The sequence below is a fragment of the Miniimonas arenae genome, from assembly GCF_006351005.1.
Taxonomy (GTDB): Bacteria; Actinomycetota; Actinomycetes; order Actinomycetales; family Beutenbergiaceae; genus Miniimonas; species Miniimonas arenae.
The window spans coordinates 1-47,783 of sequence record NZ_VENP01000025.1 but is presented as its reverse complement, the minus strand read 5'-3'; the positions used below and the strand labels follow the sequence as shown (position 1 = coordinate 47,783).

At 74.2% G+C, this 47,783-nt stretch carries 38 protein-coding genes, 1 tRNA gene and 2 pseudogenes; 24 read left to right on the top strand and 17 right to left on the bottom strand.

Annotated features, from left to right (window positions below; translation table 11 throughout):
* Nucleotides 1–826: 826 nt before the first annotated feature.
* The 4 genes and pseudogenes from FH969_RS08175 to FH969_RS08160 form a co-directional block, all read right to left on the bottom strand.
* Nucleotides 827–1,725 (bottom strand): annotated as a pseudogene (locus FH969_RS08175) (ABC transporter ATP-binding protein).
* Between the two features lie 164 nt (nt 1,726–1,889).
* Nucleotides 1,890–2,760 (bottom strand): annotated as a pseudogene (locus FH969_RS08170) (ABC transporter ATP-binding protein); the annotation flags it as partial.
* Nucleotides 2,757–3,749: an ABC transporter permease gene (locus FH969_RS08165; protein WP_139986874.1), complete on the bottom strand. Its 993-nt coding sequence runs from the start codon at nt 3,747–3,749 to the stop codon at nt 2,757–2,759. The pseudogene FH969_RS08170 and the gene FH969_RS08165, both read right to left, overlap by 4 nt.
* Before the next feature lie 3 nt (nt 3,750–3,752).
* Nucleotides 3,753–4,661, bottom strand: a complete 909-nt coding sequence (locus tag FH969_RS08160; protein WP_108720246.1) for an ABC transporter permease — start codon at nt 4,659–4,661, stop codon at nt 3,753–3,755.
* A gap of 36 nt (nt 4,662–4,697) precedes the next feature.
* On the opposite strand from FH969_RS08160, the gene FH969_RS08155 reads away from it, so the two are divergent.
* Genes FH969_RS08155 through FH969_RS15725 form a run of 3 tightly spaced genes read left to right on the top strand, consistent with a single transcriptional unit; the run spans nt 4,698 to nt 7,701 of the window.
* Entirely contained in the window at nt 4,698–6,413 is a 1,716-nt protein-coding gene (locus FH969_RS08155; RefSeq protein WP_108719529.1) for a hypothetical protein, read from the top strand.
* Nucleotides 6,410–7,402 (top strand): glycoside hydrolase family 1 protein, encoded by a 993-nt coding sequence (locus FH969_RS08150; RefSeq protein ID WP_246071782.1) that lies wholly within the window; start codon nt 6,410–6,412, stop codon nt 7,400–7,402. Before FH969_RS08155 ends, FH969_RS08150 begins: the two co-directional genes overlap by 4 nt.
* Before the next feature lie 2 nt (nt 7,403–7,404).
* Complete coding sequence (locus FH969_RS15725; protein WP_246071781.1) at nt 7,405–7,701, top strand: family 1 glycosylhydrolase; 297 nt, start codon at nt 7,405–7,407, stop codon at nt 7,699–7,701.
* A gap of 281 nt (nt 7,702–7,982) precedes the next feature.
* Here the strand turns inward: FH969_RS15725 and FH969_RS08145 are convergent, their stop codons facing one another.
* Nucleotides 7,983–8,291 carry a DUF1905 domain-containing protein gene (locus FH969_RS08145; protein ID WP_108719530.1) on the bottom strand — a complete coding sequence of 103 codons (309 nt, stop codon included), beginning with the start codon at nt 8,289–8,291 and terminating at the stop codon, nt 7,983–7,985.
* 97 nt (nt 8,292–8,388) lie between these two features.
* On the opposite strand from FH969_RS08145, the gene FH969_RS08140 reads away from it, so the two are divergent.
* Nucleotides 8,389–8,461: transfer RNA gene (locus tag FH969_RS08140), tRNA-Arg, on the top strand.
* 144 nt (nt 8,462–8,605) lie between these two features.
* A complete protein-coding gene (locus FH969_RS08135; RefSeq protein ID WP_139986872.1) occupies nt 8,606–9,880 on the top strand; it encodes a hypothetical protein in 1,275 nt (424 codons plus the stop codon).
* Between the two features lie 5 nt (nt 9,881–9,885).
* On the opposite strand, the gene FH969_RS08130 is transcribed toward FH969_RS08135, so the two are convergent.
* Complete coding sequence (locus FH969_RS08130; RefSeq protein WP_108719532.1) at nt 9,886–11,157, bottom strand: Glu/Leu/Phe/Val family dehydrogenase; 1,272 nt, start codon at nt 11,155–11,157, stop codon at nt 9,886–9,888.
* 154 nt (nt 11,158–11,311) lie between these two features.
* On the opposite strand from FH969_RS08130, the gene FH969_RS08125 reads away from it, so the two are divergent.
* The 9 genes from FH969_RS08125 (at nt 11,312) to FH969_RS08090 (ending at nt 23,979) form a co-directional block, all read left to right on the top strand.
* Nucleotides 11,312–13,021: a dynamin family protein gene (locus FH969_RS08125; protein WP_139986870.1), complete on the top strand. Its 1,710-nt coding sequence runs from the start codon at nt 11,312–11,314 to the stop codon at nt 13,019–13,021.
* Nucleotides 13,018–14,427, top strand: coding sequence for a GTPase (locus tag FH969_RS08120; protein ID WP_108719534.1), 1,410 nt, complete (start codon nt 13,018–13,020; stop codon nt 14,425–14,427). The genes FH969_RS08125 and FH969_RS08120 overlap by 4 nt, the downstream gene beginning before the upstream one ends.
* Before the next feature lie 144 nt (nt 14,428–14,571).
* Complete coding sequence (locus FH969_RS08115) at nt 14,572–15,195, top strand: single-stranded DNA-binding protein (protein ID WP_218975290.1); 624 nt, start codon at nt 14,572–14,574, stop codon at nt 15,193–15,195.
* A 124-nt stretch (nt 15,196–15,319) separates the two neighbouring features.
* Nucleotides 15,320–15,760 carry a low temperature requirement protein A gene (locus FH969_RS15720; RefSeq protein WP_246071780.1) on the top strand — a complete coding sequence of 147 codons (441 nt, stop codon included), beginning with the start codon at nt 15,320–15,322 and terminating at the stop codon, nt 15,758–15,760.
* On the top strand, nt 15,739–16,617 hold the full coding sequence (locus FH969_RS08110; RefSeq protein ID WP_246071779.1) for a low temperature requirement protein A: 879 nt from the start codon (nt 15,739–15,741) through the stop codon (nt 16,615–16,617). Before FH969_RS15720 ends, FH969_RS08110 begins: the two co-directional genes overlap by 22 nt.
* An 89-nt stretch (nt 16,618–16,706) precedes the next feature.
* On the top strand, nt 16,707–18,389 hold the full coding sequence (gene ettA / locus FH969_RS08105; protein WP_139986866.1) for an energy-dependent translational throttle protein EttA: 1,683 nt from the start codon (nt 16,707–16,709) through the stop codon (nt 18,387–18,389).
* 122 nt (nt 18,390–18,511) lie between these two features.
* Complete coding sequence (locus FH969_RS08100; protein ID WP_139986864.1) at nt 18,512–19,738, top strand: MFS transporter; 1,227 nt, start codon at nt 18,512–18,514, stop codon at nt 19,736–19,738.
* A gap of 309 nt (nt 19,739–20,047) precedes the next feature.
* Nucleotides 20,048–22,312, top strand: coding sequence for a dynamin family protein (locus tag FH969_RS08095; protein ID WP_139986862.1), 2,265 nt, complete (start codon nt 20,048–20,050; stop codon nt 22,310–22,312).
* Nucleotides 22,309–23,979, top strand: a complete 1,671-nt coding sequence (locus tag FH969_RS08090; protein ID WP_139986860.1) for a GTPase family protein — start codon at nt 22,309–22,311, stop codon at nt 23,977–23,979. Before FH969_RS08095 ends, FH969_RS08090 begins: the two co-directional genes overlap by 4 nt.
* Nucleotides 23,980–24,081: 102 nt before the next feature.
* Here the strand turns inward: FH969_RS08090 and FH969_RS08085 are convergent, their stop codons facing one another.
* Entirely contained in the window at nt 24,082–24,573 is a 492-nt protein-coding gene (locus FH969_RS08085; protein ID WP_108719539.1) for an acyl-CoA thioesterase, read from the bottom strand.
* A 114-nt stretch (nt 24,574–24,687) separates the two neighbouring features.
* Between FH969_RS08085 and FH969_RS08080 the strand changes: the two genes are divergently transcribed.
* On the top strand, nt 24,688–26,244 hold the full coding sequence (locus FH969_RS08080; protein ID WP_108719540.1) for an Hsp70 family protein: 1,557 nt from the start codon (nt 24,688–24,690) through the stop codon (nt 26,242–26,244).
* Nucleotides 26,245–26,349: 105 nt separating this feature from the next.
* Here FH969_RS08080 and FH969_RS08075 read toward each other — a convergent pair whose 3' ends face one another.
* Both FH969_RS08075 and FH969_RS08070 read right to left on the bottom strand, forming a co-directional pair.
* Complete coding sequence (locus FH969_RS08075) at nt 26,350–27,279, bottom strand: acyl-CoA thioesterase (RefSeq protein WP_246071778.1); 930 nt, start codon at nt 27,277–27,279, stop codon at nt 26,350–26,352.
* Nucleotides 27,276–27,746, bottom strand: coding sequence for a globin (locus tag FH969_RS08070; RefSeq protein ID WP_108719541.1), 471 nt, complete (start codon nt 27,744–27,746; stop codon nt 27,276–27,278). The genes FH969_RS08075 and FH969_RS08070 overlap by 4 nt, the downstream gene beginning before the upstream one ends.
* A 114-nt stretch (nt 27,747–27,860) precedes the next feature.
* Between FH969_RS08070 and FH969_RS08065 the strand changes: the two genes are divergently transcribed.
* On the top strand, nt 27,861–28,091 hold the full coding sequence (locus FH969_RS08065) for a PTS sugar transporter subunit IIB (protein ID WP_108719542.1): 231 nt from the start codon (nt 27,861–27,863) through the stop codon (nt 28,089–28,091).
* A 9-nt stretch (nt 28,092–28,100) separates the two neighbouring features.
* Here FH969_RS08065 and FH969_RS08060 read toward each other — a convergent pair whose 3' ends face one another.
* Nucleotides 28,101–28,979, bottom strand: a complete 879-nt coding sequence (locus FH969_RS08060; protein ID WP_108719543.1) for a mechanosensitive ion channel family protein — start codon at nt 28,977–28,979, stop codon at nt 28,101–28,103.
* A 59-nt stretch (nt 28,980–29,038) separates the two neighbouring features.
* Between FH969_RS08060 and malQ the strand changes: the two genes are divergently transcribed.
* Together malQ and FH969_RS08050 are read left to right on the top strand one after the other, a co-directional pair.
* The gene (malQ, locus tag FH969_RS08055; protein WP_139986858.1) at nt 29,039–31,246 is read left to right on the top strand and encodes a 4-alpha-glucanotransferase; all 2,208 of its coding nucleotides are present in this window, start codon (nt 29,039–29,041) and stop codon (nt 31,244–31,246) included.
* The gene (locus FH969_RS08050; RefSeq protein ID WP_108719545.1) at nt 31,243–31,704 is read left to right on the top strand and encodes a PTS sugar transporter subunit IIA; all 462 of its coding nucleotides are present in this window, start codon (nt 31,243–31,245) and stop codon (nt 31,702–31,704) included. Before malQ ends, FH969_RS08050 begins: the two co-directional genes overlap by 4 nt.
* A 213-nt stretch (nt 31,705–31,917) precedes the next feature.
* Here FH969_RS08050 and pepN read toward each other — a convergent pair whose 3' ends face one another.
* The 5 genes from pepN to FH969_RS08025 all read right to left on the bottom strand — a co-directional run bounded on the left by pepN (nt 31,918) and on the right by FH969_RS08025 (nt 39,264).
* Entirely contained in the window at nt 31,918–34,566 is a 2,649-nt protein-coding gene (pepN, locus tag FH969_RS08045) for an aminopeptidase N (protein WP_139986857.1), read from the bottom strand.
* Between the two features lie 285 nt (nt 34,567–34,851).
* Nucleotides 34,852–37,095 carry a DUF7507 domain-containing protein gene (locus FH969_RS08040; protein WP_139986855.1) on the bottom strand — a complete coding sequence of 748 codons (2,244 nt, stop codon included), beginning with the start codon at nt 37,093–37,095 and terminating at the stop codon, nt 34,852–34,854.
* 42 nt (nt 37,096–37,137) lie between these two features.
* Nucleotides 37,138–37,782 (bottom strand): alpha/beta hydrolase, encoded by a 645-nt coding sequence (locus tag FH969_RS08035; protein WP_139986853.1) that lies wholly within the window; start codon nt 37,780–37,782, stop codon nt 37,138–37,140.
* 28 nt (nt 37,783–37,810) lie between these two features.
* Complete coding sequence (locus FH969_RS08030; RefSeq protein ID WP_139986851.1) at nt 37,811–38,374, bottom strand: hypothetical protein; 564 nt, start codon at nt 38,372–38,374, stop codon at nt 37,811–37,813.
* 29 nt (nt 38,375–38,403) lie between these two features.
* Complete coding sequence (locus FH969_RS08025) at nt 38,404–39,264, bottom strand: VOC family protein (protein ID WP_108719550.1); 861 nt, start codon at nt 39,262–39,264, stop codon at nt 38,404–38,406.
* Nucleotides 39,265–39,342: 78 nt separating this feature from the next.
* Here FH969_RS08025 and FH969_RS08020 point away from each other — a divergent pair, with 78 nt between their 5' ends.
* The 3 genes from FH969_RS08020 (at nt 39,343) to FH969_RS08010 (ending at nt 41,342) form a co-directional block, all read left to right on the top strand.
* Nucleotides 39,343–39,927 (top strand): MarR family winged helix-turn-helix transcriptional regulator, encoded by a 585-nt coding sequence (locus tag FH969_RS08020; protein ID WP_108719551.1) that lies wholly within the window; start codon nt 39,343–39,345, stop codon nt 39,925–39,927.
* A gap of 118 nt (nt 39,928–40,045) precedes the next feature.
* The gene (locus FH969_RS08015; protein ID WP_139986849.1) at nt 40,046–40,726 is read left to right on the top strand and encodes a mycothiol-dependent nitroreductase Rv2466c family protein; all 681 of its coding nucleotides are present in this window, start codon (nt 40,046–40,048) and stop codon (nt 40,724–40,726) included.
* Between the two features lie 10 nt (nt 40,727–40,736).
* Nucleotides 40,737–41,342 (top strand): hypothetical protein, encoded by a 606-nt coding sequence (locus tag FH969_RS08010; RefSeq protein WP_108719553.1) that lies wholly within the window; start codon nt 40,737–40,739, stop codon nt 41,340–41,342.
* Nucleotides 41,343–41,349: 7 nt separating this feature from the next.
* Here the strand turns inward: FH969_RS08010 and FH969_RS08005 are convergent, their stop codons facing one another.
* Both FH969_RS08005 and FH969_RS08000 read right to left on the bottom strand, forming a co-directional pair.
* On the bottom strand, nt 41,350–42,714 hold the full coding sequence (locus FH969_RS08005) for a GNAT family N-acetyltransferase (RefSeq protein WP_108720249.1): 1,365 nt from the start codon (nt 42,712–42,714) through the stop codon (nt 41,350–41,352).
* 77 nt (nt 42,715–42,791) lie between these two features.
* A complete protein-coding gene (locus FH969_RS08000; RefSeq protein ID WP_246071777.1) occupies nt 42,792–44,837 on the bottom strand; it encodes a M13 family metallopeptidase in 2,046 nt (681 codons plus the stop codon).
* A gap of 238 nt (nt 44,838–45,075) precedes the next feature.
* Between FH969_RS08000 and FH969_RS07995 the strand changes: the two genes are divergently transcribed.
* The 3 genes from FH969_RS07995 to FH969_RS07985 all read left to right on the top strand — a co-directional run.
* Nucleotides 45,076–46,098 carry a GNAT family N-acetyltransferase gene (locus tag FH969_RS07995; RefSeq protein ID WP_159096578.1) on the top strand — a complete coding sequence of 341 codons (1,023 nt, stop codon included), beginning with the start codon at nt 45,076–45,078 and terminating at the stop codon, nt 46,096–46,098.
* A 100-nt stretch (nt 46,099–46,198) separates the two neighbouring features.
* Nucleotides 46,199–46,675 (top strand): ribose-5-phosphate isomerase, encoded by a 477-nt coding sequence (locus tag FH969_RS07990; protein WP_108719556.1) that lies wholly within the window; start codon nt 46,199–46,201, stop codon nt 46,673–46,675.
* A 360-nt stretch (nt 46,676–47,035) separates the two neighbouring features.
* On the top strand, nt 47,036–47,783 hold a 748-nt coding region (locus tag FH969_RS07985), incomplete at its 3' end, for a DUF222 domain-containing protein (RefSeq protein ID WP_139986845.1).

The following is a 47,783-nucleotide window of genomic DNA, read 5'->3' as shown; positions in this document are numbered from 1 at the left end:
CCGTGGCGACGAGAACGGCCCGTGGCGGCCTCCACGGGCCGCGGCTGACCAGCTCGCGTGCGTCGAGAACGGCCCGTGGCGACGAGAACGGCCCGTGGCGGCGAGAACGGCCCGCTGGGGGCCGTTCTCGTCGCAGCAGGCCGTTCTGGAGGCGTAGTGCGGGCGCCGGGTCTAGGTGCTGAGTCCGCGAGGCGCGGTGGACGCGAAGGTCTGAGCTCGCCGTCGCGCATTCCGTCAGAGCGAATCGGCCGCGGCTGACCAGTTCGCGTGCGTCGAGAACGGCCCGTGGCGACGAGAACGGCCCGTCGCGGCCTTCACCGGCTGCGGCGGACCAACGCACGTGCGTCGAGAACGGCCCGTGGCGACGAAGACGGTCCGCCGGGGGCCTTCACCGGCTGCGGCAGACGAGCTCGCGTTCGTCGAGAACGGCCTCTGGCGACGAAGACGGCCCGCAGCGGGCCGTTCTCGTCGCAGCGGGCCGTTCTGGAGGCGTCGTGCGGGCGCCGGGTCACAAGGGCTGAGTTCGCGCGAGGCGCGGTGGACGCGAAGGCTGGGCTCGCCGTCGTGCGCCCCGTCGGGGCTCATCGGCCGCGGCTGACCAGCTCGCGTGCGTCGAGAACGGCCTCTGGCGACGAAGACGGTCCGCCGGGGGCCTTCACCGGCTGCGGCGGACCAGCCCGCGTTCGGCGGGAACGGCCCGTGGCGACGAAGACGGTCCGCAGCGGGCCGTTCTCGGGGCGTGGCGAGCGCGAGCCGGGCGCGCGAGAGCTGGGCAAGCGCGAGGCGCGGTGGACGCGGAGGTATGGGCTCGCCGTCGTGCGCCCCGTCAGGCCGCGCCGGCCGCGGCGCCGCGGTGCTGCACCCACTCGCCTCGGAAATGGTCGTAGCAGACGGAGTTGTCGATGGTGCTGCGGTCGAAGCCCTGCTCGCTCGCCACGACCTTGCCCAGCCGCTCCGGGTCCGGCGCCGCCTGGGCGAGCAGCTTCGTGTAGTCGTGGTGGGCGTCGAGGATGACGGCGTCGGACGGCCCGCGCTCGACGACGCGCCCCTTGTAGAGCACGAGGATCTCGTCGGAGAAGTGCCGCGCGGTGGCCAGATCGTGCGTGATGTAGAGGACCGCGAGGTTGTCCTCGCGCTGCAGCCGGGCGAGCAGGTTGAGCACGCCGAGGCGGATCGAGACGTCGAGCATCGAGACAGGCTCGTCGGCGATGAGGATCTGCGCGCCGGGCGCGAGCGCTCGGGCGATCGCGACCCGTTGGCGCTGCCCGCCCGACAGCTCGTGGGGTCGGCGCTGCGCGTAGTGCGACGCCGGCGTGAGGTTCACCCGCTCGAGCATCTGCGCGACCCGCTCGCGCGTCTCGGTCGACCCCTTCGTGCGCTGGTGCAGCAGCAGCGGTCGCGCGATGTGGTGCTCGATCGTGTGGAACGGGTTGAGCGAGGCGAACGGGTCCTGGAACACCATCTGCACGTGCCGGCGGTAGACGGATCCGTGGACGGGCGTCCGGTCGTCCAGGAGCACGTTGATCTCGCCCGACGTCGGCTTCTCGAGACGGTGAGGAGCTTGGCGATCGTGGACTTGCCCGACCCGGACTCGCCGACCAGGGCGACCGTGCGCCGCGGCACGAGGTCGAAGCTCACGTCGTCGACGGCGCGCAGCGTGGTGCGCCGCAGCCCGTTGCGGATCGGGTAGTCCTTGGTCAGGTGCACGACCTCGGCGCTGCTCATCGGTCCTCCTCGGGAGACTCAGCGGACTCGGCCGACGCGTCGGGCGAGGGGCCCTCGGGCTCGGGTTCGCCGTCGGGCTCGTGCTCGTGGACGTAGGCCGCGACCTCCTCGACGAGGGCGCCGGCCTCCTGGGCGAGCACGTCGTCGAACTGCGCGTCGAGCACGCCCGTGCGGATGAAGTCGCCGCGCTCGCCGGACAGGCTCGGGAACGAGCTGAGCAGCGTGCGGGTGTAGGGGTGGCGCGCGTGGCGGAACAGCTGGTCGGCGGTCTCGAGCTCGATGATCTCGCCCTTGAGCATCACCGCGATGCGGTCGGAGATCTCGAGCAGGAGCGGCAGGTCGTGCGTGATGAAGATGACGGCGAAGTCGAGCTCGTCCTTCAGCCGCACGATCTCGCGCAGGATGTCGCGCTGCACGACGACGTCGAGCGCCGTGGTGGGCTCGTCCATGATCATGACCTGCGGCTCGAGGAGCATCGCCATCGCGATCATCACGCGCTGGCGCATTCCCCCGGAGAGCTCGTGCGGGAAGGACGAGAGCCGCGCGGGGTCGACGCCGACGCGCTCCAGCACGTCCACCGAGCGCGCCTCGATCTCCTTGCGCGGGGTGCGGGGGCGGTGCGCGAGGATCGTGTCGCGCAGCTGCTTGCGCACGCTGATCACGGGGTTGAGCGCGTTCATGGCGCCCTGGAACACCATCGAGAGCTTGGACCAGCGGAACGTACGCAGGGCCTCGTCGGAGAGAGTGAGGACGTCGACGTCGTCACCCGAGCGGTCGTGGAACGTGATCCGGCCCGAGGAGATGCGCGCGGGCGGCTGGTGCAGCCCGGTTCACGGCGTACGCCAGCGTCGTCTTGCCGCAGCCGGACTCGCCCGCGAGGCCGAGGATCTCGCCCGCGGCGAGCTCGAAGGAGGCGTGCTTGACGGCCTCGACGGGCGGCTCCACCTCGTAGACGACCGAGAGGTCGTCGACCGTGAGGACGGTGCGCCGCGTGCGCGCCGACGTGGTGGGGTCGAAGGACGTGGTGGTGGTCATGCGCGGGCCGCCTCCTCGAGTCGGCGGATCTTACGGGCGCGGCGGCGGTGCAGCCGGACGTTCTTGAGCTTGGGGTTGATGACCTCGTCGATCGAGAAGTTGATGAGCGACAGGCCCATCCCGAACAGCGCGATCATGAGGCCGGGCGGGACGAACCACCACCAGGCGCCGAGCGAGAGGGCGAAGCCGTTCTGCGCGTAGAAGAGCATCGTGCCGAGCGTCCAGGAGTTCGCGGCGCCGAGGCCGATAAACGACAGGCCGGCCTCGGACAGGATCGCCGCGATCACCGCGAACACGAACTGCGACGCGATCACCGGGAGCAGGTTCGGCAGGATCTCGACGGCGATCACGCGCCAGGCGGGTTCGCCCGAGACCCGGGAGGCCGAGACGTAGTCACGACCGCGCACCGAGAGCGTCTGCGCGCGCAGCACGCGGGCCGAGCCGGCCCAGCTCGTGATCGCGAGGACGACGGCGATGGTCCACCAGCCGCGCGCCTCGCGCGGCACGAACGCCGCGATGACGATGACCAGCAGCAGGCCGGGGATGACGAGGAAGACGTTCGACAGCAGCGAGAACGCCTCGTCGGCGACGCCGCCCGCGTAGGCGCCGTAGATGCCGAAGCCGACCGACAGCGCCGTGGCGAGCACGCCGACGAGGATGCCGATCTGCAGCGAGCCCCGGGTCGCGAAGGCCAGCTGGGCCAGCACGTCCTGGCCGGTCTGCGTGGTGCCGAGCAGGTGCTCCGACGAGGGCGCGGTGAGCCCCATGTCGCGGATCACGGTCGGGTCGCTGACCAGCCACGGGCCCACGACGGCGAACGCGATGATGAGCACGACCAGACCGATCCCGACGGCGAGCCACCCTGTCATCGTCGGCAGCAGCGGGCGCAGCGACGATCGGCGCGGCGCCCCGACCTCCTCGGCCTCCTGGGCGAGCAGCTCGGGCGCCTCGGAGATGTCGGGCTCGTTGAGGGGGGTGATGTTCGTCATGACTCAGCCCTTCGCCCGGGTGCGCGGGTCGATGAGGCCGTAGAGCAGGTCCACGGCGAGGTTGGCGCCCAGCACGGCAAGCGTGATGACGAGGAAGACCCCCTGCATGAGCGCGTAGTCGTTGTTGGTGACGGCCTGCAGCAGGCGCGAGCCGATCCCGGGGTAGGAGAACACCTGCTCCGTGACGACCGACCCGGAGACCACGAACCCGAGGGAGATCGCGAAGCCCGCGATCGAGGGGAGCACGGCGTTGCGCGCCGCGTAGTGCAGCTGGATCCGGCGCTCCCGCAGGCCCTTCGCGCGGGCGGTGAGGATGTAGTCCTCCGAGAGCGTGGAGACCATCATGTTGCGCATGCCCAGGAGCCAGCCGCCGAGCGAGGCGATGACGATCGTGAGCGCCGGCAGGATCCCGTAGTAGATCGCCGAGGAGATGAACTCCCAGCTCCATCCGGGATCCAACACGACGTCGTAGCCGCCCTGGCCCGGCAGCCAGCCCAGGACCCGCGAGAGCAGGTACACGAGGATGAGCGCGAGCCAGAAGTAGGGCACCGCGGCCAGCAGGGTGGTCGCCGGGACGAGCGAGTCGAGCCAGGTGCCGGGCCGCCAGCCGGCGATCATGCCGAGCGCCACGCCGATCGAGGCGGCCAGGATCGTGGAGATCCCGACCAGGGCGATCGTCCAGGGCAGCGACGTCGCGATGACGTCGCTGACCCGGGCGGGGTAGTACGTGACGGAGACACCGAGGTCGCCGTGCACGAGACGGACGAGGTACTGCCAGTACTGCTGGATCAGCGGGGTGTCGTCGTCGCCCCCGAGCAGAAGGGCGTAGGCCTTCCGGGTGTCGTCGGTCACCGTGCCGCCGCGCTGCTGGAGCTTGGCGAGCAGGATGTCGACGGGGTTGCCCGGGAGCATCCGGGGAATGAGGAAGGCGCGCAGCCGCGCTACGAGGTGACGGTCGCCGTCGAGCCCTGCGAGCCCGGCGAGCGCCCGACGGCGAGCCCCACCTGGTCCCACCCCGTCGGCTTCCGCACGGTGACGGTCCACACCGCCCCCGACGAGCACGGCACGCCGTTCGTGCTGCGGGTCAACGGCCGCGACGTGCAGGTGCGCGGAGCGAACTGGATCCCCGACGACGCGTTCGTCACCCGGGTCGACGCCGCACGCCTGAAGCGCCGCGTGGCCGACGCCGTCGAGGCGAACATGAACCTGCTGCGGATCTGGGGCGGCGGGATGTACGAGTCCGACGAGCTCTACGAGATCTGCTCGCGCGAGGGCATCCTCGTGTGGCAGGACTTCCTCCTCGCGTGCGCCGCGTACGCCGAGGAGCCGTGGCTCGCGGACGAGATCGAGGCCGAGGCGCGCGAGGCGGTCACCCGACTCTCGAAGCACGCGGCGCTCGCGCTGTGGTGCGGCAACAACGAGAACCTCGTGGGCTGGGCCGACTGGGGCTGGCGCGCGTCGCTGCAGGGCCGCACGTGGGGCGGCGGCTACTACCTCGAGACGTTCCCGGCGATCGTCGCCGAGCTCGACCCCACCCGCCCCTACATCCCCGGCAGCCCGTTCTCCGCGTCCACGCTGCTGGACCCGAACAAGGACACGGACGGCACCGTCCACGTCTGGGACGTGTGGAACGAGAAGGACGACACGAGCTACCGCGAGTGGCGTCCCCGGTTCGTCGCGGAGTTCGGGTTCCAGGGGCCGGCCGCGTGGACCACGCTGTTCGACGTCGTCCACGACGTCCCGGCCGACCCGTTCGGGCACGAGATGCTCGTCCACCAGAAGGCCAACCAGGGCAACCTCAAGCTCGAGCGCGGGTACACCCCGCACCTGCCCGCGCCGCGCACGATCGACGACTGGCACTTCGTCACGCAGCTCAACCAGGCACACGCGATCGCCTTCGGGATCTCCTACTTCCGCTCGCTCGCGCCGTACAACACCGGCACCGTGGTGTGGCAGCTCAACGACGACTGGCCCGTCGTCTCGTGGGCCGCGGTCGACTACGCCGAGCGCCGCAAGCCGCTCTGGTACGCGCTGCGCGACGTCTACGCGCCACGCCTGGCCACGCTGCAGCCGCCGCTGACGGGCGACCACCGGCTCGACCTCGTCGTGCTCAACGACACCGACGAGGCGTGCGACGGCGAGGTGCGCGTACGGCGCGAGATGTTCGACGGCGAGGTGCGCGCCGAGGCGCGGCTCGCCGTCGTGGTCCCCGCCCGCGGCGCGGCGCGCGTGGCCCTGCCGGACCACGTGGCGACCGGCGACGGCGCGCGTGAGGTGCTGGTGGCGGACCTCGACGCGCTGGGCAAGGGTTTCGCGCGGGTCGTGCACGACCTGGCCGACGTCGTCGGGCAGGACCTGGACCCCGAAGCGCTCGACGCGCGCGTCGAGCCCACCGCGACCGGTGCCGTGCTCACGGTGACGGCGCGGACGTACGTGCGCGACGTCGTCGTGCTCGCGGACCGCGCGGACGCCTCCGCCGCGGTGGATCGTGCGCTGGTGAGCCTGCTCGCGGGGGCGAGCGCCACGTTCGCGCTCACGGGCGACGGGCCGATCGAGGCCGACGCCGTGCTCGCGCCGCACGTGCTGCGCAGCGCCAACCAGCTCAAGGGCGCGCCCGTGGGGACGCCGCTGCCGGCGTTCGCGACGCAGGAGGTCGACGCGTGAGCGAGCTGCTCCGCCCGCCCTCGCCGTGGCCGGCGCCGCAGGCGCGGCGTCGGGAGTTCCCGGCCGACTTCACGTTCGGCGTCGCGACCTCGGCCTACCAGATCGAGGGCGCCGCGCACGTGGGCGGGCGGACCGACTCGATCTGGGACACGTTCGCGCGCCGGCCCGGCACGATCGCCGACGCGAGCACGGGTGAGGTGGCGGTGGATCACTACCACCGCTTCGGTGAGGACGTGGCGCTGATGCGTGAGCTGGGCGTGGGCGGGTACCGGTTCTCGACGTCGTGGGCGCGGGTGCGTCCCGACGGCGGCGCGCCCAACCCCGAGCGCCTGGACTTCTACTCGCGGCTCGTCGACGCGCAGCTCGAGGCGGGCATCACGCCGTGGGTCACGCTCTACCACTGGGACCTGCCGCAGGCCCTGGAGGACGCGGGCGGCTGGCGCTCGCGCGACATCGTGCCGCGGTTCGTGGAGTACGCGCTCACGATGCACGAGGCGCTCGGGGACCGCGTGCGGCACTGGCTCACGCTCAACGAGCCGTGGTGCACGGCGTTCCTCGGCTACGCGGGCGGGCAGCACGCGCCGGGCGTGCAGGACGACGTCGGCGCGCTCCGGGCGCTGCACCACCTGCTGCTCGCGCACGGCGAAGCGGTGCGGGCGCTGCGCGCGGCCGACCCTTCGGTCGCCGGGCCGGACGCCGCACCGCTGACCCTCGGCATCGCGCCGAACTTCTCGCTCTACGCGCCGCTCGACCCCGCCTCGGCCGCGGACGTCGACACTGCGCGGCGGCTGCGGGACGCGCAGTGGGGCTGCTTCGTCGAGCCGTTGCTGCGCGGCGCCTACCCCGAGACCTTCCTCGCCGACGTCGCCGACCTGTGGCCGGAAGACCTCGTGCGCGACGGCGACCTCGACGTCATCGCGACGCCGATCGACGTGCTCGGGGTCAACTGGAGCTGCAGGCGCTGGCCGGCCCGCGGGGTACGCACCTGATCGTGACCGAGAACGGCTGCGCGTACGACGACGACGTGCTGGTCGACGGCGTGGTGCAGGACCCCGAGCGGATCACCTACCTGCGCGAGCACCTGAGCGGGCTGCACGAGGCGATCGAGCGCGGCGCCGACGTGCGGGCGTACCTGCTGTGGACGTTCCTCGACAACTTCGAGTGGGCCTACGGGTACACCAAGGCGTTCGGCCTCGTCCACGTGGACCGGGAGACCCTCGCGCGCACGCCGAAGGCGAGCGCGCACTGGTACGCCGCGCTCGCGCGGACACGGGTGCTCGAGTCGTAGCTCGCGTCCGTCGCGTCAGCCGCGCGGCTCCAGCGCGGCCCTCGCCAGCTCTGGCCACCACCCCGGCCGCCACTGTGACGCTCCTCGCGGCCCGACCCCGCCAGCCGCGCCCAGCATCACACTCGGCGCCCGAGGCAGCCGGACCCGGGGGCTCGCCGTCGAGGAGATCGCCCGGATGCTCACCCGGGCGCGCACGGCGAACGCGAGTGCGCACTGCCACGCCGCGCTCGCGCGGACGCGGGTGCTTGAGGAGTAGCGCCGCGCGGCCCGGGTCGGCGGCGTCAGCTGTGCGGCTCCAGCCCGACGAGCACGAGCCCGACGGCGACCATGTCGCCCGCGCCGCAGCCCTCGGCCGAGCGCACGGACCTCTTCAGCGGGAGGATGTAGCTCGCCACCTGCTTGCTCGGGAAGATCGACGTGAGCCAGGTGCTTCCGCCGATCGTGACCTCGACCTTGACCGAGCCGAAGCCGCCCTGGACGCCCGTGGTCCGCCGGTCGATCTCGTCCGCCATCTCCTCCGGCACGGTGAGGAAGTGCCACGAGCCGGGTGGCGGGGTCTGCCAGATCGGGGCGTCGAAGCGGTAGGGCACGCGATCAGGGTAGGGCGGGGGTGCGACACCCTCGGGGAGTGTCGGTGGGCGACGGGCGGCGGGCCGACGCTCGAGCCGTCGGTACGCTGAAGGTTCAGCCCTCGTAGCTCAATGGATAGAGCAACGGCCTTCTAATCCGTCGGTTGCAGGTTCGAGTCCTGCCGGGGGCGCTCTCGCGCCCGCCTCAGGGTCGGCGGGGTCGGAATCGCCTGGACATCGCGCACCTCCACGGTCGTCGTCGTGCCCATGACGAGCATCCTCGCCGCCGGGTGATACGCCGTAGCGGCACGCCGATGCCCCCTAGCATCGCCACCATGGCCACTGCCACTGCGGACCCGCCCACGCGTCACCGCGTGTGGGGCCGAGTGCGTTCCGTGCTTGCGGGCCTCCTGGTCACGCTGGGCGCGATCCTCGCGCTCGTGTCGGTGCTCGCGGTCCGGGTGAACGGGCTCGTGCGCGACACCGACCGGTACGTCCAGACGGTCGCGCCGCTCATCGACGACCCCGCCGTCCAGGCCGCCGTGGCCGACGCGGCTACCGACGCCACGCTCGACGCCCTCGACCTGCAGACCCGCGCGGCCAACGGCGCCGACCAGCTCGCGCAGTCGCTCGGCCTCGGCCCACGGATCTCCGACCTCACCGACACCGCGGCGACGGCCCTCGCGGGCGCCGCGGAGGCCCGCGTCGCCGACCTCATCGACAGGGCGGTCGCCTCGCCACAGTTCGCCACGGCGTGGGAGGAAGCCAACCGGGTGGCGCACGACCAGGTCGTCGGGCGGATCACCGGCGAGAGGACCGGCGCCGTCGAGGTGACGGACGGCGTCGTGTCGGTCGACCTCCAGCCGCTGGTCGCGGCGCTCCGAGACCGGCTCGTGGACCGGGGCGTGCCGGGCGCGAGCGCGATCCCCGACGTCGACCGCGAGCTCGTGCTCGTCTCCTCGGACGCTCTCGGCACGGTGCAGTCGGTCCTCTCGCTGCTGAACGCGGCCGCGCCGTGGCTGCCGTGGATCACGCTCGCCCTGCTGCTCGGTGCGATCGCGCTCGCGCGTCGGCACCACCGGATGGTGATCGTCGCGGGCCTGAGTGTCGCCGGCGCCCTCGTCATCGGCCTGGTGGCGCTCGCCGTCGTGCAGGACGCCGCGGGCGGCGCGCAGCACTACCCCGACGCGGCCGCCGCCGTGGTCGCCCAGCTCGTCGCCGTCCCGCGTGGGGCGCTGCGTGGCACGGCCCTCGTGGCGCTCGTCATCGCGCTCGTCGCGGCGCTCACGCAGCGCGGAGCGCGTGCCGGCTTCCGGAACGCTGCCGCGCGGCTGCGCGGCACACTGCCCGTCGCGCGGGGTGGGCTCGGCCGGTTCGTGGCGGACAACGTCCGGATGCTGCGCGCCGTGGTCCTCGTGCTCGGGCTGCTCGTGCTCGTGTTCGTGGACCGGCCGACGCCGCTCATCGCGCTCGCCGTCGTGGTCGGGCTGGTTCTGCTCCTCGCCCTGCTGGAGATGCTCCGCGCGCCCGACGGCGAGGCGCGGACCACGGTCGAGGCGACCACGGTGCTTCCGGCCGCACCGGCGAGGGAGCCCCCTCCCGAGGGTTAGCGCCGTCAGGGGTAGAGGCCGCGCAGCCGGTGCGCCTCCCAGACGCGCTCGACACCCATGCAGGTCGCGGCCTCGCGGAGGGAGAGGTGGGCCCGGTCGGCGTACTCCAGCACGGCGCGCCAGGACGACGTCATGCGGCGTCGCAGCTTGTCGTCCACCTCGGCCTCGGTCCACCAGTACGCCTGGTTCGCCTGCACCCACTCGAAGTAGGACACGACGACGCCGCCTGCGTTCGCGAGGATGTCCGGCACCACCAGCACGTCCCGCTCACGCAGCACGGCGTCGGCCGCCTTCGTGGTCGGGCCGTTCGCGCCCTCGACCACGATCCCCGCGCGCACCCGGTCCGCGTTCGCCTCCGTCAGCACGCCCTCGAGGGCGGCCGGGACGAGCACGTCGACGTCGAGCTCGAGCAGCTCCTCGCCGTCGATCGCCTCGCCCCCGCTGAAGCCGGCGACGTGACCCGTGGTGTCGACGTGCCGCATGAGCGCGCGGATGTCGAGGCCGTCCTCGCGGAACACGGCGCCCGTGACGTCGGAGACCGCACGCACCCGGACGCCGGCCTCGGCCAGGAACCGGGCGGTGTCGCGGCCGACCTTGCCGAAGCCCTGCACCGCGGCAGTGCTGCGGGACGCGGCGCGGCCGCGGTGCTCGAGCGCGAGAAGCGCGACGTGGGACACGCCGCGCGACGTCGCGCTGGCGCGGCCGAGCGACCCGCCGAGCGCGAGCGGCTTGCCCGTCACGACGCCGGGCACCGTGTGCCCCACGTTGACCGAGTAGGTGTCCATGATCCACGCCATCGTGCGCTCGTCGGTGCCGACGTCGGGCGCGGGAATGTCCTGCGTCGGGCCGATCAGCGGCATGATCTCGCTGGTGTAGCGCCGGGTGACGCGCTCGAGCTCGGCGTCGGAGTACCGGGTGGGGTCGATGGTGATGCCGCCCTTCGCGCCGCCGTAGGGCACGTCGACCAGGGCGCACTTCCACGTCATCCACATCGCCAGCGCGCGCACCTCGTCCAGGTCGACGAACGCGGAGTAGCGCAGGCCGCCCTTCGCGGGTCCGCGGGAGAAGTTGTGCTGGACGCGGTGGCCGATGAACACCTCGGTCCCGCCGTCGTCGCGGCGCAGCGGCACGCTCACGGTGAGCTCGCGGCGCGGCGTGGCCAGCAGCGTGTGAATGCCCTCGCCGTAGCCGAGGTGCTCGATCGCGAACGCGAGCTGCGCGCGCGCGTCGTCGAGCGGTCCCGTGGTCGCGGACTCCGCGACGACCTCCACAGCCATGCCGACCTCCCTGACAGCGGGGACCGACGATGGGTGGCGCGGTCCTCCTCGACCTGCGGCGGTTGCCGCGCGCCCACCCTACCCAGGCGTGCGACCGGTGCTCCCTCCGGCGCGGATGGTTGGCGCACGCCTGCCGCTGGGGCAGGCTGGCGCAGTGATCACGACGAGCGACGGGACACCCGGCGTGCCCGCTGCCCCGGAAGACGAGCCGGCGACCTCTACGCACGACGACGCCCCCGCCGCAGCACCCCGGGAGGAGGCGCGCCGCGCGACCTCGCCGGCGCTCGACGTCGTGCTCGACCTGCAGGCCCAGCTCGAGGACGTCGCGTTCCCCCTCGACCTGCCCGGCGCCGAGCGCGCCCGCGAGCTGCGGCACCGGGTGTCCGTCCAGCTCGCCACCCACCTCGTCCCGCGGCTGCGGGAGGCGAGCCTGCCCGCCGTCGTGGTCGTCGGCGGCCCGACCGGTGCGGGCAAGTCCACGCTCGTCAACGCGATCGCGGGGGAGAGCGTCAGTCCCGCCGGCGTGGTACGCCCGACGACGCGGCGACCCGTCCTCGTCGTGCACCCCGACGACGCCGAGCCCATGGCCGAGCACCCCGTCGCCGCCCGCGCCGCGCTCGTGCACGGCGACGTGCCGCGTGGGCTCGCGCTCCTGGACGCGCCCGACCTGGACTCGGTCGACGAGGCCAACCGGGCGCTCGCCGTCGAGCTCGTCGAGGTGGCCGACGTCTGGCTCTTCGTGACGACCGCCAACCGGTACGGCGACGCCCTGCCGTGGGCGGTGCTGGACCAGGTCCGCCGGCGTGGCATCACGCTCGGGGTGGTGCTGGACCGCGTGCCGCGCGAGTCGCTCGACATCGTCCGGCGCGACCTCCTGGGCCGGCTCCAGGACGCCGGCTTCGGGTCGCTGCCGCTGTTCGTGGTACCCGACGCCGGCCCGCTCGCCGGACCGCTGGACCCCGCCCACGTGAGCGAGGTGGATCGCTGGCTGCGCCTGCTGGCCTCTCGCGCGGCGTCCCGCGAGGTCGTCGCGCGCACGCTGCGCGGCGTCTGGAACCCGCTGCGCGCGGAGGTCCGGGAGCTCGTCGACGCCGCGACCGCCCAGGTCGAGGAGGCCGACGCCCTGCTCGGCGCGGCATCCGCGGTGCTGCCGCCCGCCGTCGCCGCGCTGTCGGAGGCGATCGCCACCGGCGTGCTCACCGAGGGCGCGCCGACCACGCGGTGGGTGGCCGGCGCCGGCTTCCGCGGACCGCTGGAGCCGCTCGCGCACGAGGTGACCGGGTTCTTCGCCCGACGGCGGCTCGAGCGCGGGCGGGAGGCCCGCGGCGCCGCGCTGGCCGCGCTCGTGGAGGAGCTGCGTTCGGCGTTCGTCGACGTCGTCGGAGACGCCGCGCGGCGCAGCGACGCGGACGTCGTGCACGCGTGGACCGGCCACTCCGCCGCGGGCGCGGCGCTCGCCGAGGCGCGGCGCCCCGACGACGTGGTGGGTGAGCGCCGCGAGCGGCTCTCGAGTGCGTGGACCGGGTGGGTGTCCGGGCTCGGCACGCTCGGACTCGCCTCGGCCACGGGCGGGCAGGACGCCCGTCCGCCCCTGCTCGATCCCGACGGCGAGCGCGCCCTGGTCGCGCTCGCAGCGGCCGGGCTGCCCGCCGCCGAGCAGGCTGCGCGGCGCCTGGGCGCAGGTGGTGCGGACGACGCCGTCGCGGCCGCGCGCACCTCGCTGCAGGAGGCCGCGGCCGGGGTGCTGGCGGACGAGGTGCGGGCCTACGGCGACACGGTCTCCGCGCAGCTGTCGATCGAGGCCGCGACGGCGCTGCGGGTGCGGGTCGGGGAGCTGCGGGCGCTGGCGGGGGAGGAGCAGTGAGCGAGTCGGAGATCACGGGCGGCGCGCCCGACGAGGGGGGTGGCGCCGAGCCGCCCTCGACCCAGGTGACCGACGCGTCCCGGGCTCGCGCGACCCACGCGGCGCACGCGGGCGGCGACGCCCGCGAGGTCGCGCGGCGGGCCGAGCTGCTCGACGTGCTCGGGGCGTTCGGGACCCGGCTGCCCGCCGACGTCGCGGCGCGAGCCCGCGCGGAGCTGGACGCCGTGGGCGGGAGGCTCGCGCTCGGCGTCGCGCACCGGGTGGTCGCCCTGGTCGGCGGCACGGGTTCGGGCAAGTCCTCGCTGTTCAACGCCGTCACCGGGCTCGAGGTGGCCGACGTCGGCGTGGTGCGCCCGACGACGGCGCTGCCGACAGCCTGCATGTGGGGCTCTGACGCCACCGCCCTCCTGGATCACCTCGACGTCCCGCGCGATCGTCGCTACCGCGGCGAGACCGCGCTTGCCGGCCCGGAGCCCGGCCAGCTCGACGGCGTCGTGCTGCTCGACGTGCCCGACCACGACTCCGTCGCCGCGGGCCACCGCGATCAGGTCGACCGGCTCGTGCCGCTCGTCGACCTCCTCGTGTGGGTGCTCGACCCCCAGAAGTACGCCGACGAGCGCCTGCACGCCGGGTACCTGCGTGGCCTGGCGGGCCGGCAGGACGCGATGCTCGTCGTCGTCAACCAGATCGACACGCTGACCCCGGAGGGCCTGACCGAGCTGCGGCTCGACGTCGCGCGCCTGCTCGTGGCCGAGGGGCTGGGTGGCGTCGAGGTGCTCACCACCTCGGCCCGGACCGGCGACGGCGTGGCGGAGCTGCGTGAGGCCGTGCAGCGGGTGTCCCAGCGGGCGTCGGTCAACCGCACGGCCGCCTGGGACCAGCTGGACTCGGTCTCACGGGCCCTGACGGCTGGACTGGGTCCGCGCCCGGGCGCCGACGTCGACGTGCCGGCTGCGGCCGCGCGGCTCGCCGAGGCCGCAGGTGTGGGCGTGGTGGCCGACTCCCTGGCGGCCGCGGTGCGCGGCGGCGTGGCCGTGACGGCGGTGCGCGACGTGCCCCAGGCGCGGCTGGAGGCGATCCGGCACGAGTGGGTCGCGACGCTCACCGACGGGCTGGCACCCGCCTGGCGCGACGCCGTCGCGGGGGCCGTGCCCCCGGCCCGGGCGATCGGCGAGGCCGTGACCGCGGCGCTGCGCGAGGTGCCGGTGCCTGCCGTCGCGCGGCCCGGACTGTTCGCGCGGCTGCGGTCGGGGGCGGTGGCCGCGGCGGCGGACCAGGCGCGCGACGGCTACCTCGCCGCGACGACGCCGGCCCTCGAGTCGTGCGTGCAGAAGCTGCTCGCGCCGGCGCAGGACGTCCGCGCCTCGCTCGCCGAGGCGCACCGCGTGCTCGACGGGGCGCGGTAGCGCGTCGGCACACGCGGCAGTTGCCCCCAGCGCGTCACGGCGTCGCCGATCCGCGCGTTCTCCCCACCCCCCGCGCGCTCGCCCACCTCTGCGGGCCAGCCTGGGCGCGTGGCCGGACCCTCCGGCCGGGAGCGGAGGCAGCAGATGAGCTACGAGACGCACCTGACGGTGCGCGGTTTCGTCGGGACGGTGCCGTCCCTCAACCAGAGCGCGAGCGGCACCGTGTGGACGCGGTTCCGCGTGGGCAGTACGCCGCGGCGCCGCAGCACCGAGGGCACCTGGGTCGACGGCAGCACCGTGTGGTTCTCGGTGTCCGCGTTCGGTGACCTCGCGCACCGCGTGTGCAAGACGATCCGCAAGGGCACACCCGTCCTCGTCCACGCGAAGGTGGTGGAGAGCTCCTGGACCGACCAGCACGGCACGGCCCGCACGCAGCTCGCCCTCAACGCGTCGGCCGTGGCGGTGGACCTCGCCGGTCGCGGCATCCTCACGTGGAGCCCCGCGCCCGACGCGGGCGAGCACCGCTCGTCGGACGGGTGGGGCGGGATGGCCGACGGCGCACGCGCGTCCAGCGGCGCGGACGCGGCGTACGCGTCGGACGGACCTGGCGCCGACGGGCCGGACGGGCCGGCGGCGGGCGACGCGTCGTACGCCGGACCGGAGGCTGGCGGCGGGAACGGGGTCGACGGCGAGCGGATGCCCGTGGACGTCAGCGGGTTCGAGATCGTCGAGGAGGACGAGGAGGTGGTCGTCGAGCCGCCGTTCTGAGGTGGACCGCCGTGACGTGACGGACGGTGTGCCATCCTGGCGCCCGGACGGGGCGGGTGCCGCGTGCCGGGTCGGGCCGGTCGGTCCCGGGCCGGCCTGTCCGCGGCGATCAGGAGGGTCACGGGTGACGACAGCGCACGAGGACGCCGGCGACGCGCTCGGACCGGGGGCGCGCCGCGGCGTGGCCCACCGGATCCGCCGCCTCGGCGGTCGCGACCCGCACGAGGCGCACCGCGTGGCCACGCCGCTCGAGCTGCTCTTCGACCTCACGTTCGCGGCCGCGTTCGGCGTCGCAGGGAACCAGATGGCGCACCTGCTCGAGCTCGGTCACCAGGCCCAGGCTGTCGGCGCGTTCGCCTTCGCGATGATGGCGATCGTCTGGGCATGGATCAACTTCACGTGGTTCGCGTCCGCCTTCGACACCGACGACTGGCTCTTCCGCGTCACGACCATGGTGCAGATGGCGGGTGTCCTCGTGCTCGCGCTCGGGCTGCCGGCCCTGTTCCGGTCGGTGGACGAGGGCGGGGTGATCGCAACGGCGTCGTGGTCGCGGGCTACGTCGTGATGCGGGTCGCGCTGCTGGCGCAGTGGCTGCGTGTGGCGCGCTCCTCACCCGCGCACCGCACGACCGCGCTGACCTACGTGGCGTTCGTCGCCGTCGCGCAGGTCGGGTGGGTGCTGGCAGCGATCGCCCACCTGGCGCTCGGCCCGATGCTCCTCGCCGCGGCCGTCCTCTACCTCGTGGAGCTCGGCGGACCCGTGGTCGCCGAGCTGCGCGGCGCCGGCACCCCGTGGCACCCGCACCACATCGCGGAGCGGTACTCCCTGCTCACGATCATCGCGCTGGGCGAGGGAGTGATCGGGACGGTCGCGGCGGTCGAGCCGATCATCGGTCAGCAGGGCTGGGCGAGCGACGCGATCATGGTCGTCGCTGGTGGCACCGTGCTCACCTTCGGCCTGTGGTGGGTGTACTTCTCGGTGCCGTTCGGGGAGATCCTGCACGCCGCGGGACGCTCGGGCTGGGTGTCGTTCGTGTTCGGCTACGGCCACATCCCCTTGTTCGCGGCGATCGCCGCCGTCGGCGCGGGACTGCACGTGGCGGCGTACGTCGTCGAGGGTGAGGCCCACGTCGGGTTCCCCGTGGCGGTGCAGGCCGTCGCGATCCCGGTCGGGGTGTTCCTCGTCGCACTGTTCGCGATCTACGCGCTGCTCGTCCGGCGCGTCGACGCGCTGCACGTCGCGCTCCTGGCGGGCGTCGTCGCGGTGCTGGTGCTCGCCGTCGCGCTCTCCCGTGGCGGACTCTCCTTCGGCGCGAGCGTGGCGATCCTCGCGGTCACGCCCGCAGTCGTGGTGGTGGGCTACGAGATGGCCGGCCACCGGCACGCGGCGGAGCACGTCGCGTCCCTGCGCGCCCGCGGATGAGGGCGAGGCCGCCAGCCCCCGCTCGGGCGCGGCGCGCGTCCGCGTAGGCTGGGGGCCGGAAACCCCCCAATCAACTCCCTAGGAGAGCTGTGGCCGAGTACATCTACTCGATGGTCCGCGCCCGCAAGGCGCACGGGGACAAGGTCATCCTCGACGACGTGACGATGGCGTTCCTGCCCGGAGCCAAGATCGGCATGGTGGGTCCGAACGGGGCCGGCAAGTCGACGATCCTGAAGATCATGGCGGGACTCGAGACCCCCTCCAACGGTGAGGCGCGGCTCTCGCCGGGCTACACCGTGGGGATCCTGCTCCAGGAGCCGCCGCTGGACGACTCCAAGACGGTGCTCGGGAACGTGCAGGACGCCGTCGCCGAGCTGCTCGCCAAGAAGCAGCGGTTCGACGAGATCGGCGAGGAGTTCGCGAACCCCGACGCCGACTACGACGCGCTCATGGCCGAGATGGGCACGCTGCAGGAGCAGATCGACGCTCAAGACGGCTGGGACGTCGACGCCCGCCTCGAGCAGGCGATGGACGCGCTGCGTTGCCCGCCGCCGGACGCGGACGTCGCGGTGCTCTCCGGTGGTGAGCGTCGCCGGGTGGCGCTGTGCAAGCTGCTGCTCGAGGCGCCGGACCTGCTGCTGCTCGACGAGCCCACCAACCACCTCGACGCCGAGAGCGTGCAGTGGCTGGAGCAGCACCTCGCGCGCTACCCCGGCGCCGTCATCGCCGTCACGCACGACCGGTACTTCCTCGACAACGTCGCGCAGTGGATCGCCGAGGTCGACCGCGGCCGGCTCTACCCGTACGAGGGCAACTACTCCACGTACCTGGAGAAGAAGGCCGAGCGCCTGCAGATCCAGGGCAAGAAGGACGCCAAGCTCGCCAAGCGGCTCGCGTCCGAGCTCGAGTGGGTGCGGCAGAACGCCAAGGGTCGCCAGGCCAAGTCGAAGTCGCGTCTGGCCCGCTACGAGGAGATGGCGGCGGAGGCCGAGCGCACCCGCAAGCTGGACTTCGAGGAGATCCAGATCCCGCCGGGCCCGCGGCTGGGCTCGGTGGTTATCGAGGCGAAGAACCTGCGCAAGGGATTCGGCGAGCGGGTCCTCATCGACGGACTCTCCTTCGACCTGCCGCGCAACGGCATCGTCGGTGTGATCGGGCCGAACGGCGTCGGCAAGACGACGCTCTTCAAGACGATCGTCGGGCTCGAGCCGCTCGACGGCGGCGACCTCAAGATCGGCGAGACGGTCAAGATCTCCTACGTCGACCAGTCCCGCACCGGCCTGGACCCGAAGAAGACGCTGTGGGAGGTCGTCTCCGACGGCCTGGACTACATCCAGGTCGGCAACGTCGAGATCCCCTCGCGCGCGTACGTGTCGCAGTTCGGGTTCAAGGGGCCCGACCAGCAGAAGCCTGCGGGGGTGCTCTCCGGTGGGGAGCGCAACCGGCTGAACCTGGCGCTCACCCTCAAGCAGGGCGGCAACCTCCTGCTCCTGGACGAGCCGACCAACGACCTCGACGTCGAGACGCTCGGCTCGCTGGAGAACGCGCTGCTGGAGTTCCCGGGCTGCGCCGTGGTCGTCTCGCACGACCGATGGTTCCTCGACCGCGTCGCGACGCACATCCTGGCCTACGAGGGCACCGAGGAGAACCCGTCGAGCTGGTACTGGTTCGAGGGCAACTTCGCGGCGTACGAGGAGAACAAGGTCGAGCGGCTCGGCCCGGAGGCGGCCCGTCCGCACCGGGTCACCTACCGCAAGCTCACGCGCGACTGACGCGGCGGCGGCACGCGCCCGGGCCCGGGCGCGTCCCGCTGCGCACCTACCGGCTGATCGGCGATGCTGGACACGTCAGTCGTCACGGTGCCGTGCGCACCGCCGATCTCGGAGGTGTCGCCGTGTCGCTGGAGCGGACCCGCTGGATCCCCGTCGGCCTGCTCGTGGTCGTCGGGATCGCGGCTGCGATGCAGTTCGCCAAGGTCGCGGCGATCTTCGTCCCCGTGGCCGCCGTGTACGACGCGAGCGACACGGCCACTGCGCTGCTGCTGTCGGCGCCCGCCTTCGTCGGGCTCGTGCTCGGCCTCACGGCCGGCGTCTACGTCGCCCGGCTCGGGTTCCGGCGCGTGCTGCTGTGGTGCCTCGGGATCGGGACCGTGCTCGGGCTCGTGCAGGCGGTCCTGCCGCCGCTGCCGATCTTCATCGGCACTCGCGTCCTCGAGGGCGTGGCGCACCTGGGTCTCGTCGTGGCGTGCCCGGTGCTCATCATCCTGCTCAGCGCGCCGCGGCACGTCGCGCTCGCGATGAGCATCTGGGGCACGTTCTTCGGGCTCGCGTTCGCGATCGCCGGCTGGCTCGCACCTGCGCTGGAGGAGGCGAGCGGTGTGGGCGCCGTGTTCCTCGGGCACGCCGCGCTGCTCGCGGTGCTGCTGCTGGTCGTGGCGTTCGCCCTGCCGCGCGTGCCGGGCGATGGACCGCAGCGCGACGGCGAGGCCGTCGGCTTCCTCCAGGCTCACCTCGAGGCCTACCGCTCCCCGCGGACCTTCCTCCCCGGCCTGGTGTTCGTCTTCCACACCACGATGTACGTCTCGCTCATCACGTTCCTGCCGCTGTTCGCGGAGCCGTCGGCGCGCGGCGCGCTCCTGGTGTGGATGCCGCTGGTCAGCATCCTCGGCACCGTCGTCGCCGGCTTCGTGGGCCAGTACGCGACGACACCGCCCGTCGTCCTGCTGGCGGGATACCTCGGGGTCGCGGCGCTCGTCGTGGTGACGTGGTCGGTCCTCGTGGGGGAGGGCACGGTCGTCGTGGCCGCGCTCGCCCTCATGGTCTTCTCCGGCCTCATCCAGGGCGCGACGTTCGGCCTGATCCCGACCCTGTCGCGGGACCCGCGGGTCACCGCGCACGCCAACGGCGTGCTCACCCAGCTGGGGAACCTCGGCTCCACGATCGGACCGCCGCTGTTCGCCTCGGTCATCGTGGGCACGCAGCGCAGCGACTTCGCGCCCGTCGCGCTCCTGGTGCTGGCGCTGTGCGCGGGCGGGCTCGTGGTCAGCGCGTTCGCGCTGCGCCTCACCGGGCTGCGCCACCCGCCGCAGCCCGCGGCGCCGGTTCCGGGACCCGCGCTCTAGCCTCCCGCGGCTCTCGGCCGAGCGTGGACGCTTGTCCCGGCGGTCCGGTGCGGAGCGGGCGGGCCGGTGCGGCCGGAGGGCCTGTACGAACTGACTGGTCGTGCGTGCGGATCGACTGGTCAGACCGTATGACGCCCGTGCCGTGTCGCTGTGACCTGCGAGGACTCTCCGTCGATCACGCCGAGAAGGCATCTGACCAGTAAATCCGTCGGGTGGACCAGTCAATCCGTCGGGAACGACGCGCCCCGCGTTCGGCCCGGCCGCTCGTGGCTCTCGGGCTCTCCCCGCGCCGTCGGGCAGGATGGGGCGATGAGCGACGAGCGGGCGACGCAGCCACCGCCGGAGCCGACGGCGGACTGGACGGCTCTGCCGTCGCCGTTGCCGTCGCCGGCCCCCGCGTCAGCCCCCTCGCAGTCGACGGCCACGCAGACCCCGGAGCCCGCCGCGCCGCCCGCGCCGGCCGCGGACCTCGCGGCGGACGAGGCCAACGCCCGCGCGCGCCTGGTCGGAGCCGTCGACGTCGTGCGGGGCCGGCTCACCGCGACGACCCTCCCGCTCGACGGCGTCGGCGTCCCCGAGCAGCGCGCGCGCCGCCGCGAGCTCCTCGACCAGATCGACGACTACCTCCTGCCCCGCCTGCGCACCGACGGCGCACCGCTGCTCGTCGTGGTCGGCGGCTCCACCGGCGCGGGCAAGTCGACCCTCGTGAACTCCCTGCTCGGGGCCCCGCTCACCACGCCCGGGGTGCTGCGCCCCACCACCCGCTCGCCTGTCCTGGTGCACCACCCGAGCGACGGCCCGTGGTTCGCGCCCGAGCGGATCCTGCCGACCTTGGCGCGGGTCGCGACGACGACGGGCCCGCCGACGACGCCCGGCGGCACCGCAGGCACCGCAGGCACCGCAGCCACAGCGCCGGCACCCACCGACCGCTCGACGCCGGGCGGCGCCCGCGCGCTGCGCCTGGCCCCCTACGCCGGCATGCCGCCCGGCCTCGCGCTGCTCGACGCCCCCGACATCGACTCGATCGAGCAGGCCAACCGCGAGCTCGCCACCCAGCTGCTCGCCGCCGCCGACCTGTGGCTGTTCACCACGACCGCCGCGCGCTACGCCGACGCCGTTCCGTGGGAGCTGCTGCGCGGTGCGGCCGCCCGACGCGCCCAGGTCGCGCTCGTCCTCGACCGGGTGGACCCCGGCTCCGACCTCGTGGTCGCCGACCTTGCCCGCCTGGCCCGCGAGCAGGGGCTCGGGGACGCGCCGCTGTTCGTCGTGCCCGAGGCGGAGCTGGACGCGAGCGGCATGCTGCCGGAGCGCGCCGTCGCGGACGTCGCGGGCTGGCTCACCGACCTCGGCGGCTCCTCGCACGCACGGGACGTCGTCGCCCTCGCGACCCGCGACGGCGTCGTCATGGACCTGGTCGGCGCCGTCGAGCAGATCGCGGACGCGGCCGACGCGCAGGCCGAGTCGGCGGCCCGGCTTACCGCCGTCGTCACCACGGCCTACGCCGACGCTCGCACCCAGGTGCGGCAGGCGACGTCGGACGGCGCGATGCTGCGCGGCGAGGTGCTCACGCGCTGGCAGGACTTCGTCGGCGCGAGCGACGTGATGCGCTCGGTCGAGCGCGGCGTCGGCAAGGTGCGCGACAGCGTCGCGGCGTTCTTCCGCGGCGGCCGGCCGAGCGCGCAGCCGGTGGAGACGGCGATCGCGCACGGCCTCGAGGCCGTGACGATGGACGCGCTGGAGGGGGCGCGCGAGCGCGTCCGGTCCGCGTGGCGCGCCGACCCGGCCGGAGCCACGATTCTCGTGGACGCGAGCGCGACGGCGGGCGTCACCGGTGCGAGCACCGCGGACCTGCGCGCGGCGATCGCCCAGCAGATCCGCGGCTGGCAGGAGGACGTCCTCGCCGTCGTGCGCGACCAGGGGGAGGACCGTCGCGGCCTCGCCCGCGCGCTGAGCTTCGGCGTCAACGGGCTCGGCGTCTCGCTCATGCTCGTGGTGTTCGCCGGCACCGGTGGCGTGACCGGTGTCGAGCTCGGGATCGCCGGTGGCACGGCCGTGCTCGCGCAGAAGGTGCTCGAGGCCGCGTTCGGCGACGACGCCGTGCGCCGGCTCACCGAGCAGGCGCAGGCCCGGCTGGAGGAGCGACTCGGGTCCCTCCTCACCGCCGACGCCGCGATCGCCCTCACCGCCGTGACCGCGCTCGGCGTCTCCGACGCCGACGGCCCCGCGCTGCGCCGCGCAGCGCAGGAGGTCGCGTCCGCGGCCGCCGCCGAGCGCGCGGTGCGGGTGGACCACGCGCGGCCCGAGGCGCTCACCGCCCCCGGTCCCGCGCTCCGCGGCGCGCACCTGCGCGGCGTCGCCGACGCAGCGCTGTCGCCCTACGGCGGTGCACACCCGAGCCACGCGCCCGACGGCGAGCCCGGCCTGGGCGGACCGGCGGCAGGTGGTGCGGCGGCGGGGGAGGCGCCCCGGCGGCCCGGGTTCTGGCGCCGGCTGTTCGGCGGCTCCGGTGACCCCGGCGGCTCGGGCGACACCCGCAACGAGAGCGGCTGGGGCGATCCGGGGCAGCGCCGGTGAGGGCCGCGTCCCTGGACCTGGCCAGCCGCACCCGGGCGCTCGCGTCCGCGATCGAGGCGGCGGAGGGCCGCCTGCCCGAGCCGCTCCTCGAGCGTGCTCGCGGCGTGCTGGCGCGGGCGAGCGAGCGCGCGGAGCTCTCGTCCGAGCACACCGTCGTCGCGCTGGCGGGCGCGACGGGCGCCGGGAAGTCCTCCGTCTTCAACGCCCTCGTCGGCTCCGAGGTGGCGCGCACGAGCGAGCAGCGCCCGACCACGGCGCACGCCCTCGCGGTGGTCGCCGAGCGGGCCGAGCTGCGCGCGGGCTCGGACGAGCTGCTCGCATGGCTCGAGGTGCCCGCCCGGCACGAGCGTCCGATCGACGAGGACCACCCCGACGGGCTCGTCCTGCTCGACCTGCCCGACCACGACTCCGTGGTCCGGGCGCACCGCGAGCGCGCCGACCACGTCACCCAGCGCGCCGACCTGCTGGTGTGGGTGACGAACCCGCAGAAGTACGCCGACGCGGTGCTGCACGAGCGTTACCTCGCACCCCTCGCGGGGCACGGCGGTGACGTCGTCGTCGTGCTCAACCAGATCGACCGGCTCTCCGCGCCCGAGGCCGCCGCGTGCCTCGACGACCTCGAGCGACTCGTGCGCGCCGACGGGCTCTCGGCGACGGTGCTCGGCGTGTCCGCGCGGACCGGTGCCGGCCTGCCCGCGCTGCGGCGGCTCGTGGTGAAAGCCGTCGAGCGCCGCCAGGTCGCGACCGGCCGGCTCGTCGCCGACATCCGTGGCGTGGCGAACGAGCTCGCCGCCGCCGTCCCGCCGGCCACGGACTCCGCACGAGCCGCCCGCGCGGCCCGCGGCCGGCTCGTCGACACGCTCGAGCAGGCGGCCGGGGTGCCGCTCGTCGTCGAGGCGGTGCGGGTCTCGAGCGTCCGCGACGCCGTCGCGCACACCGGGTGGCCGCCCACGCGGTGGGTGCAGCGCCTGCGCGCGGACCCGCTGCGCACGCTCGGGCTGCGCGGGTCGGGCCGCGTCGGTCGTCCGGGCGGGACCGACGACGGCGCAGCCTCCTCCGCCGGTCTGCCCGCCGACGAGGACGCGCTCGTGCGGACCTCGGTCCCGCCGGCCTCGCCCGCGGTGCGCGCCCAGGTCGCGACGGCGGCGCGCGCGTACGTGCAGGCGGCCGCCGCGGCGCTGCCGGCGGCGTGGGGCGAGCGGCTGAACGCGGCCGTCGTGGGCCGCGCGGCGCTCATCACCGACGCGCTCGACGTCGCCGTCGCCCGCGGCGTCCGCCTGCGGCCCGCGCGCTGGTGGCGCGCGGTGGGCAGTCTGCAGTGGCTGCTGCTCGCGGTGCTCGTGGCCGGCCTCCTCTGGCTCGCGGGCCTGGCGCTCGTGGACTATCTGCGCCTGCCGCAGCTCCCCGACCCGGTGCTCACGGTGGGTGAGCTCGTCGTGCCGTGGCCCACGCTGCTCTCCCTGGGCGGGGCGCTGCTGGGCATCGCCGTCGCGGCGATCGCGCGGATCGGGGCGCGGGTGGGTGCCGCGCGTCGGGCGCGTGCCGTGGGGGCACGTCTGCGTCGAGCGGTCGAGGACGTCGCGCAGCGGCGGCTGCTCGCGGAGGTCGACGGCGAGCTCACCGCCGCGGAGAACCTGCGCGCCGCCGCGGTGGTCGCCGCCGCGTAGGTGCGCCCCGCCGTCGGGAGCACCGTGCCACGCCGTCGGGAACGCTGCGCGCCGGAGCCGTGCTCGCCGTCGTCCGCTCGGTGGCCGAACGAGCGCCGCGCGTCAGCGCCGGTGCCGGAAGACGAGCGGCTCGTCGACGATCGGCTCCCACGCCGCGCGCTGGGCGCGGGTGAGGCGGGTCGGGGCGCCGGTCGCCGTCGTCACCATGACGAGCGTGGTCGCCGCGATCGTGTAGGCGGGCGTCTCCAGGGGCGGGCCGGTGCGCTCGAGCTCGGGGTCGCCGTCGTGCACCGAGTAGCACAGTTCGAGCGAGGACCCGCCGAGCCGACCGATCCACAGCTGCACGGTGAGACCGCCGCGCAGGTAGGGCACGGGCCGCAGGTACTCGATCTCCTGACGAGCCACGAGGGTCTGCGTCGCGGCGCCCGGGCCCATCGTGAGCACCGCGGTGGACCACGGCGAGCGGGTGTGCGCGTCGGCCCAGAACGCCTGGATCCGCGCCTCCTCCAGAAGCGTGAACGCCGCGGCGTTGTTGACGTGACCGTAGGCGTCGAGGTCCGCCCAGCGGACCGGGATCTGCACGCGCAGCCGCACGGTTCCTCCTCGGATCGGGCGGCCCACGCCGCCCCCCGGTTCTACCACGCCGGTCCCCGCCGCCGCAGACGAGTGTCCCGCCGGGGGCGTCCGCGCCCGCAGTAGGGTCGGGCCATGCGTCTCGGAATCGACCTCGGCACGACCCGCACCGTGGTGGCTCGGGTGGACCGAGGCAACTACCCGGTCCTGTCGTTCCCCGACGCGCACGGCGACCCGCACGAGTTCGTCCCCTCCGTCGTCGCGCTGGAGGGCGACGAGCTCGTCTACGGCTACGCCGCCGAGGCCGCGGGTCACGCCGGCGCCCCGGTCCTGCGCTCGTTCAAGCGCGTGCTCGGCGACCCGGAGACGACGCCCGCGACGCAGGTCGACTTCGGTGGTCGCTCGGTGCTCCTCCTCGACCTCCTCACCGGCTTCCTCGCCGCGCTGCGCGAGGAGATCGCGCGGGCCCTCGTCGAGGAGGGCGACGGCCTCGACGGCGAGGACGCGCCCGACGGCGAGCCCGCCTCACCCGCCGTCCCGCCCCTGGAGGTGGTCGTCTCCGTCCCGGCGCACGCCCACAGCGCGCAGCGGTTCGCGACGCTCGAGGCGTTCCGCCGGGCCGGGTTCGACGTGCTCGGGATGGTCAACGAGCCGTCCGCGGCGGGCTTCGAGTTCACCCACCGCCAGCCGCGGTCGCTGTCCTCGCGGCGCACCCAGGTGATCGTCTACGACCTCGGCGGCGGCACGTTCGACGCGTCCCTCGTGCGGGCCGACGGCACCCGGCACGAGGTGCTCGGCTCCACCGGCGTGAACCGCCTTGGCGGCGACGACTTCGACGAGGTGCTCGCCGACGTCGCGGTGCGCACCGCCGGCACTGCGGCCGAGGGGCTGCGCCGCGCGGACTGGCGCGCGCTCGTGGAGGACTGCCGCGAGGCCAAGGAGCGCCTCACGCCGCAGACCCGGCGGATCGCACTCGAGGTCGGCGGCCAGAGCGTCGTCGTGGGCGTGGAGGACTTCTACGAGGCCGCGTCCCCGCTCGTGGAGCAGTCCGTGGCGGCGATGGAGCCGCTCGTCGGCCGGCTCGACGTCGGCTCGATCGGCCAGAGCCTCGCGAACGTGGCCGGCATCTACCTCGTCGGAGGTGGATCCGGGCTGCCGCTCGTGCCGCGTGTGCTGCGCGAGCGGTTCGGCCGCCGCGTTCACCGTTCGCCGTACCCCGGTGCGGCCACCGCGATCGGGCTCGCGATCGCAGCCGACCCGGCCTCGGGGTTCACGCTCACCGACCGACTCTCCCGCGGGTTCGGGGTGTTCCGCGAGCGCGACGCCGGCCGCGGGCTCGCGTTCGACCAGATCTTCTCGCCCGATCACGAGGTGCCCGTGGACGGCGTCGCCACGGCAACCCGGCGGTACGTGGCCGCGCACAACGTCGGCTGGTTCCGGTACGTGGAGTACACCGAGGTCGACGGCGAGGGCGAGCCCCGCGGTGAGCTCGTCCCGTTCGCGGAGGTGCTGTTCCCGTACGACTCGTCGCTGCGCCACCACGGCGACCTCGCCGACGTGGCCGTCGAGCGGCGCGAGGGTGGTCCGCAGGTGGAGGAGCGCTACACGATCGACGCGCGCGGGATCGTCGAGGTGACGATCACGGACCTCACGACGGGGTACGCGCGGACGTACGGGCTCTCGGCGCGCTGACGCGGGTTGCGGCGCAACCGATCCGTGACCGTGACTCAGCGTTCGGCGCGCTGAGGGAGTTCCCGCTCTCGGCACCGAACCGGTCCGGCGCCGGAGCAGCCGGCCTCAGGGCTCGGTAGGACCCTGCGGCGACCGAGCCGCGCGCGCAGCGGCGTCGCGCAGGCGCACCATGCCCTCCTGGGCGATGGTCGCGACGAGGCGACTCTCGCCGTCGTACACCCGAATGGTGCCCAGGCCGCGCCCGCCCGAGGCGGTGGGGGAGGCCTGCACGAAGAGCAGCCACTGGGTGACGTCCACGTCGCGCCGCCACCACATCGCGTGGTCCAGGCTCGCGACCGACAGACCGGGCGTGCTCCACGACATCCCGTGCGCGCGCAGCACTGGCTCGAGCACCACCTGGTCGCACGCGTAGGCGAGCAGCGCGGCGCGCGCGCTGCGGTCCGCCCACGCGGGCAGCTCGCCGTGCGCGCGTACCCAGGTCGCCTGCACGGGCGAGCCGGACGGGTCAGGCCCGAGGTAGATCTGCGGCTCGACCGAGCGGATGTCGAACGCCGTCTTCGGGGCGAGGTAGCGACGGATGATCGCGGGGTCGGAGCGGAACACGTCGTCGCTGCTCGGCAGCTCCTCGGGCGCGGGAACGTCCGGCGGGACCTCGATCGCGTGCTCGAAGCCCTCCTGGTCCTCCTGGAAGGAGGCGATGAGGGAGAGGATCGGCACGCCGTCCTGCACCGCGTGCGTGCGGCGCGCGGAGAACGAGCGACCGTCGTGCAGGACCTCGACGGCGAGCTCGAGCGGGACGTCCGGGTCGCCCGGGCGCAGGAAGTAGCCGTGCAGCGAGTGCACGTACCTGTCCGACGCGACCGTGCGGCCTGCGGCGATCAGCGACTGCGCGAGGACCTGGCCGCCGTAGATGCGGCGGTTCACGTGGGGGTGGGACTGCGCGGCGAAGGTGGTCTCGCCGGTGCGCTCGACGTCGAGCACGCGGCCGATCAGCGCGAAGGCCTCGGCGCCGGTGGGCACGGACTCGTCGGTCACAGCAGGCTCCTCCGCGGCGTGGTCGGGTCGACGGGCGAGTGGTCGTGCCTGTCGTCGGGCGCGTTGAGCATCGCGTGCGCGGCGCGCTCGAGGTAGTCCCACAACGTGGCCTCGGCGAGCGGGGCGAGGTCGAGCGAAAGCAGCGCGGCGCGCATGTGCGCGAGCCAGCGGTCGCGTGCGGTCGGCGTGACCGCGAACGGGGCGTGCCGCATCCGCAGGCGCGGGTGGCCGCGCTGCTCGGAGTAGATGGTCGGGCCGCCCCAGTACTGCTCGAGGAACGCGGTGAGCCGCCAGCGGGCACCGTCCCAGTCCTGCTGCGGGTACATCGGGGCGAGCACGTCGTCGGTGCGCACACCCTCGTAGAACCGGTCGACGAGGCGGACGAACGTCTCGTGTCCGCCGACCTCCTCGAAGAACGTCGCGGCGGGCCGGGGGAACGCGGCGGATCGCTGCGGCGGGGAGGTCACCTCAGCAGGGTAGTCGGCCGTCCGGCCGGGTCGCGGACTAGAGTGACCGGAGGTACATCGCGCGTCACAGGCCTTGTCCCCGTCCCGTTCACGTCACGCACCCGGAGGTCCGCCATGGCCAAGGAGAACGAGTTCCTCACCGACCTGGGCGGAGCCGCGAACGTGCTCGAGATCGAGCCCTGCATCACGCGGCTGCGGGTCGAGGTCGCCGACCCGGCGCTCGTCGACGACGCCGCCCTGAAGTCCCACGGTGCGTTCGGCGTGGTCCGGTCCGGCCGAGTGGTCCAGGTCGTCGTCGGGCCCGAGGCCGACGAGCTCGCGGCGCGGATCGACGCGCTGCGCTAGCCACGCCCCTCACGCCAGCTTGATCCCGGTGCGGGTGAACTCCGCGTAGAGCCGCCGCCGCAGGATCGAGGCGAGCTGCTGGTTCTGCCCGGGCTGCGCGTGCACCCGCACCTGGAGCACCGCCGCGCCGCCGGAGATGTCCGACACCCGAACCACCGGGTCGCGGTCCGTCAGGGCCACGGCGGCGAGTGCCGGGTCGGTCAGCTGCTGCCCGACGAAGGCCTGCACGTCCTCGCGCACCGTGCTGAGGTCCGTGTCGGGGGCGAGGGCGACCTCCACGACGGCGAGCGACCAGCCCTGCGACTCGTTCGCCACCCGCAGGATCTGGCCGTTGCGGACGTACCAGAGCCGGCCGTCGTCGTCGCGCAGCGTCGTGACGCGCAGGCCGACCTCCTCGATCGTGCCCGCGGCGAGGATGTTTCCGAGCGCGCCGAGCTCGACGCGGTCACCGACGTTGTACTGGTTCTCCACCAGCATGAACAGGCCTGTGACGACGTCGGAGACGAGAGACTGAGCGCCGAACGCGACCGCGATGCCGACCACCCCGGCGGACGCGATGAGCGGCGCGATGTTCACGCCGAAGGTGCCGAGGATCATGATGAGCGTGACGACCCCGACGACCACCCCGATCGTCGAGGCGAGCAGCTGGTGCAGCGTGCGCAGCCGGCGGATCCGCGCGTGATCGGCGGGCACGTCCCCCAGCGTCAGGGTGACCCGGCCGGTCGTGTCCACGGTGGGCAACGGCGCCCGCTGCAGCCGGTTCATCACGCGCGTGAGCATCCAGCGCAGCACGATGACCGTCAGCAGGCCGAACAGGGCGATGATGAGCGCCCTCAGGGGGGCGCCCGTGAGCCAGGCCCACGCGTCGTTGATCTGATCCTCTGCCACAACTACAGGGTAGGTGGCGCTCGATCTGGCAGGATCAGCGCGAGAGAAAGGGCAAATGGATGACAAACGACGCCGATCGGGCAGCTCCGTCGGAGCAGCTGCGCGACCTCGCAGAGCGGTACGGCATCTCCACCGAGTACTGGTCGTTCTTCGGCGATCGCGTGCACGTGCCCGCGGCCACCCTGCGAGCCGTGCTCGAGGCCATGGGAGTGGCGACCTTCACCGAGGAGCAGGTGCACACCGCCCTGGCCGAGCGCGACGCGCAGCCGTGGCGTGAGCTCGTGCCCCCCTCGCTCGTGCTGCGCGAGGGCGCCGAGCACGCCGTCGACGTGCGGGTGCGCGACGGGCACGACGTCACCCTCACGCTGCGGCTGGAGGACGGCACCGAGCGCACGCTCGAGCTGCCCGACCAGGAGCCGGAGCGACGTGACCTCGACACCGGGACCGTGTGGGGGCTGCGTGCCCCGCTCCCCGCGGACCTGCCGCTCGGCTGGCACGCGGTGCACGCCGTCGAGCACCGCCTCAGGGGCGGAGAGACGGGCGGCGACGCGGGCGGTGAGGCGGTGCGCGAGGCGACCTGCGTCGTGGCGATCACGCCCCAGCGCCTGCCCGAGCCCACCCTGCGCCCCGGCCTCGGCGGCCGGGGCTGGGGGCTCATGGCCCAGCTGTACTCGGTGCGCTCCCGCGCCTCCTGGGGGATCGGCGACTTCGCCGACCTCGCCGACATCGCGCGCCTCGTGGGCGAGCGGGGCGGTGACTTCGTCCTGGTCAACCCGATCCACGCCGCCGAGGTGGCCGGCCCGATCGAGCCCTCCCCGTACCTGCCCACGTCGCGGCGGTTCGTGAACCCGCTCTACCTGCGTCCCGAGGACATCCGGGAGGCCGCGTACCTGCCCAGCAGCCAGCGCGCGCTGGTGGAGTGGGCGCACGACTCCGTCCGCGCGTCCAACACCGATCCCGCGCGCATCGACCGCGACGCCGCCTGGAGCGCCAAGAAGGCCGCGCTCGAGGTCGTGTTCGCGGCGCCGCGCTCGGCCGGGCGCCAACGCGCGTTCGAGGCGTACGTGGCTCGGGAGGGCCGGCCCCTCGCCGACTTCGCGCTGTGGTGCGCGCTGCAGGAGCACTTCGAGGGCACGGTCGAGCCGGAGGAGGCGCACGACGTCACCTCGCCGCTCGTCGCCCGGCTGCGCACCGAGCTCGCGGAGCGGGTCGAGTTCTACGAGTGGCTGCAGTGGATCGCGGACGAGCAGCTCGCCGCCGCGCAGGCCAGCGCGCACGAGGCGGGCATGAGCGTCGGGGTCATGCACGACCTCGCGGTCGGGGTGCACCCGGAGGGCTCGGACGCGTGGTCGCTGCGCCGGATGTACGCCACCGGCATCACCGTCGGCGCGCCCCCGGACATGTACAACCAGCAAGGGCAGGACTGGTCGCAGCCGCCGTGGCGGCCCGACGCCCTCGCGCGGGAGGCGTACGCACCCCTGCGCGACATGATCCGCTCGCTGCTGCGGCACGCGGGCGCGCTGCGGATCGACCACATCATCGGGTTCTTCCGGCTGTGGTGGATCCCGGCCGGCCAGGGCGCGGGCAACGGCGCGTACGTGCGCTACGACCACGAGGCGATGATCGGCGTGCTCGCGCTCGAGGCGCACCGCGCGGGCGCCGTCATCATCGGCGAGGACCTCGGCAACGTGGAGCCGTGGGTGCGCGAGTACCTGTCCTCCCGCGGGATCCTCGGTACCTCGGTGCTGTGGTTCGAGTACGAGGACGGTCACCCGGCGCCGCCGGAGCACTACCGCCGGCTGCTGCTCGCCACCGTCAACACGCACGACCTGCCGCCGACCGCCGGCTACCTCGCGGGCGAGCACGTCGACCTGCGCGCGCGGCTCGGCCTGCTCACCGAGCCGGTGGAGCACGTGCGCGCCGAGGCGGAGCGAGAGCGCGACCAGATGCTCGGGATCCTGCGCGAGCGCGGGCTCATCGGGGAGTACCCCTCGGAGCGGGAGATCGTCGAGGCGTTGCACGTGCACCTCGTCGCCTCCGACTCGTTGCTCATCGGCGTCGCGCTCGTCGACGCGGTGGGCGAGCGTCGCGCACAGAACCAGCCGGGCACGTTCCGCGAGTACCCCAACTGGCAGATCCCGCTCGCCGACTCCTCCGGTCACGCCGTGCTCGTGGACGAGCTCGACGACGTCGTCCGGTTCCAGTCGCTCACGGCCGCCGTCGACACCGCGCTGCACCGCTGGTCGCAGGAGCGGGGGCTCGCGTGACGCTCGACGTCGTCGCTCCGGTCGCCGGGCGCGTGGTCGCACTCGCCGACGTGCCGGACGAGGTCTTCGCCTCGGGCACCACCGGGCCCGGTCTCGCGATCGTGCCCGACGGCGAGGCCGGGGTCCTCGACGTCGTCGCACCCTGCGCGGGGCTGCTCGCCTCGGCGAAGCCGCACGCCCTCGTGGTCGAGGCGGGGTCGTTCGGGGTGCTCGTGCACCTCGGCGTGGACACCGTGACGCTGCACGGCCGAGGATCGGAGCTGCTCGCGGTCGGTGGGACCACCGTCGAGGCCGGTCAGCTGCTCACGCGGTGGGACGTCGGCGTGGCCGCCGCAGCCGGGCTGCCGCTGGTCACGCCCGTCGCGGTGTTCGAGCTGTCCGAGCTCGACGTCACCCCGCTCGTCCCGCTCGGACACGTCGTCGCGGCGGGGGACCCGCTGTTCCGCGCGAAGCGCTGACGCCCGAAGGGGCGGGTCGCTCGTCGTCTCGCGGTGCGTCGCCCTGCCCGATGTGCGCAGCTCGCCCGGTGCGCGCCGCCCTCCCGGTGCGCGCCACGCGGAGAGCGCGCGCCACCCGCCCGGCGCGGCCGGCGCACTGACCGCACCGACGACGAAGGGGCCGCCTCCGGTCGGACGGAGGCGGCCCCTTCGGTGTGTCGGCTCAGCCGGGGCTCAGCCGACGGCGCCCGCGGCGCCCGCGGCGCCCGCGGCACCCGCGGCGCGGTCCGCCGCCTGGGCGCGGAGCTGGCGGCGCACGCCGTCGGCGGCCTCGACCACGAGCCGGCGCAGCGCCGGCGTGCGCTCGCCGAGCGAGGCGAGGAACGCGTCGGTGAGGGCCAGGACGTCCACGCCGTACGGGGCGTCGAGGTCGGCGAGCACGGCGGGGTAGAGCCCGACGACGACGTTCTGCGCCATCTCGCCCGTCTTGTCCGCCCAGACCGTCTCGAGTGCGGCGAAGTAGCGCTCCACGAACGGCACGAGCAGCGCCGGGTCGTGGCTGCGACCGAAGCCTCCGATCGCCGCGAGCTGCTGCGCGTTCGGCAGGGCGTCGGTGTCGACGACCTGCTGCCACACGAGCTCCTTCGCCTCCGCCGTCGGGAGCGCGGCGCGCGCGGCGGCGACCGCCTCGGCGCCGGTGGCCGTGTTGTCCGCGGCGAGCTCGGCGTCGAGCTCCGACTCGCCGACGGCGCCGCCGGTCGCGAGCGCGATCAGCAGCTCCCACCGCAGGTCGACGTCGAGCGTGAGGCCGGCCAGCGTCGTCGTGCCGTCCCGCAGGTCGGCGAGCCGCGCGAGCTGCTCCGACGTACGGGCCCGCAGCGCGTAGGACTTCAGCAGCTGCAGCTGGATGTCCGAGCCGGGCGCGGCCTCGGTGACGAGGATCCAGAGCCGCTCGGCCGCGTCGGCCGCGACCTGATCGCGGGCTGCGGGGTCGACGAGCTGGCTGATCGCCTGGTGCAGCTGACGCAGGAGCACCATCACCACGGTGGAGTCGGTCTCGGCGGTGACGTTCGCCAGGACGAGGTCGACGAACGCACCAGCCGGCCACTCGCCGTCGCGCGTCATGTCCCAGGCCGCGCTCCACACGAGCGCACGCGGCAGGGAGTCGGGGAACAGCCGGAGCGAGCCGAGCGCGGTGGCGAGCGACCGCTCGTCGAGCCGGATCTTCGCGTAGGCGAGGTCGCCGTCGTTCACGAGAAGGAGGTCCGGGCGGGTGAGCGGACGCGGCAGCGGGAGCTCGGTGAGCGCGCCGTCGATGTCGTACTCGAGGTACTCGGTGCGCTCGAGCGCACCGTCGACGAGGTCGTAGAAGCCCACCCCGACGCGGTGCGGGCGCAGCGTGGGCCACTGCTCCGGTGCGGTCTGCCTGATGGCCAGCCGCGCGATGGTCTCGCCGTCGGTCTCGATCTCGGGGGAGAGCGTGGTGACGCCCGCCTGCTCGAGCCACACCCCGGACCAGCCCGACAGGTCGCGCCCCGACGTCGCCTCGAGCTCGGCGAGCAGGTCGCCCAGCTCGGTGTTGCCGTGCGCGTGCTTGCGGAAGTAGGCGGCGACCCCCGCGAGGAAGTGCTCGGTGCCCACCCATGCAACGAGCTGGCGCAGCACCGACGCGCCCTTGGCATAGGTGATGCCGTCGAAGTTGACCTCGACGTCCTCGAGGTCGCGGATCTCGGCGACGATCGGGTGGGTCGAGGGGAGCTGGTCCTGGCGGTAGGCCCAGGACTTCTCCAGCGAGTTGAACGTGGTCCAGGCGTTGCTCCAGCGTGTGGCCTCGGCAGCGGCGAGCGTGGAGGCGTACTCCGCGAACGACTCGTTGAGCCACAGGTCGTTCCACCAGCGCATCGTGACGAGGTCGCCAAACCACATGTGCGCGAGCTCGTGCAGGATCGTCACGGCGCGCCGCTCGATCGTGGCCTCGGGCACCTTGCTGCGGAACACGTAGCGCTCGAGGAAGGTCACGGCGCCGGCGTTCTCCATCGCGCCCGCGTTGAACTCCGGGACGAACACCTGGTCGTACTTCGCGAACGGGTAGGGCAGCTCGAACGCGGCCTCGTAGAAGGCGAAGCCGCGCTGGGTGATGTCGAGGATCTCCTCGACGTCGAGGTGCTGCGCCAGGCTGGCGCGGCACAGGACGCGCGCGGGGACGGCGCGGCCGTCGGAGCTCGCGATCGTGCCCTCACCGCCGCGGTACGGACCGGCGATGACCGCCGTGACGTAGCAGGGCAGCACGTCGGTGGGCTCGAACGTCCAGGTGGCGACGGCGCCGCGCGCGTCGGTGGCGTCGGCGGTTTCCGTGTCGGTCGCGTCGGCGCTTGCCGGGACGGGCTCGGGCGTGGGGGAGTTGGACACGACGGTCCAGTGCGCCGGCGCGGTGATCGTGAACTGGAACGTGGCCTTGAGGTCGGGCTGCTCGAAGACCGCGAACACGCGGCGGGTGTCGGCGACCTCGAACTGGCTGTAGAGATAGACCTCGCCGTCGACGGGGTCCACGAACCGGTGCAGACCCTCGCCGGTGTGCATGTACTCGCACGCCGCGTCCACGACGAGCACGTTGTGCTCGGCCAGGTCGTCCAGCCGGATCCGCGAGTCGGCGAACACGTCGGCGACGTCGAGCTCGCGTCCGTTCAGCGTGACCGCGTGCACCTGGGGTGCGATGAGGTCGATGAACGTGCTCGCGCCGGGCGTCGCGCCGAACGTCACGGTGGAGACGGACCGGAAGGTCTTGTCGTCCTGCGCGAGGTCGAGCGCGACGGCGTAGCTCTCAGTGGTCAGGACGGCGGCGCGCGTGGCCGCCTCGGAGCGGGTGAGGTTCTCCCCGGGCACGGACTCTCCTTCGACGTGGGTGCGGCGCCGGGTCACGGCGTCGCTGGGCCGGGAACCATCCTCGCACCGGGCACGGACATCATCAGCGCCCACCCCCGCGAGAGGAGCTTGGTCCTTTCGCGAGAGGTTTTTCGTCCTTTCGCGAGAGGATCTTGGTCCTCGCTGGGAGGATCGAGCTGTCGAGCGGACCGCAGACATCACCCCGCGAAAGGACGGACTTCCTCTCGCGAAAGGACGGACTTCCTCTCGCGAAAGGACGGACTTCCTCTCGCGAAAGGACGGACTTCACCTCGCGGACGGGGTGGGAGGGCCGTCCGTGCCCTCGCCGGCGCCCGGCTCGCCGGCGCCAGCCCCAGCGCCCGCGAGCGCAGCCTGTCGGCGGCGCAGCCCCACGATCAGCGCAGCCACCAGCCCCGCGGCCGCGAGCGTGCCGAGCGTCCACCACAGCGCCGCGCTCGAGCCGCCGCCGTCGTCGGCCACCGGAGCAGCCTCCGCGGTGGCCGACCCCTCGTCGGTCACCTCCTCCGCCGCGACGACCGTGAGGGTCGCCGTCGCCGACCCCTCGACCACCTCGCCCGCCGTCGTCACCGCGGACACGAGCACCTCGTTCTCGAGGTCCGCGTCCGCGGTCCCGGCCAGCAGCACCGTGATCGAGCCACCCGGCGCGAGCGACTCCTCGCGTGCCGTGCGCCCGATGCCCGCGTCGACCGCGACGAGATCGGTGAGCGCCGCGTCGCCGTTGTTCGTCACCACCACCTGCCACACCACGTTCTCGCCCTGCGGCACCTCGGCCGAGTCGGCGAAGTCGCCGGTCGCCTGACCGAGGTCGTCCGCGGCGGCGACCTGCTTCGTCACCGTCAGCGCGCCGGTTCCGCCGACGTAGTACGCGTCGTCGGCCGCCGAGATCTCTCCGGCGCTCGACTGGCCGGTCACCGTGACGGTGTTGCGGTAGTCGCCCGCCCGCGCCCGTCCGGTGGCCGTCAGCGCGGTCTCGGCGCCAGGCGCCAGCGACTCGATCTCGCCCGAGAACACCACGGGGCCGTCGGTCGCGCTCGTGGTCTCGCGGTCGGTCACCGTGAGCCCCGTCAGCGGCAGCGTTCCGGTGTTGCGGACGGTGTAGGTCCACGTCAGGTCGTCGCCCGCGGCCACCGCGAGGCCCGGCGCGGAGTCGGTGGTGCTCCCGTTGACCTGCTTGACCACCGTGAGTCCCGCATCGCCCGCCTGGAACCATGTCGTCGCGGAGACGGCGCCCGGCTGCTGCTCGAGCCCGGTGCCGTCGCCGGTCACGGCCACCGCGGTCACGTCGGCCTGCAGCGACCACTGCCCGGCGCCCGCCGTCACGTCGGCCGTGAACGTCCGGGTGGCGCCGGGGGCCAGCGGACGGTCGTCGGACCCGGACGCCTGGACCGGCTCCGATCCGCCGCCGGTCGCGGCGAGCGTGATCGTCGGCGCGATCGTGGCGAGGAAGGTGTCCCCGGTGTTCGTCACCGTGACGTCCGCCGAGACAGGCGCCCCGCTCGCCACCAGGGGTCCGGGCGCCGCGCCGGCGCTCACGCCGTTCGCGGCCACCGCCACGGTGAACGACGGCGTCCCCCCGTACAGCGCCGACGTGTCCGCCCCGGCCACCGGGCCCAGATCACTCGACGCCGTGGCGCCCGCGACGAGCGAGAGCTGACCCGCCACGACCGTCACGCTCGTCTCGTACGCCTGGGTCTGGCCCGGGTCGAGGGAGTCCCAGGACTGCTCCGCGCGGACGGGCGTCTCGCCGCGGACGGTGCCCACGACGTCGAGCGCCACGTCGGTCAGCGCGACCGAGCCCGTGTTGGTCACCTCCACGCGCAGCGGGACCGTGTCCCCGACGGCGAAGCCCGGCCCCGGCGGTCCGGTCACCGCGGCGCCGTCCACCAGGGCGGTCACGGTGAGACCGGTGTCGCCGCCCGTGTACCAGGAGGTGTCGCTCGCCGTCACCGGATCGCCCGACGGCGGGCCCGGCAGCACGATCGGCGTCGAGCTCGCCGTGACGGTGTTCTCGAACTGGCCCGCGAGGGCCGTGCCGGTGGCCTCGAGGACGACCTCGTCGCCCGGCTCGAGCACGAGCAGGTCGGACCCCTCCGGCGGGTCGGGCAGCGGCACGTCCCGGATGCCGTTGGCGCCGTCGCCCGCGGTCCAGGCGTCCTGCACGGAGTCGAGCACGAGGTCAACGGTCCCCGTGTTGGCCACGAGGTAGGTCCACGTCACGGTCGACCCGGTGGCCACGAGCGGGCCGGGGGCGTCGGCGACCTGGAGCCCGTTCGTGAGCGTCACGACGGCGAGCTCCGGCTCGCCCGGATCCGTCGCCTCGTCCGCGTCACCGCTCGCGGGGTCCGTCGCGGGGGCGTCCGCCGAGGGAGCGTCGCTCGCCTCCGCGGAGACGTCGGGACCGCTCGGACCGGGGGAGTCCTCACCCGCGGCGGTCGCGGACGCTCCCAGCAGCCCCAGCCCGAAGGCCGTGAGGGCGGCCACCACCACTCGCCCGCCGCGTGCGCGCATCCCAGCCTCCGTCGTCGATGACGAGTGGAGGCTAGCGCGCAGTCAGAGCAGCGTGCGCAGGAAGGCGCGCACGTCCGCGATCTCCTCGCCGCCGACGGCGTGCGGGAGCCCCGCGTAGGTGCGCTCGGTGAGCGAGGCGTGCGTCGCGAGCCACGCCGAGGTCGCCGCCGTCGCCGCCGCCGGGATGACCGGGTCGGCCGTCCCGTGTCCGAAGAACACCGGTACGCCCTCGCCCGCGAGGCGCTCGTCGGCCGCGGCGTCGTCGGGGTGCCCGACGCCGATGAACCCCGACAGCGCCACGACGCCGGCGAACCGGTCGGGGTCGGCGCGCAGCGCCTGGAGCGCGACGGCCGCGCCCTGGGAGAAGCCGAGCGCGACGGCGGTGCGTCCGTCGGCGTGCTCGTCCAGCCACGCCAGCACCGCCTGCGCCGCCTCCTCCAGATCCCCGCGCTCGGCCCCGAGCAGGGGGCCGGCGAACGTGAGCGGGAACCACGCCCACTGGTTCGGCCCGAGCGCGAGGGGCGCGCGCAGCACGGCGGTCTCGCCGGGGTGGGCGAGGTGCGGCAGGAGGGGGAGGAGGTCGTGCTCGTTGGCGCCGTACCCGTGCAGCACGAGCAGCAGCGGGGTCCTGGTGTCCTCGGGGTCCTCGCCCGGTGCGCGGAGCGTGGCCGCGTCGTCGATCCTCACCGGATCAACCTAGCCGCGCCGCCAGACCTCACCCGATCCGGGCACCGGCGGCAGCGATCCGCTCGAGCGCGACCGGGGGCACGAAGTCCGCCGGGAGCGCCACGACGTACGGCGCGACGAGGGAGCTGATCCGCAGGCGGAGCACCACGGTGCCGCCGCGTCGGCGCACCCGACGCACGTCGCCGTAGGCCGCGGTGCGCGAGAGATTGGCGCCGGCGACATGCATCCCGGTCGCGTCCCAGGTCACCGTGAGCGTCCCGGTCGGCCCGAGCTCGTGCCGCGCGCGCGAGGCCGCCAGCGCGTTGCCGAGCGGGAGACCGATCCCGATCCCGATCCCGAGCACCACGAGCACGACGACGCCCACGCCCACCATCCCGGGCACCGACCAGTCGCTGATCGCACCGGTGAACAGCACGAGGACCACGACGGCGACGCCCATGCCGATCCACAGCGTGGGGAACAGGGCGGTCCGGCGCAGGGCGCGCGCCCCGGCCGTGATCTCCTCGGCCGCGAGCGCGCGGCTGATCGTCAGGTGGTCGCCGGTCGGGCTCGAGCCGAACGAGGGCACCGGGGGCGGTGGCAAGGAGGACACCGCGTCATCCTGCCAGCGCTCGAGCCTGCTCAGGCGGCGGGAGCGAGCCGGACCACCGACCCCCACGGGTCGGCCACGGTGATCGCCCGACCGTCGTCGGCGACGGCGTGTCCGTGGTGGCGCAGCCGGGCCGCGGCCGCCTCGACGTCGTCGCGCGAGGGCACCGTGACCGTCACCTCGCCGAGCCCGAGGGTCGCCGCGCGCGCCGGAGCGCCCGCGGAGTTCCACACGTTCATGCCGATGTGGTGGTGGTAGCCGCCCGCGCTGACGAACAGCGCCCCGGGGTAGTCGCTCACGGTCGGGGTGAAGCCGAGGTGGTCGGCGTAGAACGTGCGCGCCGTCGCGAGGTCGCCGACCTGCAGGTGCACGTGCCCGACGGCGCCGCCGCGGTCCGCGAGGTCCGCCACCACGTCCTCGCGCAGGTGGGCGTCGAGGTAGGCCTGCGGGTCCAGGTGCACGGTGGTCATGACGATCGTGCCGTCGGCGTCGGTCCAGCCCGACCGCGGCCGGTCCCGGTACAGCTCGATGCCGTTGCCCTCGGGGTCGGTGAAGTAGAACGCCTCGGACACGTGGTGGTCCGAGCTGCCCGCGAATCGGGAGCGCGGGTCCTTCGCGGCGGCGAGCACGGTCGCCGCGAGCGTCGCCTCGTCCGGCAGCAGCATCGCGGTGTGGAACAGGCCGGCCTGGTTGCGCGCCGGCCGCGGCAGGCCCGGGGTGTGCACGAGCCGGATCACTCCCGTGCCGCGGCGCCCGAGCAGCACGGAGCCGCCGCCCTGCTCGATCGGAGTGAGCGCGAGGGCGCTGGTGTAGTAGGACTCCATCCCCGCCAGGTCCTCGACGTGCAGGGTGAGCGTGTCCATGTGGGTCGCGTCGGCGAGGATCTCGGGCATCGGGTCTCCAGGTGAAGTAGTTGATCTGGCAACCAAATTAGTGCGCTATAGTTGTTGTGTCAACTAAAGGAGGGCACCATGACCGACCTCGCCGACGCCGTCGTCGCCCCGCCCGCAGCAGACCCGTCAGCCGTAGCAGCCCCGGCCGGCACAGCCGCCCCGGCCGGGCCGGCGCGCCGCGACGAGGAGCCGCGCTGGCTCTCGCCCGTGGAGCGCGCCGCCTGGCTGCGCCTGCTCGCCGTCGTCGAGCTCCTCCCCGGTGTGCTGGACACCCAGCTGCGCAAGGACTCCGGGTTCTCCCACTTCGAGTACCAGACGCTCGCGATGCTCTCCGAGGCGCCCGAGCGCACCCTGCGGATGACGGCCCTCGCGGAGCGGACGAACGCGACTCTGCCGCGTCTGTCCCACGTGGTGACCCGCCTCGCCGAGCGCGGCCTCGTCGAGCGTGCCGCGTGTCCGACCGACGGACGTGCCACGAACGTGATCCTCACGGACGACGGATGGGCCGCCGTCGTGGGTGCCGCTCCCGGCCACGTGCGCACCGCGCGCGAGGCCGTGCTGGACGCGCTCAGCCCGGCCCAGGTGGCCGCGCTCGGCGAGATCGCGGCGCAGATCCTCACCCGCCTGGACCCCGAGGGCCGGATGACCGACCCGGGAGCCTGACGGCGCGTCCCCGCCCGCTCGCACCGCCGCGAGCATCGCTGGGAGCACCGCCTTGCCCCGCGCCCGGCGTGCGCCGTCGCGGCGATCCGTGACAAGGTGGGCGCCGAGGAGGTTCCCGATGACCGCAGAGACCACCGCCGGCGCGGCCGCCGACGCGAGTGCCACCCCCGAGCTGACGCCGACCGAGCAGGAGCTGCTCACCCGGCCGCGCGTCGACTTCTGGTTCGACCCGATCTGCCCCTGGGCGTGGATGACGTCCCGGTGGATGGTCGAGGTCGCCCGGCAGCGCGACGTCGACCTGACGTGGCACGTGATGTCGCTCGCCGTCCTCAACGAGGGCCGCGACCTGCCCGAGAACTACCGCGCGCTGATGGACCGCGCCTGGGGTCCCGCGCGCGTCGCGAACGCCGTCCGCGAGCAGCACGGTGACGCTGCGGTCGGGGAGTTCTACACCGCGATCGGCACGCGCATCCACCCCGGTGGCGAGGAGTTCGAGCCCGCCATCGCCGGCGCGCTCGAGGACGTCGGCCTTCCCGCGGACCTCGCCCGGTTCGCCGACTCCGACGAGCTCGACGAGAGCCTGCGCGCCTCGCACGGCGAGGGCATCTCGCTGGTCGGCGAGGACGTCGGCACGCCGGTCGTCTCGATCAACGGCACGGCCTACTTCGGTCCCGTGGTCACCCCGGCGCCCAAGGGTGAGGCGGCGCTGCGCCTGTTCGACGGTCTCGTCCTGCTCACCTCGGTGGACGGCCTGTACGAGCTCAAGCGCACCCGCACGTCCGGCCCGGTGTTCGACTGAGGAGCCGGCCGTGAGCGCGACCATGAAGCGGTGGCTCATCGGGTTCGCCGTGCTCGACGTCGTCCTGTTCGCCACCCTCCTCGTCCTCCTGGTCAGCCAGGGGCCGGGCGGCAGCGACGACGCGGACGCCACGGCGACCGCGACCAGCTCGTCGACGCCCGCTGCCGGCGCGACGGACGGGACGGACGCCTCCCCGGCTCCGTCCGCCGACGCGACGGCGAGCGGCACCCAGGAGTTCACCCCGCCCGAGGGCGCGCTCGCCCTCGCCGACTTCACGCTGCCGAGCCGCAACATCTCGTGCGCGCTCACGGACGAGCAGGCCGACTGCTGGATCGCCGAGGCCACGTTCACGCCGCCCGCGGGCGACGCGTGCGAGTGGCGCGGTCAGCTCGTCGTCATGACGAGCGACGGCGTCGCGATGCCGTGCCCCGACGCCGCACCGGGACCGGGCGCGGACGGCGTGGCCGTCCTGGAGTACGGCCAGACCACCGTGGTCGGTCCCTGGATGTGCACCTCGAGCGACTCCGGGCTGGAGTGCAGCTCGCTCGCCGACGGCACGGGCTTCACGCTCGCGCGCGCCAGCTTCACGAGCTACGGGCCAGGCCGCCTCGCCTGAGAGGGCGTCAGAAGTCGGCCATGCAGACCGGCGCGAGCGGCCAGCCGAACGCCGCCGCGGCGGCGGCGCCCGCACCCGGCGTGACCTCGCGCACGAGCCCCGCTGCCACGAGCGACGCGAGCCCGATGCCGCCGAGGTAGGCGGCGCCCAGCTCCGCGACGTCGAGCGCGAGGCCCGACGGCGTGGGGTCACCGTCGGCCAGTCGCGTCACCCGCGCGCCGCTCGGCCCGCCCTCGACCCGCCACCGTCCGGCGTTCGCGGGCAGCACGGTGTCGGTGACCTCGAGGACGACGTCGACCGGTGCGGCGTAGGCGCGGGCCGACAGCGCGGCCGGGAGGTCCACGATCCGCACCCAGACGTTGTCGGCCGTGCGGAGCTTCGCCGAGCGCAGGTTGACCAGCTGTCCCAGCAGGGGAGCGTCGACGGCGAGCCCGCCCAGGCGCACCGTGCCCATGAGGTCGAGGTCGGTGAGCGTGCCCCAGAGCGCGCGGTTCGCGGCGCCGTCGACGGCGGCCCACAGGCCCGCGCGCACGGTCCCCTCGGGGCCGGTCGGGCCCCAGGACTCCTTGCGGCGGAACAGGCAGAAGGCGCGCGGGTCGCCGTCGGCGTCGCGCACGACGGCGATCCGGCGCAGCTCGGCGCCCTCGCGCCAGTCCGGGACCTCGGCGAAGTAGTTGCGCAGGTGCGCGTCGCGGCGAGGGAACAGCTCTCCGGGCCGGGCGGCCCGGTCGAGCAGGTCGGCGACCAGGGCGAGGTGACGGTCCTCGGACGCACGCTCGAGCGAGCACGTCAGCCCTTCGGTCCCGGGGACGTCACGCAGCGCGACGCCGCGGCCCAGCTGCACGTCGACCGAGCGCGCCGCGAGGCCGTAGCCGTACCGGCCGTAGATCTCGGGCTCGGCGGCGAACAGCGCCGAGACCGGCTCGCCCCGCTCGGCGGTGCGCTGCAGGTGGGTGGTGAGCATCGCCGTCGCGAGTCCGCGCCGGCGGTGGCCCGGGTGCACGCCGACCCAGGTGAGGCCGGCGGCCGGCACCGCGCCGCCCGGGACCCGCAGATCCGCCTCGTAGGAGGCGTGGACGGCGACGAGACCGTCGCGCTCGTGCCGCACCCCGACGGTGCGGCCCTTCTCGGGCACGAAGTGTGTGTTCTCGAGCGCCTCGGTGGGGTAGACGAACGAGAAGGCCCACTCGTCGACGTCGATCATCGCCGCCTTGTCGGCGTCGTCGGTCGGGTCGAGCTCGACCGTGGTGTAGCCGGGCGCTCCCGGCTGCACGAGGACGCTCGCGGTGGGTGCGGATGCGGGCACGGATGCGGCGCTGCTCGCGTCGGGGCGCTGCTCCTGCTCGGCGGCGGGTACCTCGGTGAGGGTCATGGCCGACATCCCAGCACCGCGGCGCGCGCGCGGGCCAGGGATTTCCCGCGGGCGCGCGGGCCCGGAGACCCCGCCGGCTACCAGATGCGGACGCGCTCGCTCGGCTCGAGCCACAGCGCGTCGCCGGGCTGGACGCCGTAGACCTCGTGGAACTCGTCGAGGTTGCGGACCACGCCGTTGCAGCGGAACTCCTCCGGCGAGTGCGGGTCGACCGTGAGGAGCCGCAGCACCTCGGCGTCGCGTCCCTTGCACCGCCAGATCAGGCCCCACGCCTCGAACAGCTCGCGCAGGCCGGCCGCCTCGTCGTCGTCCGTCGTGCCCTCGGGCGAGGCCGCCCGGTCCGCGCGCGCCAGCCGGTACGCGGTGATCGCGATCCCGAGCCCGCCGAGGTCGCCGATGTTCTCCCCGAGCGTGAGCTGCCCGTTCACGTGCGGTCCCTCGACGAGCTGCGTCGGGCGCACGGCGTCGTACTGGTCCACCAGCGCCCGGGTGCGTCGCTCGAACTCCACCTTGTCCTCGGGTGACCACCAGTTCACGAGGCGACCTGCGCCGTCGTACTCGCTGCCGTGATCGTCGAAGCCGTGGCCGATCTCGTGCCCGATCACGGCGCCGATGCCGCCGAAGTTCGCGGCGTCGGAGGCGTCGGGGGAGAAGAACGGCGGCTGGAGGATCGCCGCGGGGAACACGATCTCGTTCATCCCCGGGTTGTAGTAGGCGTTGACCGTCTGCGGGGTCATGAACCACTCGTCGCGGTCCACCGGCCCGCCGAGCTTCGTGAGCTCGCGCGCCGTCTCGTGCCGGTTCGCGGCGCGCACGTTGGCAAGCAGGTCGGGCCCGACGGCGAGGTCGGAGTAGTCCTTCCAGCGCGCCGGGTAGCCGATCTTCGGCGTGAACGCGGCGAGCTTCTCGAGAGCCTTCTCGCGTGTCGCGGGCGTCATCCACTCCAGGTCCTGGATCGAGACGCGGTAGGCCTCGACCAGCCGCTGGACGAGCGCGTCCATCCTTGCCTTGTGCTCGGGCGGGAAGTGCTCGGCGACGTAGAGGCGCGCGACGGCGTCGCCGACGGCGCCCTCGACGAACCCGACGCCGCGCTTCCACCGCTCGCGCTGCTGCGGGGCGCCGGTGAGCCGGCGGCCGTAGAAGTCGAAGTTCTCCGCGGAGATCGCGTCCGTGAGGTAGGGCGCGCGGGAGCGGACCACGCGCCACGCGAGCCACGTGCGCCACGTCTCGAGGTCGACCTCGCGCCACGCCTGCGCGAACGCCTGGAGGTAGTCGGGCTCGCGGACCACGACGTGCTCGAGCATCGCGTCGGTCAGCCCGAGGCCCTCGGCGTACGCGGCGAGGTCGAAACCGTCGAGCGCGACGGCGAGCTCGGCCCGCGTCGTCGGGTTGTAGGTCGCGACGGCGTCGCGGTCCTTCACGCGGTCCCAGTGCCCCGCGGCGAGCCGGGTCTCCAGGGCGAGGATCGCCGTCGCCCGGGCGTGCGCCGTGGGCTCGTCCGCCTCGGTCGCCAGGACGAGCTGGCGGGCGACGTGTCCGGGGTAGGCCTCGCGCAGCGCGGCGTTCGCCTCGTCGCGGTAGTAGGACTCGTCGGGCAGGCCCAGTCCGGACTGGTAGAGGTGGAGCGCGTAGGAGTCCGGGTCGCCCGCATCGGTGTCGACGTAGAGCCCGAACGGACCGCCCACGCCGGTCGCGGCCAGCGCGCCGATCACGCGGGCCAGCTCGGTGCGGCCGGCGGCACCCGCCACCAGCGCGAGGTCCTCCTCGAGTGGCTGCGTGCCCGCGGCCTCGATCGCGGCGGTGTCCATGAAGGAGGCGTACAGCGTGGCGACCTGGCGGGACTCCAGCGAGGCCTCGGGGGAGCCGTCCGCGGCCTCGACGATCGCGCGGACGTCCCGTTCGGCCTCCTCGGCGAGGCGGTGGAACTCCCCGTAGCGGGCGCGGTCGGCGGGGATCTCCGCCTCGGCGAGCCAGCGCCCGTTGACGTGGCGGTAGAGGTCGTCCTGCGGCCGGACCGTGGGGTCGCCGCCGGTGGCGACGAGGTGGGCGTGGTAGGCGGCGTCGGTGGCGGCGGGCTCCGGGGTGGTGGCGGGGGAGGCGGCTGCGATGTTCTCGGCGGGCACGATGTCGATGCTAGGCGAGAGAATCGGCTGGCCCGATCTGGTGCCCCGATGGTGCACTGGGCGCATGGCCACCACGAGCGAGACGCCGCGCGTCGACGACGGCGATGCCACTGACCGTGCCACTGACCGCGCCGCTGACCGCGGTACTGCCCCCGCCTCTGCCACTGCGTCTGCGTCTGCCGCCGACGGTGCAGGCGCACCCGGCGCACGCGCCGGTCTCGCGCGGCTGTGCGACCGCGTGTCCCCGCCGCGGCTGCCGACTCTCGCGCACCCCGATGTCGCGACGTGGCGCCCGGTCGAGCTGACCGACGTCGATGTGGTGACGGCGCTGCAGAAGGCGATGGACGCCGTCGACCATCCCGACTGGACCACGCCGCGCGAGGACGTCGAGGACGAGCTGGACGCGCCCCACGTGACGCTGACGCGCGACTCGGTGCTCGCCGTCGGGCACGACGGCGAGGCGCTCGCCTGGGGACTGATCGAGCTCATGCCGGGGCGCGAGACGCGCGTGCAGGCGTACGCGAACGGGGGTGTGCACCCGCGGGCGCGCGGGCGCGGCATCGGGCGCGTGCTGCTCGCGTGGCTGACGGCGCGCGGCGTGCAGCAGATCGCCACGTGCGAGGAGGCGCTGCCCGCGTGGGTGCGCAGCGGCGCGGACGAGCGCAACCGGGGCGGCATGGCGCTGCACGAGCGGCTCGGGTTCGTCCCCGAGCGGTACTTCACGACCATGGAGCGCGACCTCGTCGGTGCGGCGGGGGAGTCGGGCGAGGCGCTCGCGGTGGTCGAGCCGCCCGTGCCCGACGGCGTGCGGCTCGTCCCGTACTCGGCCGACCGCGCGCAGGACGCGCTCGACGCCCGCAACGACGCCTTCCGCGACCACTGGGGCAGCCAGCCGCGCACGCCCCAGGAGTGGGCGACGTTCGTGGGCGGGGAGCTGTTCCGCGAGGACCTGTCGTGGCTCGCCGTCGACGAGGCGGACGTCGTGCTCGGGTTCGCCCTCGTCAGCGCCAACCCCGAGGACTGGGAGCTCCAGGGCTACACGAGCAGCTATCTGGGCGTGCTCGGCGTGGTCCGGGCGGGCCGTCGGCGCGGGATCGCGCCGGCGCTGCTCGCGCGCTACCTGCGGGCCACGCGCGACGCGGGGCTGGACCGGGCGGTGCTCGACGTCGACACGGCCAACCCCTCCGGCGCGCTCGGGCTGTACGAGCGCGCGGGGTTCGTGGCGACGAACCGCTCCGTGGAGTACGTGCTCGAGGTCTGAGGGTGCGCGTGCGCGAGGTCTGAGGGTGCGGGTGGTCGGCGCGCGCCAGGCGGACTCCCGCGGGCTCCCGACCCGAGGGGGGCCGTGCCACGATGGGCCCATGCGCATCCACATCGCCTCCGACCACGCCGGTTTCGAGCTGAAGGAGGCGCTCGTGGAGCACCTCGTCGCCGCCGGTCACGACGTCGTGAACCACGGGGCCCTCACCTACGACCCGCAGGACGACTACCCCGCGTTCTGCATCGCGGCCGCCGAGGCTACGGTGGCCGACGGCGGAGGGGACGGGTCCGCCGTCGCGCCCGCCCTGGGCATCGTGATCGGCGGGAGCGGCAACGGCGAGCAGATCGCCGCGAACAAGGTGCGCGGCGTGCGGGCGGCCCTGGCCTGGAACCTCGACACCGCGCGGCTGGCGCGCCAGCACAACGACGCCAACGTGCTCGCGATCGGTGGTCGGATGCACACGGTCGAGGAGGCGACGTCGTTCGTCGACGCGTTCGTGGCCGAGCCGTTCTCGCAGGACCCGCGGCACGCGCGCCGGATCGCCCAGCTCACCGAGTACGAGGGCGCGCGGGGCTGAAGCTCCGCATCGCGGGCGATCGCGCGGCGACTGGTGGCCGCGCCTCATGTCCACCGAGACCGACCGTCGATGGAGCTGACGGTGTCGGCACTCGCCGGGGACTCGGCGAGGTGGGCTGACGGGTCCGCCGAGGGTTGCGGGGAGGTCGGTCGCGGCGCGCTGAGGGTTGCGGCGAGGTGGCGGTCGCGGCGCGCTGAGGGTTGCGGCGAGGTGGCGGTCGCGGCGCGCCGCGGGGCTCGACAGGGGGGACTTCGCGGGTTGTCCCCAGGCACTCCCGGAGTCGACCCGAGACTCTCCTTGTGGATATGTTTGCGCAGTTCAGGTCTTGTAGATCGCACAAGTGTGTCCTAGACTCGCTACATGGCCGCCCCGCTCCTCCTCGACCCCGCGCACCACGCGCAGGCCGACCTGGACGCTGCCCTGGCCACCCTCGAGACCATCGTCGAGCACGAGACCCTCACCGCCCCCACGACCGAACGAACCCTCCACTTCGCCGAGCTCGTCGAGGCCACCACCCGGCGCCCGACCCGCCTGCAGCTCCATCTCGCCGCCGCTCTCGAGCACGCCACCACCGACGTCCCCTCCGGGCAGGGCCTCCTCGTCGACCACGGCGGAACTCTCCCGGGACCCGCCCTCGTGCCCGACCCGGCTGACACCAGTGACGGTTCCTGCCGTGCCGGCGACCGCGCCGACATCGTGGGGTGCTCGGGCGACACCGGCGGCGTCGATTCCGCCCCGGGTCCCGGCCCGCGTACCCGCTATGCGCGGGCGCGGGACCTGCTGCGGATGCGGTTGCGGATCAGTGGCGCCGAGGCCGGCCGCCGCATCCGCCTCGGCCACGCCCTGACCCCTCGCACCACTCTCAGCGGGGAGGTCGTTCCTGCCGAGCGCCCCGTCCTTGCGTCGGCGCTGCCGCACCTGGACCGGGAAGCCACCACCGGGGTCCTGCGCGCCCTCGAACGCGTCGCCGCCGTGCTGGACCACGAGGACGTCACCGAGCTCGAACAGGTCCTCACCAGCCACGCCACCACGTTCGACCCCGACCAGCTGCGCCGGATCGCCACCCACGCCGTGGCCGTGGCCGATCCCGACGGGGCAGCGCCCAGCG

Bases quoted from the DNA above. Each gene is read 5' to 3' on its own strand.
- FH969_RS08025 (WP_108719550.1), bottom strand. From the start codon at position 39,264: ATGCCCGAGATCCTCGCCGACGCGACCCACATGGACACGCTCACCCTG.
- malQ (WP_139986858.1), top strand. From the start codon at position 29,039: ATGACAAACGACGCCGATCGGGCAGCTCCGTCGGAGCAGCTGCGCGAC.
- FH969_RS08015 (WP_139986849.1), top strand. From the start codon at position 40,046: ATGACCGCAGAGACCACCGCCGGCGCGGCCGCCGACGCGAGTGCCACC.
- FH969_RS08160 (WP_108720246.1), bottom strand. From the start codon at position 4,661: ATGCTCCCGGGCAACCCCGTCGACATCCTGCTCGCCAAGCTCCAGCAG.
- FH969_RS08080 (WP_108719540.1), top strand. From the start codon at position 24,688: ATGCGTCTCGGAATCGACCTCGGCACGACCCGCACCGTGGTGGCTCGG.
- FH969_RS08115 (WP_218975290.1), top strand. From the start codon at position 14,572: ATGAGCTACGAGACGCACCTGACGGTGCGCGGTTTCGTCGGGACGGTG.
- FH969_RS08005 (WP_108720249.1), bottom strand. From the start codon at position 42,714: ATGACCCTCACCGAGGTACCCGCCGCCGAGCAGGAGCAGCGCCCCGAC.
- FH969_RS08135 (WP_139986872.1), top strand. From the start codon at position 8,606: ATGGCCACTGCCACTGCGGACCCGCCCACGCGTCACCGCGTGTGGGGC.
- FH969_RS07990 (WP_108719556.1), top strand. From the start codon at position 46,199: ATGCGCATCCACATCGCCTCCGACCACGCCGGTTTCGAGCTGAAGGAG.
- FH969_RS08020 (WP_108719551.1), top strand. From the start codon at position 39,343: ATGACCGACCTCGCCGACGCCGTCGTCGCCCCGCCCGCAGCAGACCCG.
- FH969_RS08065 (WP_108719542.1), top strand. From the start codon at position 27,861: ATGGCCAAGGAGAACGAGTTCCTCACCGACCTGGGCGGAGCCGCGAAC.
- FH969_RS08165 (WP_139986874.1), bottom strand. From the start codon at position 3,749: ATGACGAACATCACCCCCCTCAACGAGCCCGACATCTCCGAGGCGCCC.
- FH969_RS08130 (WP_108719532.1), bottom strand. From the start codon at position 11,157: ATGGCTGTGGAGGTCGTCGCGGAGTCCGCGACCACGGGACCGCTCGAC.
- FH969_RS08095 (WP_139986862.1), top strand. From the start codon at position 20,048: ATGAGCGACGAGCGGGCGACGCAGCCACCGCCGGAGCCGACGGCGGAC.
- FH969_RS08040 (WP_139986855.1), bottom strand. From the start codon at position 37,095: ATGCGCGCACGCGGCGGGCGAGTGGTGGTGGCCGCCCTCACGGCCTTC.